Consider the following 57,671-nt stretch of genomic DNA (forward strand, 5'->3'; position numbering starts at 1 on the left):
CCTGCCGGCCCCGGTCCCCGGGGTCGCCCGCCGCTTCCGGGGGTCCACCGCCCCGGTAACCCCCGGGACTACCCCGGAAAGCCATGCCCCGGCCCAGCCCCGGCCCCGGGCCCAGCCGCCCGGCCCGCAGGCGGCCACAGGCGACCACCGGCGACCCCAGGGACCTACAGCGACGGCGGGTCGACCTGGACGCGGACGGGGTCGAGCTTGCGGGCGGAGCGGACGCGCTGCAGCTCGCCCAGCGCGCGGCCGAGGGCGGCTGCGTGCGACCGGGGCACCCGGACGACCGCGCGGACCTCCTGCTCCCCCGTCGGCACCGGTCCGAGCACCTCGCCGGCCTCGGGGAGGTCGAGCAGGGTGAGGGCGTCGTCGACCGCGCCGGGCTCGCCGGTGATCGTGGCCAGCCGGCTGGCGGGGGGCAGGTGCGCCTCCTGCCGCTCGGCGGTCTCGCGGGCGGCGAACCCGCTCGGGTCCCACCTGACCAGCGCCTGCACCGCGGGGTGGGCGGGGTCGCCGACGACGACCGCGCGGCCGCCGGGCCGGACCAGTCCAACCGCGTCGGACCAGCGGCGCAGCGCCTCCTCCTCGGTGCGCAGGTCGGTGCGGCCCAGCAGCAGCCAGGCGTCGAGCAGCACCACCGCGGCGTACCCGCCCTCCGCGACCGGCTCCGCCCCCGGCGTCGCGACCACGACCGCCGGGCGGGCGTCCACCGTGGCGAGGACCCGGTCCCGGGAGCTGGTCAGCACCCGCGTGCTGGGCAGCGCCCGGCCGAGCTCCTCGGCGGTGCGGGCGTCGCCGACGACCGGTGCGCGCAGCCCGCGGTAGCCGCACTCCCCGCAGGCCCACCCGGGGGCCTCGGTGCCGCACCACCGGCACGCCGGCGGCGTCGTCGGCCCGGTGAGCGCGAGCGGGCCCCGGCAGGCGCCGCAGCGCGCGGGGGTGCGGCACCGCTCGCAGGCCAGCGCCGCGACGTACCCGAGCCGCGGGTTCTGCACGAGCACCGGGCCCCGCTCGATCCCCCACCGGATCGCCTCCAGCGCCTGGCGGGGCACCCGGGACGCGCGCGCGAGCGGGTCGCGCTCGAGGTCGAGGTCGCTCGCGCCGGCCACCGCGGTGCGCACCCGCTCGCGCACGACCGCGCGGGGCGCGGCCAGCTCACGGGCCCAGCCGGTGCGCAGGAGGTACTCCGCCTCGACGCTGCGGGCGAAGCCCCCGACCAGCGCCGCGGCGCCCTCGAGCTCTGCACGCAGCAGCAGGGTCTCCCGGGTGTGGGGGTACGGCGCGCGAGGCTCGGCGTAGAGGTCGTCGCCGTCGTCCCAGACGGCCACCAGCCCGAGGTCGTGCACCGGGGCGAACGCCGCCGCGCGGGTGCCCACGACGATCCGGCGGGTGCCCCGGCTGACCGCGAGGAACTCCCGGTACCGACGGGCCGGCCCGGCGTCGGCGGTGAGCGTGACGTGGTGATCGGGACCGAGGACCTCGGTCAGCGCCCGGTCGACGCGGTCCACGTCCTTGCCGTCCGGCACGCAGATCAGCGCCCCCCGGCCGGAGCGCCGGGTGGCGGCCGCCGCCTCGGCCAAGCGACGCGGCCACTCCTCCCCCGGCGCGGCGGACCACACCGCACGCGGCGCGCCGCCCTCGGCGAGGTGCGCGAGGTACGCCGCGGCCGGCTCGTAGACCGACCACGCCGCGGTCTCGGCGGCACCGGCCGGGGGGACGGCCGGCTCCGGCGAGGACGGCTCCTTCTCGGTCGTGGCGTGCCGCGGCGGCACGGCCAGGCGCAGCAGGTCCGAGCGGGTGCCGGCGTACCGCTCGGCGAGCGATCCGCAGAGCTCGGCCACCGCGGGGCTGAGCACCGGCTCCGGGCTGACCACCCGGCGCAGCGGCGCCAGCCGGCCGGTGTGGTCGGAGGAGGCGAAACGCCCGAGGAGGTAGCCGTCCACGTCCTGCCCGGCGAACCGGACCTTGACCCGGACGCCCGGCTGCGCCGCCTCCGCCATCGACGCGGGCACCGCGTAGTCGAAGGTGCGGTCCAGGTGGGCCAGCGCCACGTCGACCAGCACCCGCGCCACCGGGTCGGCCTCGGCGACCTCCGCCTCGGCCGCCTTGCGCGCCCGGGTCGCCCGCGCCTTGGCCTGCGACTCCTGCAGGCTCGCCCGCACCAGGCCGGGGAGCAGCTCGGGCTGCTCCTCCGGTCCGGTCACGAGCGGAAGTCTCCCAGCGAGCGCCGACGGTCCCGTCGGCAGGCGTCGGCAGGACCGTGGCGGAGGCTCAGATGCCGGCGGCGGCCTTGAGGGCGTCGGCGCGGTCGGTGCGCTCCCAGGTGAACTCGGGCAGCTCGCGGCCGAAGTGGCCGTACGCCGAGGTCTTGGCGTAGATCGGGCGCAGCAGGTCGAGGTCACGCAGGATCGCGGCCGGGCGGAGGTCGAAGACCTCGAGGACGGCCTTCTGGATCTCCTCGTCGGAGACCACGCCGGTGCCGAAGGTCTGCACGAAGACGCCGACCGGCTGGGCCTTGCCGATCGCGTAGGCGACCTGGACCTCGCAGCGGCGGGCCAGGCCCGCGGCGACGACGTTCTTGGCCACCCAGCGCATGGCGTACGCCGCGGAGCGGTCCACCTTCGAGGGGTCCTTGCCCGAGAAGGCGCCGCCGCCGTGCCGGGCCATGCCGCCGTAGGTGTCGACGATGATCTTGCGGCCGGTCAGGCCGGCGTCACCCATCGGGCCGCCGACGACGAAGCGGCCGGTCGGGTTGACCAGCAGCCGGTAGTCGTCGGAGGGGATGTCGAACGACGCCAGCACCGGGTCGATGACGTTCTGCTTGATCTCGGCCTCGAGCTTGACCAGGTCGGTCTCCTCGGAGTGCTGCGTGGAGAGGACGACCGTGTCGACGCGGACCGGACGGTCGTCGGCGTCGTACTCGATGGTGACCTGGGTCTTGCCGTCCGGGCGGAGGTTGTCCATCACGCCGTTCTTGCGGACCTCGGTGAGCCGCTCGGAGAGGCGCTGGGCGATGACGATCGGCAGCGGCATCAGCACCGGGGTGTCGTCGCAGGCGTAGCCGAACATCAGGCCCTGGTCGCCGGCCCCGCGGCGGTCCAGCTCGTCCTCGGAGGTGCCGACGCGCGACTCGTGGCCGTGGTCGACGCCCTGGGCGATGTCGGCGGACTGGCCGCCGATGGCCACCTGCACGCCGCAGGTCGTGCCGTCGAAGCCCTTCTCCGAGGAGTCGTACCCGATGTCGAGGATGGCCTCGCGCACGAGCTCGGCGACCGGGGCGTAGGCGTTGGTGCGCACCTCGCCGGCGACGACGACGAGCCCGGTGGTCAGCAGCGTCTCGACCGCGACCCGGAGGTTCTCCTTGTCGCCGTCGTTGGCCATCAGGTAGTCGAGCACCGTGTCGCTGATGCGGTCGGCGATCTTGTCCGGGTGTCCCTCGGTCACGGACTCGGAGGTGAAGAGTCGTCCGGCCACAGCGCAGCTCCTGTCGTTCGGGGTGGTGCTCACGGTAGAGCGCGTCCCACCGCGTGGGACGGGCGTCTCAGCATCGGTTCACCAACATTGGGGGTTCAATCCTGCAGCCTGCGGACGACTTCGTCCCAAATGGCGTGCGCGAGCGTGGTCTTCGACCCCCGCGGCACGTCGGTCGCGGCGCCGTCGGCACCCAGGATGACCGCCTCGTTGTCCGGGCTGCCGAAGACCGCTCCCCCGCTGACGTCGTTGACGACCAGCAGGTCGCAGCCCTTGCGCGCGAGCTTGGCGCGGGCCAGCTCGAGCACCGAGCCGGTGTCGTCGCCGGTCTCGGCGGCGAAGCCGACCACCACGGTGCCCGGTCGCGCTCGCTGGGTGCTGATCTCGTGCAGCACGTCGGGGTTCTGCTGCAGCTCGATCGAGGGGGCCGAGCCGTCGGCCGCCTTCTTGATCTTGGCCTCGCTGACGTCGAGGGGCCGGAAGTCCGCGGGCGCGGCCGCCATGACCACGGCGTCGGCGGACGCGGCGGCGGGGACGACGGCGTCGCGCAGCTGCGCGGTGGTCTCGACGCGCACGACCGTCACTCCGGCGGGCTCGGGGAGGCTGGTGTTGGCGGCGACCAGGGTGACCTGGGCCCCCCGGGCCGCGGCGGCGCGCGCCAGCGCGAACCCCTGCAGGCCCGACGAGCGGTTGCCGAGGAAGCGCACCGGGTCGAGGTACTCCCGCGTGCCCCCGGCGGAGACCACGACGTGCCGTCCGACGAGGTCCAGCGTGGACCCCGCCTCGCCGCGGGCCAGCACCTGCGTGCAGACGTCGAAGATCTCGCCGGGCTCGGGCAGCCGGCCCTTGCCGGTGTCCTTGCCGGTCAGCCGGCCCTCGGCCGGCTCGAGGACGAGCACGCCGCGCTCGCGCAGCGTGGCGACGTTCGCCCGGGTCGCAGGGTGCTCCCACATCTCGGTGTGCATGGCCGGGGCCACCACCACCGGGCAGCGGGCGGTGAGCAAGGTGTTCGTGAGCAGGTCGTCGGCCAGGCCGTGCGCGGCGCGCGCCAGCGTGTCGGCGGTGGCGGGCGCGACGACCACGAGGTCGGCCGACTGGCCCAGCCGCACGTGCGGCACCCGGTGGACGTCGGTCCACACGTCGGTGGCGACCGGCTTGCCCGACAGCGCCGCCCAGGTGGGCGCGCCCACGAACTCCAGCGCCGACTCGGTCGGCACGACCGTCACGTCGTGGCCGGACTCGGTGAGCCGGCGCAACAGCTCACAGGCCTTGTACGCCGCGATCCCGCCGGTGACCCCGAGGACGACAACGGGCCGCGCCCCCGTGGGGGACGCGGCCTCGTGGGCGGAGCTGGTGCTCAGCGGATCACTCGCCGGGGTTGAACGAGGCGTCGATGGCGGCGGCCTTGGCGGCGGCCTCCTCGGCGGCGAGCTCGGCGGGGTCGACGTCCTCGCACGTCAGGAGGTCCTCGTTGATCTCGCGGAGCGCGATCGAGAGGGGCTTCTCCTGCACGTGGGTGTCGACGAGCGGGCCGACGTACTCCAGCAGGCCCTCGCCGAGCTGGGAGTAGTAGGCGTTGATCTGCCGGGCGCGCTTGGCGCTGTAGAGGACCAGCTTGTACTTGCTGTCGGTCTTGGTGAGCAGGTCGTCGATCGAGGGGTTGGTGACACCCTGAGCGTCGATGTTGGGGGCAGACACGCGTGAAGCCTCACTGATCGGTGGATGGACGCCCGACGGGCGGAGCCGGCGCGGAGAGGCAGCGCCTCAGTCGAGCACCATCAAGGCTACCAACTCGTCCGCAGCAGCGTGAACTTCGTGGTTGACGATGGTGACGTCGAACTCCGTCTCGGCCGCGAGCTCGGCCCGCGCGGTGGTGAGCCGGCGCTCCCGCTCCGCCTCGGTCTCGGTGCCGCGACCGACCAGGCGGCGGACCAGCTCCTCCCACGAGGGCGGCTTGAGGAAGACGAAGAGCGCCTCGGGCATGGTCTGCCGGACCTGGCGCGCGCCCTGCAGGTCGATCTCGAGCATCGCGGGGCGGCCGGAGGCCAGCGCGAGGTCGACCGGCTGCCGGGGAGTGCCGTACCGGGCGGCCTTGTGCACGAACGCCCACTCCAGCAGGTCGTCCTCGGCGACCATCCGGTCGAACTCCTCGTCGGAGACGAACCAGTAGTGCACGCCGTTGACCTCGCCCGGACGCGGCGGCCGGGTGGTCGCGGAGACCGAGATCCAGACCTCCGGGTGGTGCTCGCGGATGTGCGCCGCGACCGTGCCCTTGCCGACGGCCGTGGGGCCGGCCAGCACGACCAGTCGCGAGCGGCGCTCAGCGCCCGTCACGCGGAGTCACGCGACGCGAACTCCTTCTCGAGCGCGGCGACCTGCTTGGTGCCGAGCCCGCGGACGCGCCTGCTCTCGGCGATGCCGAGGCGCTCCATGACCTGACGGGCGCGGACCTTGCCGAGCCCGGGCATCGACTGCAGCAGGTCGACGACCCGCATCTTGCCGATGACCTCGTTCTCCTGGCCCTCGTGGAGCACGTCGACGATCGAGGCGCCCGAGTTCTTCAGGCGGTTCTTGACCTCGGCCCGCTCGCGGCGGGAAGCGGCTGCCTTCTCCAGGGCCGCCTGGCGTTGTTCCGGCGTGAGGGGCGGGAGCGCCACGGGCGATGTCCTTTGGGTCGAGCGGCAGGTCGGAGGGCGAGGGCCAATCTAGTCAGAACTCTTCACCACCGGCAACGCAGGTCACCCCCACCGCCGTCCGGCCCTGGCCACCGGCGTCGCCGGTCGTCGCCGGTCGTCCCCGGCCGGCCTCAGAGGGTCAGCGGGGTGCCGCACACGTCGCGCGCCTGCTGCTGGACCCCGGCGAGCGCCTCCACGGTCGGCCGGGCCGCGAGCTCGCGGGCGGCGGCGTCGATCCGAGCCCGCTGCGCCGCGGACACGTCGGTGGAGCGGTCCTCCCGGTCGTACGACGCGGGGTCGACCCCGGCGTCCTCCAGGGCGTCGCGGAGCTCGCCGACGCGGCCGACGACGAGGTCCCACTCGTCGCGGATGTCGCGGGGGGCCTCCTCCTCGAGCGCCTCGAGGTGCGGCAGCGCCGCCACCAGCGCGCCCGGCCCGCCGTCGGCGACCGCCTCGGAGAGGTCCTCGCGCTGGGCGAGCACCTCGTCGCAGTACGCCTCGAACGGGTCCTGCGAGCAGGCCGTCAGCGGCAGCAGCAGCGAGCCCAGCAGCGCTGCGACGAGGGGGACGAGCGAGACGGTCGTGCGGCGCGGGCGGGTCCTCACCGCAGCGCCGCCAGCCGGTCGTTCGTGGCGCGGACGGCGTCGCGCAGGGCGGCCGCGTCCGGGCCCAGGCGGAGGACGTCGCGCGAGGAGCTGGGCAGGACGTTCGCCGCGGTGGCCCCGAAGATCCGCCGCACGTCCTCGACGGTCCCGCCCTGCGCGCCGTACCCCGGTGCCAGCACCGGGCCGTTGAAGGCCAGGTCCTCGGCGGTCTCCCCGATCGTCGCGCCGACAACGGCACCGAAGGACCCGAGCGGGTCCGCGTCGGCGTTCAGCCGGCGCAGGTGGTCGAGGATCCGCCCGGCCACGGTCGAGCCGTCCTCGAGGCGGGCGTGCTGGACCTCCGGCCCCTCCGCGTTCGAGGTCAGCGCCAGCACGAAGAGGCCGGCGCCGTGCCGGCGGGCGCTGTCGACGAACGGGTCGAGCGAGCCGAACCCGAGGAACGGGCTGACGGTGAGGGCGTCGGCGGCCAGCGGCGAGGACGGGTCGAGGTAGGCGTCGGCATAGGCCTGCGACGTCGAGCCGATGTCGCCGCGCTTGGCGTCCATGACGACGAGCGCCCCCGCCGCGCGCGCCGCTGCCACGACCTCCTCGAGGACGGCGACGCCCCGGCTCCCGAACCGCTCGTAGAACGCCGACTGCGGCTTGACCGTCGAGGCGTGCGGGGCGACCGCCTCGACCGCGGTCAGCGCGAAGCGGCGCAGCCCCTCGACGTCGTCGGGGAGTCCCCAGTCGGCGAGCAGGGCGGCGTGGGGGTCGATGCCGACGCAGAGCGGGCCCCGCTCGTCGACGGCGGCGCGCAGGCGGGCGCCGAAGGGGCTGGTCATGGCTGTCTCCTCAGCTGAGGTCGGCCGCGATCCGGGCGGCGGTGGTGGGGTCGCGGAGCAGGGCGGTGCCGACCTGGACGGCCACGGCGCCGGCGTCGAGGAAGCAGCGCGCGTCGGCGGTCGTGGCGATGCCGCCCCCGCCGACGACGGGTACGGCGGGCAGCGCGGCGCGCACCTCGGTCACGCACCGCAGGGAGAGCGGCAGGACCGCGGGGCCGCTGAGCCCGGCCGGCCGGCCGTCGGGGAGCGCCGCGGCCTGCGGGCCGCCGACGACGACGGCGGCCGCGCCGGCGTCGGTCACGACGCGGGCGGACTCCGCCACCCGCAGCACGTCGGCGCGCACCTTGGCCAGGACGGGGAGGTCCTGGGCCTCGCGGACCACCGCGGCGACGACGTTGGCGGCGTGGAACGGCTCGCGCACGTCGAGCAGTCCGTGGGCGCGGGCGTCGGGGACGGCGAGGTCCACCTCGATGGCCCGGACGCCGGGCGCCCGGGCGAGCCGCTTGGCGACCTCGGCGTGCTCGGCGACCGAGGAGCCGGTCACCGACACCACGACCCGGACCCCCTGCTGCACCAGCCACGGCAGCTCGGTGGCCAGGAAGATCTCCAGCCCCGGGCCCGGCAGGCCGGTGCTGTGGACGAGCCCGGCCGGCGTCTCGGCGAAGCGCGGTCCCGGCCCGCCGGTGCGGGCGTTGAGGGTCAGCGACCGGGTGGTGAACGCACCGACGCCCTCGAGGGCGCCCAGCGCGACGAGCTCGCGACCGGTGCCGCCGCACCCGGCGGCCACCACGACGGGGGACGGCAGCTCGATCACGACGGATCCCCCGTCGGCCGGCCCGGGCGGGCGTCCGCGCGTGGGGCCTCGGGGCCGGTCCAGGTCGGTGCCAGCTCGGTCCAGCGAACCCGGTCGCCGCGGACGACGGGGCCCTCGGTGCAGGCGCGGACGACACGACCGACACCGTCCTCGCCGACCACGGGCAGCGGGCAGCCGAGGCACAGCCCGGTGCCGCAGGCGAGCGGCTGCTCGACGGCGGTCTGGCTCCAGGCACCGGCCTGCTCGGCCGCGGACGCGACGGCGTGCAGCGTGCGCACCGGCCCGGCGGCGTACACCACCTCGGCGGCGGACTGCGCGAGCACGCCGGCGACCACGTCGGCGACCGCCCCGCGGCGGCCGACCGAGCCGTCGGCGGTGACGACCGTGACCGCCCGTGCGACGCGGCGTGCCTCCAGCGCCGAGAGCAGGTGGCGCTCGTCGGGGGCGGCGACGAGGAGGTTGACCTGGCAGCCGCGCTCGCGCAGCCGCTCGGCGAGCGGGAACAGCGGGGCCGCGGCGTACCCCTCCCCCACCAGCAGGGTGGCGACGGGCTCCTTGGGCAGCGCGAACGCCCGGCCGAGCGGGCCGGTGAGCTCCAGCCGGGTGCCGACCGGCCGCTCGGCGAGCCAGTGGGTGCCCGGACCGACCGGGTCGACGACCAGCTGCAGCGCGGGCCCGTAGCCGCCGACCGGCTTGACGCCGTGGATCCACAGCGCGCGGGGGGTGAGCCGGGTCCCGTCGACGGCGACCGCGACGAACGTTCCGGGCCGGAACCGCTCGGCCACGCCCGGCGCGACCACGGTCAGGTGCTGGTAGGCGCCGACCCGCTTGCTGGCCAGCACCTCCCCGGTGGTGTGGAGCGGTCCCCTCACCCCGTCGCCGGTCCTGCCGTGGCCGGTCCTGCCGTGGCGGTGGTGCTCGTGCCGGCGAGGATCCGCCGCGGCCACAGCGGGCCCTCGTAGACGAACGCGCTGTAGCCCTGGAGCAGGTCGGCCCCGGCCTCGAGCCGCGCGCGGGCGTCCTCGGGCGTGGTGATCCCGCCGACGCCGATGATCGTCAGCGCGGGGCCCACCCGGTCGCGCAGCAGCCGGGTGACCTCGAGCGCGCGGGCGGTCAGCGGCCGACCGGACAGCCCTCCCGCGCCCACGGCCTCGACGTCGGCGTCCGGGCTGGCGAGCCCGGCACGGGACGTCGTGGTGTTGGTGGCGATGATCCCGTCGAGGCCGATCGCCACCGCCATGTCGGCGACCGCCAGCACGTCCTCGTCGGCGAGGTCCGGCGCGATCTTCACGACCAGCGGGACCCGCGACGAGGTGACGGTGTCGGCGGTGCGGCGCACGTGCTCCAGCAGCGGCTGGAGCTTCTCGACGGCCTGCAGGTTGCGCAGTCCGGGGGTGTTCGGCGAGCTCACGTTGACCACGAGGTAGTCGGCGTGCGGCGCCAGCAGCCGCGTGCTCTTGGCGTAGTCGGCCTCCACCGCGGCCTGGTCGTCGTCGGGCACCACCTTGGTCTTGCCGATGTTGACGCCGAGGACGGGGCGGGGGGCTGCCGGATTCCCCGGCCCCCCGGGGATTCCGGCGCTTCTCGGCCGATGCATCCCCTGAGGAGCGCCGGTTTCCCCTGAGGAGCGGGCGGCGCGCGCGGCCAGCCGGCGGGCGACCACCTCGGCGCCGTCGTTGTTGAACCCCATCCGGTTCACGACGGCCCGGTCGGCGGGCAGCCGGAAGAGGCGCGGCCTCGGGTTGCCCGGCTGCGCCTCGCCGGTGACCGTGCCGACCTCGACGTGGCCGAACCCGAGCGCGGCGAGGGCATCGATGCCGACGGCGTTCTTGTCGAAGCCGGCCGCCATGCCGAGCACGTTGGGGAAGATCAGGCCGAGCGCCCGGACCGGCTGCCCGGGCACCGGGAGCCGACCGGTCACCGGCGCGGCGGCGCGCACCGCCCGGAAGCCCAGGTGGTGGGCCCGCTCGGCGTCGATGCGCGTCGCGACGTGGTCGAAGAGCAGTCCGTACGCCGTCACCGGCTCGCCCACTCCTGCAGGCTGCGCACGCCGATGTCGCCGCGGCGGGCGGCCTCGATGCCCTGGACGGCCGCGCCCAGCCCCTGCACCGTGGTGATGCAGGGGACGTTGGCGCGGACGGCGGCGGTGCGGATCTCGTAGCCGTCGAGGCGGGCGTGGCCCTCCCCCGCGCCGTACGGCGTGTTGACCACCATCTGGATCTCGCCGTCGAGGATCAGCTGGACGGTGGTCCGCTCCCCGTCGGGGCCGGTGCCCTCGAAGTGCTTGCGCACGACCGTCGCCGGCACGCCGTTGCGGCGCAGCACCTCCGCGGTGCCGGCGGTCGCGAGGATCTCGAAGCCGAGGTCGGCCAGCGCCCGGATCGGGAAGACCATCGAGCGCTTGTCGCGGTTGGCCACCGAGACGAACACCTTGCCGCTCGCGGGCAGCGGCCCGAACGCCGCGGCCTGGGACTTGGCGAACGCCGTGCCGAAGTCGCGGTCCAGGCCCATCACCTCGCCGGTCGACTTCATCTCGGGGCCGAGGACGGTGTCGACCTGCGCGCCGTCGGGGGTGCGGAACCGGTTGAACGGCATGACCGCCTCCTTGACCGCGATCGGCTGGTCGGCCGGCAGCGTGCCGCCGTCGCCGGTCGCGGGCAGCAGCCCGCTCGCACGGAGGTCGGCGACCGACTCGCCCAGCATGATCCGGGCGGCGGCCTTCGCCAGCGGCGTCGCGGTCGCCTTGGACACGAAGGGCACCGTCCGCGACGCCCGCGGGTTGGCCTCCAGCACGTAGAGGATGTCCGACCCGAGCGCGAACTGGATGTTCAGCAGCCCGCGCACGCCGACGCCGCGCGCGATCGCCTCGGTCGCCTCCCGGATCCGCGCGATCTCCCGCGCACCCAGGGTGATCGGGGGCAGCGCGCACGAGGAGTCGCCGGAGTGGATGCCGGCCTCCTCGATGTGCTCCATCACGCCGCCGAGGAAGAGGTCCTCGCCGTCGAAGAGCGCGTCGACGTCGATCTCGACCGCGTCGTCGAGGAACCGGTCAACCAGCACGGGCGCCTGCGGCGAGATCAGCCCGGCGGCGACGTACTTCTCCAGGTAGGTCTCGAGCGCCTCGTCGCCGTAGACGATCTCCATGCCCCGGCCGCCGAGCACGTACGACGGCCGCACGAGCACCGGGTAGCCGATCTCGGTGGCGATCCGCTGCGCCTCGGGGTACGACGTCGCCGTGCCGTGCTTGGGAGCGGTCAGCCCCGCCTCGGCGAGCACGCGGCCGAACGCACCGCGCTCCTCGGCCAGGTCGATCGCGTCGGGCGAGGTGCCGACGATCGGCACCCCCGCGCGCGCCAGGCCCTGGGCGAGCCCGAGCGGGGTCTGCCCGCCGAGCTGGCAGATGACGCCGGCGACCGGGCCGGCGACCTGCTCGGCGTGGACGACCTCGAGGACGTCCTCGAGGGTCAGCGGCTCGAAGTAGAGCCGGTTCGAGGTGTCGTAGTCGGTCGAGACGGTCTCGGGGTTGCAGTTGACCATGACGGTCTCGTAGCCGGCACCACCCTCCCCGGTGCCGAGCGCCAGGGAGGCGTGCACGCAGGAGTAGTCGAACTCGATGCCCTGCCCGATCCGGTTCGGCCCGGATCCCAGGATGATCACCGCGGGCCGCTCGCGGGGGGCGACCTCGCTCTCCTCGTCGTAGGAGGAGTAGTGGTACGGCGTCGCGGCCGCGAACTCCGCCGCACAGGTGTCGACGGTCTTGTAGACGGGCCGGATGCCCAGCGCGTGCCGGACGCCGCGGACCACGTCGGCCGACATGCCGCGGATCTTGCCGATCTGGTCGTCGGAGAAGCCGTGCCGCTTCGCGCGGCGCAGCAGGTCCGGCGTGAGCTCGACGGCGGCGGTGACCTCCGCGGCGACCTCGTTGATCAGCGCGAGCTGGTCGAGGAACCACGGGTCGATGCCGGTGGCCTCGAAGATCTCCTCGGGGGTCGCGCCGGCGCGGATCGCGTCCATGACCTCGCGCAGCCGTCCGTCGTGCGGGGTCCGGATGCTCGCCAGGATTGCGTCCTTGTCGAGGTCGACCCACTCCTGGTGCCAGTCGAAGACGGCGTTCGGGCTCTCCAGCGAGCGCAGCGCCTTCTGCAGCGCCTCGGTGAAGCTGCGCCCGATCGCCATCGCCTCGCCCACCGACTTCATGTGGGTGGTCAGCGTCGGGTCGGCGCCGGGGAACTTCTCGAAGGCGAACCGCGGCACCTTGACCACCACGTAGTCCAGCGTCGGCTCGAAGCTCGCCGGCGTGGAGTGACCGTCGGGGCGGGTGGTGATGTCGTTGGGGATCTCGTCGAGGGTGTAGCCGATCGCGACCTTGGCGGCGATCTTGGCGATCGGGAACCCGGTCGCCTTCGAGGCCAGCGCCGAGGAGCGCGAGACCCGCGGGTTCATCTCGATGACGACGAGGCGCCCGTCGGCGGGGTTCACGGCGTACTGGATGTTGCAGCCGCCGGTGTCGACGCCGACCGAGCGGATGATGCCGATCGCGAGGTCGCGCATCTTCTGGTACTCGCGGTCGGTCAGCGTCATGGCCGGCGCGACCGTGATCGAGTCACCGGTGTGGACGCCCATCGGGTCGAGGTTCTCGATCGAGCAGATGATCACCACGTTGTCCGCGGTGTCGCGCATGACCTCGAGCTCGTACTCCTTCCACCCGAGGATCGACTCCTCCAGGAGCACCTCGGTGGTCGGGCTCGCGTCGAGGCCGGCGCCGGCGATGCGGTGCAGGTCGGTCTCGTCGTACGCCATGCCCGAGCCGGTGCCGCCCATGGTGAACGACGGCCGGACCACGACCGGGTAGCCGAGGTCCTCGACGGCGGCCAGGCAGTCCTCCATCGAGTGGCAGATCGCGGACCGCGCGGACTCCCCGCCGAGCTCCTCGACGATCTTCTTGAAGACCTGCCGGTTCTCGCCGCGGTCGATCGCCTCGATGTTGGCGCCGATCAGCTCCACGCCGTACTTCTCGAGCACGCCGTCGCGGTCCAGCGCCATCGCGGCGTTGAGCGCGGTCTGTCCGCCGAGGGTCGCGAGCAGCGCGTCGGGCCGCTCCTTGGCGATGACCTTCTCCACGAACTCCGGGGTGATCGGCTCGACGTACGTCGCGTCGGCGAACTCCGGGTCGGTCATGATCGTCGCCGGGTTGGAGTTGACCAGGACGACCCGCAGGCCCTCCTCGCGCAGCACGCGGCAGGCCTGGGTGCCGGAGTAGTCGAACTCCGCGGCCTGGCCGATGATGATCGGCCCCGAGCCGATGACGAGGACGGACTCGATGTCGGTGCGCTTGGGCATGTCAGGCGCCCTTCTGCTCGGTCGAGCGGTCGGCCATCAGCTGGGTGAAGCGGTCGAAGAGGTACGCCGCGTCGTGCGGGCCCGCGGCGGCCTCGGGGTGGTACTGGACCGAGAAGCTGGTGAGCCGGCCCCGGTCGTCGCGCAGCTCGAGCCCCTCGACGACGTCGTCGTTGAGGCACACGTGGCTCACGCTCGCCTCGCCGTACGGCGTGGAGGTGGTGCCCTCGAGCGGCGCGTCGACGGCGAAGCCGTGGTTGTGCGCGGTCACCTCGACCTTGCCCGTGGTGCGGTCCATGACCGGCTGGTTGATGCCGCGGTGGCCGTACTTCAGCTTGTAGGTGCCGAAGCCGAGCGCGCGGCCGAAGAGCTGGTTGCCGAAGCAGATCCCGAAGTACGGCACGCCCTGGCCCAGCGCGCCCTGGAGCACCTCGACCTGCTGGGTGGTGGCCGCGGGGTCGCCGGGCCCGTTGGAGTAGAACAGCCCGTCCGGCTCGACCGCCAGGACGTCCTCGAGCGTCGAGGTCGCCGGCAGCACGTGCACTTCGATGCCGCGCTCGGCCATGCGGTAAGGCGTCATCGACTTGATGCCCAGGTCGAGGGCGGCCACGGTGAACCGCTTCTGCCCCTGCGCCGGCACCACGTAGGGCTCCGGGGTGGTGACCTCGTCGGCGAGCTCGAGCCCGCTCATCTCCGCCGAGGCGCGGACCCGCTCGAGCAGCGCCGCGGGATCGGTCTCGGTGCTCGAGATGCCGACGCGCATCGCGCCGCGGTCGCGCAGGTGGCGGGTGAGGGCGCGGGTGTCGACGCCGCTGATGCCGACGACGCCCTGCTCGCGCAGCTCCTCGTCGAGGGTGCGGCGGCTGCGCCAGCTCGACGGCACGCGGGCGGGGTCGCGCACGACGTACCCGGCGACCCAGATCCGGCGGGACTCGGGGTCCTCGTCGTTGATGCCGGTGTTGCCGACGTGCGGGGACGTCATCACGACCACCTGCCGGTGGTAGGACGGGTCGGTCAACGTCTCCTGGTAGCCGGTCATGCCGGTGTTGAAGACGGCCTCGCCGAAGGTCTCGCCCGGGGCGCCGAACGCCTTTCCGGTGAAGCTGCGACCGTCCTCGAGGACCAGGATCGCGGGGGCATGCAACGGCACGCCGCACCTCCTTCTCCGCCTCACGGGACGGATCGTTAAAGGATGTTCGAACGGCCCCGACCCTACCAGCGCGCGGACCCGGACCGGGGCCCGGCGCCGCCGGACGGACGGGCCTCCCGGAGCCCGTGCTGGCTCAGGCGGCGACCCGGCTGACCGCCTCCGCGGCGAGCTCGACCGAGCGCAGGCGGGCCTCGGTGGTGGGGGCCTGGTGGGCGGTGATCAGCTCGTCGGCGCCGACCCTCTCGGCGAAGGCGCGCAGGTAGGCGCCGACCTCTGCGGGCGAGCCCAGGGCGGTGTAGGTCAGCATCGAGTCGACGTGGGTGGCGGCGCCGCGGCGCAGGAGCACGTCGGCCTCGGTGGCGGAGAGCTCCTGGCCGTTGCCGAAGAGGCCCACCGCGAGCGTGCGGCGGACCGACGCGTGGTTCTCCCGTGCCTGCTCAGCGGTGTCGGCCGCGACGACGTTCACCCCCGCGATGACGTACGGCGCGTCGAGCTGCTCGGAGGGACGGAACTCCCGGCGGTAGGCCTCGACCGCCGCCTCGAGCGCCTGCGGCGCGAAGTGGCTGGCGAAGGCGTACGGCAGCCCGAGGCGCGCCGCGAGGTGGGCACCGAACATGGAGGACCCGAGGATGTACAGCGGGACGTGCGAGCCGCGGCCGGGCACGGCCTGGACCCCGGGCACCCGGGAGTCGCCGGCCAGGAACGCCTGCAGCTCGAGGACGTCCTCGGGGAAGCGCTCGGAGGAGCGGGGGTCGCGGCGCAGGGCGTACATCGTGTTCTGGTCCGAGCCCGGCGCGCGGCCCAGGCCGAGGTCGATGCGGCCGGGGTACATCGCCTCGAGCGTGCCGAACTGCTCGGCGATCGTCAGCGGGGAGTGGTTGGGCAGCATCACGCCGCCGGCGCCGAGCCGGATCGTGGAGGTGTGCGCGCCCACGTGCGAGATCAGCACGCTGGTCGCCGAGGAGGCGATGCGCGGCATGTTGTGGTGCTCGGCGTACCAGACGCGCTCGTAGCCGTGCTCCTCGGCGCGGCGGGCGAGGGCGACGCTGGCGGCGATGCTGCTGGAGACGCTCTCCCCCTCGGCGATGGGGGCGAGGTCCAGGACGGAGAGCGGGATCGTCATGTGGTGCCGAACGCCTACGAGCCGCGGTTCCTTCCCGTCCCGCGGGTCGGCGGTGCCGTCCACGGGTCCTCGGGCCACGGGTGCTTGGGGTAGCGGCCGCGCAGCTCGGCGCGCACCTGGGGGTAGCCGTTCTCCCAGAACGACGCGAGGTCGGCGGTCACCGCGACCGGGCGGCGGGCCGGGGACAGCAGGTGCAGCAGCACCGGGACCCGGCCGTCGGCCACCCTCGGCGTGGCCGCCCACCCGAACGTCTCCTGCAGCCGCACGGCGAGCACCGGCTGCTCGGCGGAGTAGTCGACCCGGACCGACGAGCCGCTGGGCACGCCGAGCCGCTCGGGGGCCAGCTCGTCGAGCCGCCCGGCGGCGGGCCAGGGCAGCAGCCGCCGCAGGGCCGCCAGCACGTCCACCCGCGCCAGGTCCCGGGTCCCCCGGACGCGGGACAGCTCCGGTCCGAGCCAGGTCTCCGCCTCGGCCACCAGCGTCTCGTCCGACACCGACGGCCACGGCTCGCCGAGCGTGCGGTGGAGGAAGTCCAGCCGCTCGCGCAGCGAGCGTGCCGCGTCGGTCCACGGCAGCACCGCGAGGCCCTCCTGGCGCAGCCCCTCGCGCACCGCGGCGGCGACCCCGGCGACCGGGGGCTCGGCCAGCGGCACCGAGGCGAGCTCGACCGCGCCCAGCCGCGTGACCCGCCGGGCGACCACCCGCCCGTCGGCCCAGCCGACCTCGTCGTCCTCGCTCCAGCGCGCGGCCGCCGCCTCGAGGGCGAGCCCCTCGTCGATGGCGGCGGCCGAGCGGATCGTGGCGTCGCGCTCCCCCGGCCGGCGGTCGACGTCGGCGACGGCCAGCCAGCTGGTCCCGGCGAGCGCCGAGCCGCGCGGCAGCACCGCCCCGGTCCCGCCGACCATCAGGTACGCCGCCGAGCCCGGCCGGCGGCGCGCGACCCGGTCGGGGTGCGCGAGGGCCACCACGGCACCGACGGCGAGGTCGTCGGTCAGCCGTCCCGGGCCGTCCGCGTCGGCCACGTGGGCCCGCAGGTCCTCCACGAGCCTGCGCCGGGCCGCGGGACTCTCGCGGCGGGCCTGGCGCAGCGCCGCGACCAGGTCCCCGCCCGGGGCCCGGACGTCGTCGGCGAGGAGGGCCACCACCTCGGCGGCGCGGCGGGCGCCGACGAGGGGCGCCCCGTCGAGCAGCGCGCGCCCCAGGCGGGGGTCGGCCGGCACCCGGGCGATCGCCCGGCCGCGCTCGGTCACGGCGCCGTCCTCGTCGACGGCGCCGAGGTCGGCCAGGGTGGCCCGGGCGGTCGCCAGCGCCGGCGCCGGAGGCGGGTCGAGCAGCGCCAGGCCGGCGCCGTCGGGGGTCCCCCACACCGCCAGCTCGAGGGCGAAGCCGGTCAGGTCCGCGACCGCGACCTCCGGCTCGGGGTGCGCGGGGAGGTGGGCGTGCTCGGCCTCCGACCAGCAGCGGTACGCCGTGCCCGGGCCCTCGCGGCCGGCGCGTCCGGCCCGCTGGTCGGCCGCGGCCCGGCTCACCCGGACCGTCACCAGCCCGGCCAGGCCGCGGCGGTGGTCGGTCCGCGGCTGGCGCACCAGGCCGGCGTCGACCACGGTGCGCACGCCGGGGACCGTCAGCGACGACTCCGCCACCGACGTCGAGACGACCACCCGCCGCCGCGGACCGGGGCTGAGCGCGGCGTCCTGCTCGGAGGCGGGCAGCCGGCCGTGCAGGGGGCGCAGGTCGGCCTCCACCCCGGCGAGCCTGCGGACCACGCCGTCGACCTCGGCCACGCCGGGCAGGAACACCAGCACGTCGCCCGGCCGCTCGGCCAGCGCGCGGCGGGCGGTCGCGGCGACGTGGTCCAGGAAGGCCGGCGTGACCCCGCGGTCGTCGGTGCGCAGGACGCCCGGCGGCAGCGCGGAGTGCACCATCCCGACCGGGTGCAGGGCGCCGGGGACCTCGACCACCGGCACGGGCGGCCGGCCGAGCAGCGCCGCGGTGCGCTCGGCCTCGACGGTCGCCGACATCGCCACCAGCCGCAGGTCCTCGCGCAGGTGCGCCCGCACGTCGACGAGCAGGGCGAGCAGCAGGTCCGCGTCGAGGGCGCGCTCGTGCACCTCGTCGACCACCACCGCGGCGACGCCCGGGAGGTCGGGGTCGCGCTGCAGCCGCCGCAGCAGCACGCCGGCGGTCACCATCTCGACCCGCGTGCGGGCCGACGAGCGGCGGTCGCCGCGCACGGCGTACCCCACCGTCTGGCCGACGGGCTCGCCCAGGATCCCGGCGAGCCGGCGCGCGGCGGCGCGGGCGGCGATCCGCCGGGGCTGGGTGACGACGACCCGGCCGCCGCCCAGCCCGGAGACCAGCTCGGCGACGGCCGGCGGGACCAGCGTCGTCTTGCCGCTGCCCGGTGGCGCCCAGAGCACGGCCGCCGACCGCTCGCGCAGGGCCTCGATCAGCGCCGGCAGGCCGGCGCGGACGGGGAGGTCGACCTCAGACCAGTGCACCGTCGAGGACCGTCGGCCTCCCGCGCAGGAAGGTGGCGACCACGCGGCCGGGCAGCTCCATCCCGCGGTACGGCGTGTTGCGGCTGAGGCTGGCCGAGCGCGCCGGGTCGACCGTGCGACGCACCGCCGGGTCGTAGAGCACGACGTTCGCCGGCGCACCGACGGCGAGCGGCTGGCCGTGGTCGGCCACGCGGCCGATACGGGCCGGGGCGTGGGACATCCGCTCGGCGACGCCGGCCCAGTCGAGCAGGCCGGGGTCGACCATCGTCTCCTGCACGATCGACAGGGCGGTCTCCAGGCCGAGCATGCCGAAGGCCGCCGCCGCCCACTCGCAGTCCTTGTCCTCGTGGGGGTGCGGCGCGTGGTCGGTGGCGACGATGTCGATGGTGCCGTCGGCCAGGCCCCCGCGCAGCGCCTCGACGTCGGCGCGCGTGCGCAGCGGCGGGTTGACCTTGTAGATCGGGTCGTACGTCGCCGCGAGCTCGTCGGTGAGGATCAGGTGGTGCGGGCAGGCCTCGGCGGTCACGTCGACGCCGCGTGCCTTGGCCTCGCGGACGATCTGCACCGACCCGGCCGTGGACACGTGGCACACGTGCAGCCGCGAGCCGACGTGCTCGGCGAGCAGGCAGTCGCGGGCGATGACGGCCTCCTCGGCGACCGCGGGCCAGCCGGTGAGCCCGAGCCTGCCCGACAGCTCGCCCTCGTTCATCTGGGCGCCCTCGGTGAGCCGCGGCTCCTGGGCGTGCTGGGCCACCACGCCGTCGAAGGCCTTGACGTACTCCAGCGCCCGGCGCATCAGCACCGCGTCGGAGACGCACTTGCCGTCGTCGGAGAAGACCCGCACGCGGGCGGCGGAGTCGGCCATCGCACCGAGCTCGGCGAGCCGCTCGCCCTGGAGGCCCACGGTGACCGCACCCACCGGGTAGACGTCGCAGAAGCCCGCCTCGCGGCCCAGCCGCCAGACCTGCTCGACCACGCCGGCGGTGTCGGCGACCGGCTCGGTGTTGGCCATGGCGTGCACCGCGGTGAAGCCGCCCAGGGCCGCGGCACGCGTGCCGGACTCGACCGTCTCGGCGTCCTCGCGGCCCGGCTCGCGCAGGTGGGTGTGCAGGTCGACGAGGCCGGGCAGCGCGACGAGCCCGGTGGCGTCCAGGACCTCGGCGCCGTCGGCCTGGAGGCCGGTCCCGACCTCCGCGACGACACCGTCGCGCAGCACCAGGTCGGTCGGGTCGCCGCCGAGGAGGGAGGCGTTCTGGATCAGGTAGGTGGTGCTCACTCGTCTCCTCCGACGGGCTGGGCTCCCCCGAGGAGGAGGTACAGGACGGCCATCCGCACGGCGACGCCGTTGGTGACCTGCTCGACGATGACCGAGCGGTCGGAGTCCGCGACGTCGGCGCTGATCTCCATGCCCCGGACCATCGGGCCGGGGTGCATCACGATCGTGTGGTCCTGGAGGGTGGCCATCCGGCGGCCGTCGAGGCCGTAGCGGCGGGAGTACTCCCGCGGCGTGGGGAAGAACCCGCCGTTCATCCGCTCCCGCTGGACGCGCAGCATCATGACCACGTCCGCCTTCGGCAGGACCGCGTCGAGGTCGTACGACGTCTCGACCGGCCAGGTGTCGACGCCCACCGGCAGCAGCGTCGGCGGCGCGACGAGCGTGACCTCGGCGCCGAGCGTCGCGAGCAGCAGCGCGTTGGACCGGGCGACCCGGCTGTGCAGGACGTCGCCGACGATCGCGACCCGGCGCCCGTCGAGGCTGCCGCGCTCGCCCCGGCCGAGGTGGCGGCTCATGGTGAAGGCGTCGAGCAGCGCCTGCGTGGGGTGCTCGTGGGTGCCGTCGCCGGCGTTGACGACGCTGGAGCGGACCCAGCCCGAGTGCGCGAGCCGGTGCGGGGCGCCGCTGGCGCCGTGGCGGACCACGACGGCGTCGGCGCCCATCGCCTCGAGGGTCAGCGCGGTGTCCTTGAGGCTCTCGCCCTTGGACAGGCTCGAGCCCTTGGCGGAGAAGTTGATGACGTCCGCGCTGAGCCGCTTGGCCGCGGCCTCGAAGGAGATCCGGGTGCGGGTGGAGTCCTCGAAGAAGAGGTTGACCACCGTGCGACCGCGCAGCGCGGGGAGCTTCTTGATCGGCCGGTCGGCCAGCGACCGCAGCTCCGCGGCGGTGCTCAGCACCAGCTCCGCGTCGTCACGGCTGAGGTCGGCGGCGCTGAGCAGGTGGCGCTTCACTCCGCACCCACCTCGCCGTGGATGGTGACCGCGTCGACGTCGTCGATCCCGGCGAGGGTGACCTTGACCCGCTCGACCAGCGAGGTGGGGAGGTTCTTGCCGACGAAGTCGGCGCGGATCGGCAGCTCGCGGTGGCCGCGGTCGACGAGCACCGCGAGGCGCACGGCGCGCGGGCGGCCGAGGTCGTTGAGGGCGTCGAGCGCGGCGCGGATGGTGCGGCCGGAGAAGAGCACGTCGTCGACCAGGACGACGGTCCTCCCGTCGATGCCGGTCTCGGGGATCTCGGTGTGCAGCAGCGCACGGGCCGGCTTGAGGCGCAGGTCGTCGCGGTACATCGTGACGTCGAGCGAGCCGGTCGGCACGTCGTACCCCTCGACCGACGCGATGCGCTCGGCGATCCGCTCGGCAAGCGGCACGCCGCGGCTGGGGATGCCGAGCAGGACGAGGTCGCCGGCGCCCTTGTTGCGCTCGAGGATCTCGTGGGAGATGCGGGTCAGCGCCCGGGCGATGTCGCGGGCGTCGAGGACGACGCGGCCGGGGCCGGGGGGTGCTGCAGGCTGGACGGGCACGGGTGCCGTGACCTCCTTCTCCGCCTCACGGGACGGCTCGTTAAAGGATGTCGAACGGCGCCGACCCTACCAGCGCCGGTCCCGGGCTCGTCCCTGCCGCACGAATCGTTCAATTGCTGGGTTGCGACACGGTGGGAGCGCTTCCATCCGTTGCAACCCGCGCAATTGAACGATTGCGGCGGGCGGGAGCGCCGGTCCCGGGGACCGCGGGTCACTCCTCCGAGATCGCGAGCAGCACCTTGCCGACGGCGCCCTGCTCGACGGCGTCGTGGGCGGCGGCGGTCTCCTCGAGGCCGAAGTGGTGCAGCGGCACGCCGGCGTCCTCGCCGACCGCGAACGCGCCGTCCTCCAGCGCGGCGGTGATGTCCTCCGCGGCGGCGCGCAGCAGGTCCTCGCCGAGGGTGTAGAGCAGCACGAACTGGTAGCGCAGGTTCTTGGAGAACGTCTCGCGCACCGGCAGCACGACCTCGTCGCCGCCGTTGTTGGCGTAGATCGCGATCGTGCCGCGGACCCGGGTGACCTCGCGGTCCAGGTCGTTGTTCTGCGCCGGGGCCACCTCGACGACCAGGTCGACGCCGTCGGGTGCGATCTCCCGGACGGCCGCGGCGGTGTCGCCGACCGTGTAGTTGACGGTGTGGTCGGCCCCGGCGGCGACCGCCAGCGCACCCTTCTCGTCGCTGCTGACCGTCGCGACCACGGTCGCGCCGGCCCACCGCGCGAGCTGGATCGCGGCGTTGCCGACCGCACCGGCCCCGCCGGCCACGAGCACCGTGCGCCCCTCGAGCGCCCCGGGCGCCAGCCGGTCGACGTCCTCGCCGCTGGTCAGCGCGCGGTGCGCGGTGATGGCGGGCACGCCGAGCGCGGCGCCCGCGTCGTAGGACACCCCGACCGGCAGGTGCACCACCTGCGTCGCCGGCAGCACGACGTGCTCGGCCGCCGTGCCGTGGGCCTGGCCGTGCTGGGCGAGGAACACCCAGACCCGGTCCTCGACGGCGAACCCGAGGACGTCCGGGCCGACCGCGTCGACGACGCCCGCGCCGTCCTGCCCGGGCGTCACCTCGTCGTACCCGCTCATCATCCCGGCGCGGAACTTCCAGTCCGTCGGATTCACCCCGGCGCGGACCAGCCGGACGCGCACCTCGCCGATGCCCGGTTCCGGCACGTCGCGCTCGACCACCTCCAGCACGCTGGACGGACCGGTCTCGCGGTAGACGACTGCACGCATGCGTTGCCCCTTCCGGGCTGGGTATCGGGAACTCCTCACCGGTAACCCGCCACCAGGAGGATCAATGCCCGAGCTGCCCTTCCCCGACGACGTCCGCGAGCTGCTGCGCAAGCCGAACCCGGCCGTCGTCACCACGCTGCGCTCCGACGGCACCCCGGTGTCGGTCGCCACCTGGTACCTGCTCGAGGACGACGACCGCGTCCTGCTGAACATGGACGCCACCCGGGTCCGGCTCAAGCACCTGCGCAACGACCCGCGCGTCTCGCTGACCGTGCTCGACGAGGGCAGCTGGTACACCCACGTCTCGCTGATCGGCCGGGTCACCGAGATGCGCGACGACGAGGGACTGGTCGACATCGACCGGTGCAGCACCCACTACGGCGGCGAGCCCTACCCCGACCGCGAGTCCCCCCGCGTCAGCGCCTGGATGACCGTCGACCGCTGGCACGGCTGGGGCGCGGCGAAGGACTGACCCCGGCGGCCGGGTCCGGCCCGTGGCCGGGCCCGGCCGTGGCCGGCTCCGCTCAGAGCGCAGCGGCCATCCCCGCACAGGCCTTGAGCCACTGCATCCGGGTGGCGTGGGACAGCGAGGCGTACGGCACGACCGAGCCGGACACGAGCGCGGGGTCGTACGGCACCCGGTAGACCGCGCGCGTCCGCTGCTCGTAGACCTGGACCAGGTCGTGGGCCAGCTTGCTGTCGACCTGGGCCGAGGGGTCGGAGAGCACCGTGACCGTCTTGTGCTTGAGGTTCTGGTAGCCGGCGTCCTGCAGCGCGTCGAGCATCCAGAGGCCGGAGTAGCCGGTGTCCTCGCGGACCGTGCTGGTCACGACGAGCAGGTCCGCGGCGTCGGCGGCGGCCAGCCAGTTCTCGGCGCGCATGTTGTTGCCGGTGTCGACGAGGATCACCCGGTAGAACCGCTCGAGCAGCTGGTGGACGGCCTGGAAGTCCTGCGCGCGGATCATGCCGGTCACGTCGGGGCGCTCGTCGGAGGCGAGCACGTCGAAGTGCGCGTCGCCCTGGGACCGGACGAAGGCCCCGAGGTCGCCGATCCGCGACTGGTAGACGTCGCTGAACCGGTTGAGGTCCTCCAGCAGCTCCCGGGTGGTGTTGCGGTGCGTGCTGCGCGTGCCCCGGATGCCGAGCGTGCCCCGCGTCTCGTTGTTGTCCCAGGCCACGACCCCGCCGCCGCGGACCGTGCCGAAGGTGTAGCCGGCGGCCAGCACGCCGGTCGTCTTGGCCGCACCGCCCTTGGGGTTGATGAAGGCGATCGTGCGAGGACCGTCGAAGTCGCGCTGGATCGTGCGGCGGTCGTTCTCGTAGGAGGTCTCCGCCGCACCCATCCGCGGGGAGACGAGCCCGCCGCTCCACCGCCGGACCTTGCCGCGCCAGCCCCAGCTGGCGGGCCCGTGGTCGACCTCGTCGGCGCGCCGGTCGAGGAAGTCGGTGGCCGTCATGAACCGGCGCGGCTCACCCGGCTCCCCCGACGGCGGCACGGCGTTGGTGCCGGCGGTCGAGGTGACCGGCGGCGTCGACGGGGCAGCCGGCGGTACGGCCGGCGGCGGCACCGGAGGTGCGGCCTGGGGCGGAGCAGCCGGAGGTGCGGCCGGCGGCGGCGTGGTGGGCCACGGGTTGGACTGCGGCGGCGCGCTCGGCGGCGGGCTGCTCGGCGGGGCCGACGTCGGGGCCTGCGGATGCACCTGCGGCACCTCGCGCGTGTGGTGCCGCTCGTCGGCGAGCGGGTCGGCCAGCGGATCGGCCAGGGGGTCGCCGAGCGGGTCGCTCAGCGGGTCCGCGCCGGCGCGCTGCCCGGCGGCGTACGCCCCGAGCTCCTCGGGGGTGTAGAGCCGGTCGCTGGTGTCGGAGAGGTCGTGCGCATCGGCCCGCTCGTGGGGGTCCTGCGGCTGGGTCATCCGGGAAGTCCTCCGTCGTCGCGATCAGCGGTGCTCGTTCGTGCCGGGACCGGTGTGCCGGTCGCGGCTGCGGGGTTCCTTCCCCCGATCCCCGCAGGTCACACGTGCGCGGCAGGTCCGATCCACGGGCAGGGCGGGGTCAGAGGTCGAGGTCGCGCAGCGCGGTCTCGACGGCCCGCTGGAAGGTCGGGAAGGGGAAGTGCATGCCGCGCAGGACGTCGACCGGCACCTCGGCGTGGACTGCGGTGGACAGCAGTCCCATCACCTCCCCGCCGTACGGCGACACGACCGTGCCGCCGACCAGCACCCCGCGGGCGGCGTCGGCCACGACCTTGACGACGCCCTCGTTGCCGGGCCCGTGCATCCAGCCCCGGCTGGAGCGCGGGACGTCGGCGAGCCCGACGCGCACGTCGACGCCGGCCGCGCGCGCCTGCTCCTCCGTCATCCCCACCGCGCCGACCTCGGGGTCGGTGAACGTCACGCGGGTCAGCCCGCGGTAGTCCGCGGGGCGCGCGGGGTGGCCGAGGACGTCGCCGACGGCGCCGACGGCCTGGTACTTCGCGACGTGGGTGTAGGGGCCCTCCCCCGTGATGTCGCCGACGGCCCAGAGCCGCTCGCCGGCCCGCAGCCGGTCGTCGACCGCGACCGCGTCGGCCTCGGGGTCGAGGCCGACCGTCTCCAGGCCGGTGCCGCGCAGGTTGGCCCGGCGGCCGGTGGCGACCAGCAGCTGGTCGACGACGACCTCCTCCTCGCCCACCCGCAGCCGGAACACCCCGTCGACGTGCGAGACGGCCCGCACCTCCGCGCCGGTGCGCACGTCGAGACCCTCGCGGACGAAGGCCGCGGTCACCGCCGCGCTCGCCTCCGGCTCCTCCGGCCCGAGCAGCCGGGGGCCGGCCTCGAGCAGGGTGACCGCCGAGCCGAACCGGGCGAAGGCCTGCGCCAGCTCGGCGCCGATCGGGCCGCCGCCCAGCACCCCGAGCCGGGCGGGCGCCGTGGTGGCGTGGACGACCTCCTTGTTGGTCCAGTACGGCGTACCGGCCAGGCCGTCGATCGGCGGCACGGCCGCCTCGGTGCCGGTCGCGAGCACGACGCCGCGGGTGGCGACGTACGTCTCGGTGCCGCTGGACGTCTCGACGACGACGCGGCCGGGACCGTCGAGCCGGCCGCGGCCGCGGACCAGGCGGACGCCGGCCTCGCGCAGCGGTGCGCTGTGCCCGTCGTCGGTCCAGTCGTGGTTGGCCTCGCGGACCCGTCGCGCGGTCGGCCCGAGGTCCGGCTCGAGCGTCACCCTGCCGGCCAGCTCGTCGACGTGCCGGGCCTCGGCCAGCACGTGCGCGCCACGGATGATGAGCTTCGAGGGGGTGCAGCCCCAGAACGGGCACTCCCCGCCGACGAGGTCGCGCTCGACGCCGACGACGTCGAGGCCGGCGCGGGCCAGCTTGATCGCGGCGTGCTCGCCGCCGGCGCCGAGGCCCAGGACCACGACGTCGACCGCCTGCTCCGCGGCGCTCATCGCGACAGGTGCCGGGCCCGGGCGAAGGTGAACAGGCCGTAGCAGCCGATCCCCAGGCCGACGACGGTCAGCAGCACCGGCCCGAAGGGCTGGTCGAGGACCTCCTTCAGCGCCTGGTCGAGGCCGCCGGACTTCTTCGCGTCGTGGGTGACCGCGGCGTAGCAGAACAGCGCGCCGACGATCACGAGCGCGACCCCCTTGGCGGCGTGGCCGATCTTGCCGAGCCAGAGGTACGCCGTACCGGTGTCGCCGCTGCGGCCCTCGGCGCTGAGCTGCTCACGGAACTTCTCGGTCCAGGCGCGGACGCCCAGCCCGACGCCGTACCCGATGATCGCGAGGCCGACGAGGAAGACGAGCACCTGCCCGAACGGCAGGTCCAGCAGCTTCGCGGTGAGCGTGTCCTCGGAGGACCGCTTCCCGCCGCCCCCGCCGGAGCCGGTCGCCACGCGCAGCGCGCTGATGCCGATGGCGGCGTACAGCACGCCCTTGCCCGCCGAGGTGAGCCGCTTGCGGAGCCGGGTGGCGCCCTCCTCGTCGCGGTGGCCGGCCGCCGCCTCGAGCGCCCGCCACAGCACGAGCACGAACATCCCGATGGCGACCAGCCAGACGAGCACCTTGCCGAAGGGCTGCTGCGCCAGCTCGCGCACCGCACCGCTCGTCGACGCCTCACCCTCGCGGTCCCCGAGGGCGAGCTGCACGGCGAGCCAGGCGATGACGACGTAGACCAGCCCGTAGGCGACCAGCCCCGCCCGCACCGCGCCGTCGAACCAGGTGCTGTCGTCGGCGCGACGCGCCGTCTGCTTGGCGTTCTGCTGGAGGTCGTTCACGCAGGTCAGATACCCAGGTCGGCCAGCGCGGACTCGATCGCGCGGTGGAACGTCGGGTAGGCGTAGACCATCGAGCGCAGGACGTCCACGGGCACGGCCGCGTGGACCGCCACGGCGAGCGCGCCGAGCACCTCTCCCCCGGCCGGCCCGACCACGGTCGCGCCCACCAGCACGCCCCGGTCGGCGTCGGCGACCACCTTGACCAGCCCGGTGGCGCCGGGGCCGTGGACGAACCCGCGGGAGGACTGCTCCATCGGCGTCGAGCCGGTGGCGACCCGCAGCCCGGCGTCCCGCGCCTGCTGCTCGGTCAGCCCGACCCCGGCGACCTCGGGATCGGTGAACGTCACGTGCGGCACCGCGTGGTACGACGCCGGCGGGCCGTCCTGCTCGAGCAGGTCGCGCAGCGCGATCGCCGACTGGTACATCGACACGTGGGTGTAGGCGCCCTTGCCGGTGACGTCGCCGAGCACCCACAGGCCGTCGGCGGCGCGCAGCCGCTCGTCGACCTCCACGGTGCGGACACCAGGGTCCAGCCCGACCGTCTCGAGGCCGAGCCCGTCGAGGTTCGGGGTGCGGCCGGCGGCCACCAGCAGCCGGTCGCCGGTCACCCGGTCCTCGCCCACGGTCACGGTGAAGCCGCCGTCGGCGTACGCCACCTCGCGCACGTCGGCGCCGGTCACGACCCGGACGCCCTCGTCGAGGAGCACGCGCTCCAGGGCGGCGGAGGCCTCCGGCTCGTCGTGGGGCAGCAGGTGCTCGTTGTGCTGCAGCAGGGTGACGCGCGTGCCGAACCGGGCGAAGACCTGCGCCAGCTCGCAGCCGATCGGCCCGCCGCCGACGACCACCAGCGAGGCCGGGGCCTCGGTGGCACGGACGGCGTCGCGGTTGGACCACCACGGGGTGCCCTCGAGGCCCGGGACGGGGACCTGCGCCGGCCGGGTGCCGGGGTTGAGGACCACACCACGCCTGGCGGTGTAGACCCGGGTGGAGCCGTCCCGCAGCTCGACCACCACGCGACGTGCGCCGTCGAGCCGGCCGATGCCGTGGTGGACGGTGGCACCCGCGTCCTCGAGGCGCCGCACGGCGACTTTGTCGTCCCAGTCGTCGGTGGCCTCCTCGCGGATGCGGCGGGCCACCGGCGCCCAGGAGGCGGTCACCTCCACGTCGCCCGCCAGCGTGCCGGCCCGCCGGGCCTCGGCGAGGCTGTCGGCGGCGCGCAGCATCATCTTGGACGGGATGCACCCGTAGTAGGGGCACTCACCCCCGACGAGGTGCTTGTCGACCGCCACGACCTCGAGGCCGGCCTTCGCCGCGCCCGTCGCCAGGGCCTCGCCGCCCGGCCCCAGGCCGATGACGACGAGGTCCACCTCGTGCTCCTGCTGCTCTCCGGTGCTCACCGCGCCAGCATGGCGCGTCGCGCAAGGAGCCGCGCACGGGGCCGTGCAGGAGGCCGCCCGGCGCTGCTCGCGCCGGACGGCCCCGGAGGGCCGTGGAGGGGCCTCAGCCCAGGATCGCCCGGTCGCGCGACAGCGCGCCGAGGATGCCGTTCACGAACTGCGGGGAGTCGTCGGTCGACAGGTCGCGCACCAGGGCCATGGCCTCGCTGATCGCCACGGTGTCGGGGACGTCCTCGGCGTAGAGCAGCTCCCACAGCCCCAGGCGCAGCACGTTGCGGTCGACCGCCGGCATCCGCTCGAGGGTCCAGCCCTCGGAGTACTGCCGCAGCAGCCCGTCGATGCGTCCCTGGTGCTCGACCACGCCGCGCACCAGCGTCTCGGTGTAGGCGTTGGTCGGGCCCTCGCCCTCGGCGATCGCCCGCTCCAGCGCCTCGACCGGCGACTCCGCGCGCATGTCGGAGGCGTAGAGGACGTCGAGCGCGCGCTTGCGGGCCTTGGACCGGGCCGTCGAACGAGCCACCATCAGGACTTGACGCGTCCCAGGTAGGAGGAGTCGCGGGTGTCGACCTTGACCTTCTCGCCCTGGTTGATGAAGAGCGGGACCTGGATCTCGTGACCGGTCTCCAGCGTCGCCGGCTTCGTGCGACCGGTCGCGGAGTCGCCGGCGAGGCCGGGCTCGGTGAAGGTGATCAGCAGCTCGACCGAGGCGGGCATCTCGATGAAGAGGACGCGGCCCTCGTTGGTGGCCACGATGACCTCCTGGTTCTCCAGGAGGAAGTTCTGGGCGTCGCCGACGATCTCCGGCGCGACCTCGAGCTGGTCGTAGCTCTGGACGTCCATGAACACGAACGACGTGCCGTCGTTGTAGAGGTACTGCATCGTGCGGCGGTCGACCGTGGCGGTCTCGACCTTGGTGCCGGCGTTGAAGGTCTTGTCGACGTTCTTGCCCGACTCGACGTTGCGGAGCTTGGTGCGCACGAAGGCGGGGCCCTTGCCCGGCTTGACGTGCTGGAACTCCACCACGGACCAGAGCTGCCCGTCGATGTTGAGGACCATGCCGTTCTTGAGGTCGTTCGTCGTTGCCATGCGCGCGTGTCAGCCTTCGTCGTCCGGTGGGCAGGAGGTGCTCGCGGCCGCCCTCACGGGCGCCTCCGGGCACGGCGCACGAGTCTACCGGCGCCGCGGGGCTCTCCCCGAATGCGCAGGCGGAGTCAGGCGCGGGCGAGGACCCCGAGGGCGGTGCGGTACCCCTCGACGCCCTGGCCCGCGACGACCTCGACGGCGTACGGCGTGACCACCGAGTGGTGGCGGAACTCCTCCGGCCGCGACCGCGGGTCGGAGATGTGCACCTCGACCAGCGGCGCCTCGAGCTGCGCGCAGGCGTCGAGGACGGCGTAGGAGTAGTGCGTCCACGCGGCCGCGTTGAGCACGACCGGTGTGCGCTCGTCGGCCGCCTCGTTGAGCCAGTCGACCATCACGCCCTCGTGGTTGGTCTGCCGCACCTCGACCTCGAGGCCGAGGTCGCCGCCCCACGACACGCACAGCGCCGCGAGCTCCTCGTGGGTGGTGGTGCCGTAGATCTCCGGCTGCCGCCGCCCGAGCCGGCCCAGGTTGGGGCCGTTGAGGACGAGGACCCTCACTCCTCCTCCGCCTCGTCGGGGTCGATCTGGAGGAGCTCGTACGCCGCGCGCAGGTTCTCCTCGGACGGCCCGGCGAGCACCGCGGGGCGGGCGACGTCGTCGAGCACGACGAACCGCAGCTGCGAGCCGCGCGCCTTCTTGTCGACCTTCATCAGCTCGTGCACGTCCTCGAACGTCGGGCCGGACATGCCGGTGGGCAGGCCGAACCGGCCGAACGCCTCGCGGTGGCGCTGCACCAGGTCCTCGGAGATCCGCCCCTCGAGGCGCGCCAGCTCGGCGACGTACACCGCGCCCAGGGCGACCGCCTCGCCGTGGCGGATGCTGTAGCCGCTGAGCTGCTCGATCGCGTGGCCCAGCGTGTGGCCGTAGTTGAGCACCTCGCGGCCGGGGTGGCCGTCGCGGCCGCCGGTCTCGCGCAGGTCCTCGACGACGACGTCGATCTTCACCCGGATCGCCCGCTCGACCAGCTCGCGCAGCACGGGGTCGCCGACCGACAGCGCGCCGGGGTCGATGGACTCCACCAGGCGCAGGATCTCGGGGTCGGCGATGAAGCCGCACTTGACGACCTCGGCCAGGCCCGAGGCCAGCTCCTCCCCGGCGAGGGTGTGCAGGTAGGAGAGGTCGCAGAGCACGCCGGCGGGCTCGTGGAAGGCGCCGACCAGGTTCTTGCCGGTGGCGGTGTTGACGGCGGTCTTGCCGCCGACCGCCGCGTCGACCATCGCCAGCAGCGTGGTCGGCACGTGCACGACCCGCACGCCGCGCAGCCAGGTGGCGGCCACGAAGCCGCCCAGGTCGGTGGTCGCGCCGCCGCCGAGGGTGACGACCACGTCGGAGCGGGTGAAGCCCTCGTCGCCGAGCGCGTCCCAGATCTCCGAGGCGACCTCGGCGGTCTTGCACTCCTCGCCCTCGGGCACGGCGAAGACCAGCACCTCGCGGTCCTGGAGCTGGTCGGTGAGCGCCTCGGCGAACGGCTCGAGCCGGGTGTCGACCACGACGGCGATCCGTTCCGCGGCGTCGCCGACCATCGCCGGCAGGCGGCCGGCCAGGCCGGTGCCGACGACGACGTCGTACGGCGAGGCGCCGCCCACGTGCAGCGTGGTCTCGGTCGCGGCGGTCGCGTCAGCGGCGTGGTCAGTCACGGTGGAGGGCCTCCAGGATCTCGTCGGCGACCTCGGCAGGGGTGCGCCCGTCGGTGTCGACGACCAGGGTGGCCACCGACTCGTACACCGGCGTCCGCTCGTCGAGCAGCGCCTTGACCCGGGACCGTACGCCACCGACCAGCAGCGGCCGCGAGGTGCCGAGGCCGACCCGCTTGACGGCGTCGGCGAGACCGACCCGGAGGAACACCACCGGGTGGCCGGCGAGCAGCTCGCGGGTCGCCGGGTCGAGCACCGCTCCCCCGCCGAGGGCGAGCACGCCGTCGTGCCCGGCGAGGGCCGTCGCCACGGCGGCCGCCTCGAGGCGGCGGAAGTGCGCCTCGCCGGAGTCCACGAAGATGTCGGAGACCGAGCGGCCCTCGACCGCCTCGACGTCCTGGTCGGTGTCGCGAGCGGCGACGCCCCACGCCTCGGCCAGCACCGCGGCCACGGTGGTCTTGCCGGAGCCCATCGGGCCGACCAGCACCGCGCGGGGTCCGGTCATCGGTAGCGCAGCGAGGAGAGGTAGGACTCGGCGTTGCGCCGGGTCTCCCCCACCGAGTCGCCGCCGAACTTCTCGGTGACCGCGTCCGCGAGCACGAGCGCGACCATCGCCTCGGCGACGATGCCGGCCGCGGGCACGGCGCAGACGTCCGAGCGCTGGTGGTGGGCGACGGCCTCCTCGCCGGTGGCGACGTCGACGGTGCGCAGGGCGCGGGGCACCGTGGCGATCGGCTTCATCGCGGCCCGCACACGCAGCACCTCGCCGGTGGTCATGCCGCCCTCGGTGCCACCGGAGCGCCCGGAGACGCGACGGATGCCCTCGTCGGTGGGGACGATCTCGTCGTGCGCGAGCGAGCCGGGCGTCGCCGCCAGCGCGAAGCCGTCGCCGACCTCGACGCCCTTGATCGCCTGGATCCCCATCAGCGCGCCGGCCAGGCGCGAGTCGAGGCGGCGGTCCCAGTGCACGTGCGAGCCCAGGCCCGGCGGCAGGCCGTGCACGACCACCTCGACGACGCCGCCGAGGGTGTCGCCGTCCTTGTGGGCGGCGTCGATGCGCTCGACCATCAGCCCCGAGGTGTCGGCGTCGAGGCAGCGGACGGGGTCCTCGTCGAGACGCGCCACGTCGTCGGCCGCCGGCCACAGGCCGTCGGGGGCGCGGACGCCGCCGAGCTCGATCACGTGGGAGACGATCCGGGCTCCCACCGCCTGCTCGAGGAAGTTGCTGGCCACCCGGCCGAGCGCGACCCGGGCGGCCGTCTCGCGGGCGGAGGCGCGCTCGAGGATCGGCCGGGCGTCCTCGAAGTCGTACTTCTGCATGCCTGCCAGGTCGGCGTGCCCGGGGCGGGGCCGGGTCAGCGGCGCGTTGCGGGCCATCGAGGCCAGCTCGTCGGGGTCGACCGGGTCGGCGGACATCACCTTGTCCCACTTGGGCCACTCGGTGTTGCCGACCTCGATCGCGACCGGGCCGCCCTGCGTGGCGCCGTGCCGCACGCCGCCGACCAGCGTCACCTGGTCCTGCTCGAACTTCATCCGGGCGCCGCGGCCGTAGCCGAGCCGGCGGCGCGCCAGGGAGTCCTGGATGTCGGAGGAGGTGACCTGCACGTGTGCGGGCAGGCCCTCGAGGATCGCGACCAGGGAGGGGCCGTGGGACTCGCCCGCGGTGAGCCAACGAAGCATGGGCGTCAGTCTCCCACGGCGGCTCCGGCCGCCCGGACGCTCACCCGGTGACGAGACCGTCGAGCACCACGTCGCCGACGCAGACCCCCACCAGGGCCGCGACCAGCATGAACGGCCCGAAGGGGAACGCCCGGCGCTCGACGACCCGCAGCAGCGCCAGCAGCCCGCCGCCGACCCCGCCCAGCAGGAACCCGCCGTACACCCCGACGAGCAGGGCGCCCCAGCCGAGGTGGCCCAGCGCGATGCCGAGCAGGCCGGCCAGCCGTACGTCGCCGTACCCCAGGCCGCGGGGGTGGACGAACCACAGCACGAAGAAGATGCCGCCCGCGACCAGCCACCCCCAGAACGCCCGGACCAGGTCGTCGGTGTCGCCGGTGAGCAGCCAGGTGACCAGGGTCAGCGCGATGGTCAGGGCGTACGTCGGGGCGATGACCTTGGTCGGCAGCAGCCGGGTCCGCCAGTCCACGACCGCGAGCGCCACCGAGACCGGGACGAGCGGCACGAGCGGCAGCAGGTCCCAGTCGGCGCCGACCGACCAGCCGACGAGCGCGCCCGCGACCGCGCACACCGCGGCCGAGCCGACGGCGAGGCCGGGCAGGCGGGCGATGTGGGCGTAGGGCTCCTTGGGCTCCTCCTCGGCCGGGACGCCGACGACGCTGGCCAGCGCGGTGTCGCGCTCGGCAACCGGCTCGTCCACGGCGGCCGGCTCCGGCTCGGGGATGCGCGCCACCAGCGCGGGGACCAGCAGCCCGAGAGCCCCGCAGACGAGGGCGAGGGCCACCGCGGCCACCGCCGCGTCGCTCACCGGCGCGCCGCTCGCCGCAGGGCCGCCTCGCCCGCGGCCCGCATCCCGGCGACCGACGCCCGGGCGCCGGCGAACAGCTCGACCTGCAGCGCCGCCTGGTGCACGAGCAGGTCCAGGCCGCTCACCAGCACGCGGTCCGCGCTCCCGGCCGTCGTCACGGAGGCCGCGAGCGGGGTGGGCCAGGGGTCGTAGACGACCTCGAAGACGACGGGCACGCCCGCGCAGCCGGCCACCAGCGCCGGGGTCTGCGCGTCGGCCGGCACCGTGGACACGACCACGTCGGCCGTGGGCGGCTCGTCGAGCGGGGCCAGCACCACCTCGGGCGCCGACGGGTGGCGGCGCACCGCAGCGGCGGCGTCCTCCCCGCGCTCGGCCGAGCGGACGTGCAGCGTGACCCGGGACGCGCCGAGGTCGCACAGGGCCAGGCCGGTCGACGCGGCGGTCGCGCCGCCGCCCAGCACCGCGCCGGCCCGCACCGGTCCGTCGTACCGCTCCCGGACGGCGGCGACCGCACCGGGCAGGTCGGTGTTGTCGGCGTGCCGACCGTCCGGCCCCAGCACGAGGGTGTTCGCCGCGCCCACCAGCGCGACCCGCGCCGAGACGTCGTCGGCGAGCGCCACCACCTCCCGCTTGAGCGGCATGGTCAGTGACAGCCCGCGCCAGGTGTCGTCGAGCCCGCCCAGGAAGTCCGCGAGCCCGCCGGCGGGCACGCGGACCGCCTCGTAGGACCAGTCCAGCCCCAGCTCGGCGTACGCCGCCCGGTGCAGGGTCGGCGACAACGAGTGGGCGACGGGGTCGCCCAGGACGGCACAGCGCATCGCGGTCGCCCGCTCAGCAGCGGTCGGACTGCGTCGCGCAGTACTCGTCCAGCTCGTCCCGGAAGGAGAGGAACTCGTCGTAGGAGTCGGTGAACTTGGTCTCGCCGGTGCCGAGGTCGACCGTCACGTAGAACAGCCACGGCCCGTCCGCGGGTGTCGTCGCGGCCTCGATCGCCGCGTCGCCGGGAGCCTCGATCGGGCCCGGCGGGAGGCCCGGCTGCTTGTAGGTGTTGTACGGCGAGTCCGCGACCGAGTCGATCTCGTCGGTCGTCAGCCGCGCGATCGGCTCCTTGCCGAGCGCGTAGTTGACCGCCGCGTCGACCTGCAGCAGGCCGTTGGTGATCCCGTTGTCGGGGTTCTCGACCCGGTTGTAGATCACCCGCGCGACCTTGGGCATGTCCTCGCCGCGGCCCTCGGCCTCGACCAGGCTGGCGACGGTCATCAGCTCGTGGGGGGTGTACCCCAGCCGCTCCGCCGCCTCCTCGAGGCCGGCGTCGTCCGCGGCCTGGCGCCACCGGTCGACCATCGCGGTGATCATGTCGAGCGGCTTGGCGTTCGGCCCGAAGGAGTAGGTGGAGGGGAACAGGTAGCCCTCGGGGTTGCCGTCGGCGTAGTCGGGCAGCCCGATCCGGTCCGGCTGGTCGAGGACCCGCTCGAAGTCCGAGGCGTTGAAGTCGGTCCGATCGGCGAGGACCTCGACGACCTGGTCGACGTTGTAGCCCTCGGGGATGGTGACGGCGTTGGTGATGATGTTGGCGGGGTCGACGAGGACGTCGATCGCCTCCTCGGAGGCCATCTCCTTCTTCAGCGGGTAGAAGCCGACCTGGATCCCCGGGGAGTCCGGGTCCGCGGCGGCCGCGTCGATGCAGGCCTGCACGGAGGCGACGACCCCGGACGCCTTCAGGTTGCGGCAGATCTGCGCGCTCGAGTCGCCGTCGCTGACCTCGAAGGAGACCTTGCCGCGGCCGGGGCCGGCGAAGTCCTCGGGGTCGGCGAACTGGTCCTCGATCCAGCTGACCCCGCGGGTCACGCCGAACCACAGGCCGCCGGCGACGATGGCCAGCGCGACGAGCACGGCCAGGCAGCCGGGCAGGCTGCGGCGCTTGCGGCGCCGCCGACCGGGCTCGTACGCCGGGCTGCCGCCGTCGACGGGAAGGAGCGGGTCGCTCGGGTGGCTCGGGTCGCTCACTGGGTCTCCTCGGGCTCCTCGGGCGCTGCCCGGACGATCTCGCCGGGGGCGTTCCCCGTCGTGCGCTCGGTGTCGAGCGCGTGCTGGAGGATCAGGACCGCCGCGGCCTGGTCGACCACCGCTCGCCGCTTGCTGCCGGACCTGCCTCGGTCGCGGAGCATAGCCTCCGCCGACACGGTGGTCAGCCGCTCGTCGACCAGGCGCACCGGCGTGGGCGCGACGCGGCGGGCCAGCCGGCCCGCGAACTCGCGCGTCTTGACCGCCGCCGGCCCCTCGCCGCCCGAGAGGCTGCGGGGCAGGCCGACGACCACCTCGGCGACCTCGGACTCCTCGGCGACCTCCCGGAGGATCCGCGCGATCCGGGCGAGGTCACCCTTCCCACGCCGGACCGTCTCGACCGGGGTCGCGAGGAACCCGGTCGGGTCGCTGCGGGCGACGCCGATCCGGGCGTCCCCCGGGTCGATGCCGAGCCGTACGCCGTGCCTCAAGCGCCGACCGTCCGCGCGACCTCCGCGGTCACCAGGGCGATCGCCTCGTCGATCCGCGAGGCGTCGGTGCCGCCGCCCTGCGCGACGTCGTCCTTGCCGCCGCCCTTGCCGCCGACCAGCGGTCCGACCGCACGGACCAGGGCGTTGGCCGACAGCCCGCGCTCACGACCCGCGTCGGTGACGGCCGCGACGACCGAGACCTTGCCGTCCGCGGCGCCGATCACGACCACGACGCCGGGCTCGCCCTGCGGCAGCCGGCCGCGGACGTCCATCGCCAGCGTGCGCACGTCGCCGCCGGACGCGCCGTCGGCGCGGTGCGCGACGACGTGCACGCCGCCGACGACCTGGGCCCCCGCGGCGAGCTGGCCGCCGGCCGCCAGGAGCTGGGCGACGCGTGCCTTCTCGGCCTCCTTCTCGACCGCCCGGAGGCGCTCGATGAGCTCGGAGACGCGGCCGACGAGGTCGTCGGGCTGGGTCTTGAGCAGGCCGGTGAGCTGGTGTACGACGTCACGCTCCCGGGCGAGGTAGGCGAAGCCCTCGACGCCGGTGAGGGCCTCGATGCGGCGGTTGCCGGAGCCGACCGACGACTCGCCGGTGACGACGAGGGTGCCGATCTGCGAGGAGTGGTCCACGTGCGTGCCGCCGCAGAGCTCGCGCGACCACGGGCCGCCGATCTCGACCACGCGCACCTTGGTGTCGTCGTACGTCTCGCCGAACAGCGCGATCGCGCCCCAGTCCTTGGCCTCGGGCAGGGTCATGTACTGCCAGGAGACGGGCAGGTCGGCGCGCAGGGCGTGGTTGGACACCTGCTCGATGTCGTGGACCTGGCCCGGGGTGAGACCGGTGGTCCACCCGAAGTCCAGGCGCAGGTAGCCGGGCCGGTTGTAGGAGCCGGACTGCAGCGCCGTGGGGCCGAGGACCTCCCGCAGCGCCGCGTGCACGACGTGGGTGCCGGAGTGGGCCTGGCGGGCGCCGAGGCGCCACTCGGGGTCGACCCGGGCGTGCAGGGCCGCGGAGCCGGAGGCGTCCAGCTCACCGTCGACGACCCGGACCTGGTGCACGACGAGGCCGCGGACCGGCCGCTGCACGTCGAGCACCTCCAGCCGGCCGCCGTCGAACTCGATGGTGCCCGCGTCGGCGGCCTGGCCGCCGGACTCGGCGTAGAAGGGGGTGCGGTCGAGCACGAGCTCGCCGACCTCGCCCGCGGCCAGGGAACGCGCCGGGGCGCCGCCGGAGAGCAGCGCCAGCGGCCGCGACTCGGTCTCGAGGGTCTCGTAGGCCAGCCACTCGGTGGGACCGTGCGCGTCGAGGATCCCGCGGTAGACGCCGGTGTCGGCGTGCTGGCCCTTCTTCGCGCGGGCGTCGGCCTTGGCCCGCTCGCGCTGCTCGGTCATCAGCGACCGGAAGCCCTCCTCGTCCACGCTGAGACCGGCCTCGGAGGCCATCTCCAGGGTCAGGTCGATCGGGAAGCCGTAGGTGTCGTGCAGGGCGAAGGCCTTGTCGCCGGTGAGCCGCGACTCCCCCGACGCCTTCACCTGCTGGGCGGCCTGGTCGAAGATCTGGGTGCCGGCCTGGAGCGTCTTGCGGAACGCGTCCTCCTCGGCGTACGCCACCCGGCTGATCCGCTCGAAGTCCGACTCGAGCTCGGGGTAGGACGCCTTCATCCGGCTCATGCTGACCGGGAGCAGCTCGGGCAGCGACCGGTCCTCGTAGCCGAGCAGCCGCATCGAGCGCACGGCGCGGCGCAGGAGCCGGCGCAGCACGTAGCCGCGGGCCTCGTTGCCGGGGGTGACGCCGTCGCCGATGAGCATCAGCGCGCTGCGCACGTGGTCGGCGACGACGCGGAACCGGACGTCGTCCTCGGCGTTCGCGCCGTACGCCTTGCCGGTGAGCTCGCTGGCGCGCTCGATGACGGGGAAGACCTCGTCGATCTCGTACATGTTCTGCTTGCCCTGGAGCAGGTAGGCGACCCGCTCGAGACCCATGCCGGTGTCGATGTTCTTCGCCGGCAGGGGGCCCTCGACGTCGAAGTCGTCCTTGGCGCGCACGGCGCTGAGCGACTCCTGCATGAAGACCAGGTTCCAGATCTCCAGGAACCGGTCCTCGTCGGCGTTCGGGCCGCCGTCGGGGCCGTGCTCGGGGCCGCGGTCGACGTAGATCTCCGAGCACGGGCCACCCGGGCCGGGCACGCCCATGCTCCAGTAGTTGTCCTTGAGCCCGCGCTCCTGGATCCGCTCGTCGGGCAGGCCGGCGATGCTCTTCCACAGCCCACGGGCCTCGTCGTCGGAGGGCAGCACGGTCACCCAGATCAGCTCGGGGTCGAAGCCCAGGCCGCCCTCCTCGACCGAGCCGGTGATGAGGCTCCAGGCGAAGCGGATCGCCCCCTCCTTGAAGTAGTCGCCGAAGGAGAAGTTGCCGCACATCTGGAAGAACGTGCCGTGCCGGGTGGTCTTGCCGACCTCCTCGATGTCGAGGGTGCGCACGCACTTCTGGACGCTGACCGCGCGGTCGTACGGCGCGGTCTCCTGGCCGAGGAAGTAGGGCTTGAACGGCACCATGCCCGCGTTGACGAAGAGCAGGTTGGGGTCGTCGAGCAGCAGCGAGGCGGACGGCACGACCGTGTGCGCGTTGGCCTCGAAGTGGGCCACGAACCGTCGGCGGATCTCCGCGGTGTCCATCAGGTGGTGCCTTCCTCGTGCTGTGCGGTGTCGGGGGTGGTGCTGGATCGCTGGTGGTGGTCGGTGGGCGCCGGTGCGGCCAGCTCGGGCGTGCCGGCCGGGGTGAGCCCCAGCCGGGCGCGGAGGTCGACCTCCGCCTCGGCCTTGCCCTGGGCGACCTCCTCGCGGAGCAGCCGGGCGCCCAGCGCCAGGCCGTTCCACCGGTCGCGGAGCCCGTCGGCGGTCAGCGCCTCGGCCGCGCGGCGGCCACGCACCATGGCGTAGACCCCCGCTCCGGCCCCGGCGACGAACCAGAGGCCGCGGCTCATGCCGCGCTGCCCTCGGCGGCCTCGTCGAGCCCGCCGCGCTGGCGGGCCTCCCAGTCCCGGCGCGCTGCCCGCAGGTCGGCCCGGCGCTGCTTGCGCGAGCGGCGTACCTCCTGCTTGACCTCGAACCGGATCCGGTTGCGCGTCGCGGGCGACAGCGCGCGCCGCAGCCCGGCGGTGAGCGACGCGGCCTGGACGACGGACTCGCGCAGGACCAGGTCGGCGAAGAGCGGGGCCCGCACGGCGGGCGCCCGCCCGTCGTCGGCGGGCTCGGGCTCGCCGGCACGGGTGATGACGAACTCCTCGACGGGTCGCGCCGAGGACGTCGGGACCGCACCGGGCTCGGGCAACCGGCGCTCGAGCGCCGTGAGACGGTCCTGCAGCGCGCTGGTCTCCCCCTGCGCCCGCTCGAGCTCGCGCCGGTGGCGGGCCCGGCCGCGGACCGCGAGGACGAGTCCGAGCAGCACGACCAGCAGTGCCGCGGTGGCCACCGCCAGCACGGCCCACGCGGGCACGCTCCACTCCTCGACCATGGTGCCCGACCCTACCGTCCGGATCGCGCGGACCGACCGGCGCCGCGGATCAGGCGGCGCACCCGCTCCCAGCGCTCCTTGACCGCCGCCTCGGCGCCCAGCGCCGTCGGTCGGTAGTACTCCGCGTCCAGCACGACGTCGGGGGCGTACTGCTGCTCGGCGATGCCGTAGGGCTCGTCGTGGCTGTACTTGTACGTCGCGCCGTGGCCCAGCTTCTTGGCCCCCGAGTAGTGGGCGTCGCGCAGGTGCGCGGGGACCGGCCCGATCTTGCCGGCGCGGACGTCGGCGACCGCGGCGCCGATCGCCGTCGTGACGGCGTTCGACTTCGGGGCGACGGCGAGGGCGATGGTCGCGTGGGCCAGGGTCAGCTGCGCCTCGGGCATGCCGATCAGCTGCACGGTCTGCGCGGCGGCGACCGCGGTCGGCAGCGCCGTCGGGTCCGCGAGGCCGATGTCCTCGCTGGCGAGGATCATCAGCCGCCGGGCGATGAAGCGGGGGTCCTCCCCCGCCTCCATCATCCGGGCCAGGTAGTGCAGCGCGGCATCGGCGTCCGACCCGCGCACCGACTTGATGAAGGCGCTCGTGACGTCGTAGTGCTGGTCGCCCTGCCGGTCGTAGCGCACCGCCGCCTGGTCGACGGCGGTCTCGGCCATCTCGAGAGTCACCACCTCCGAGCCGCGGGCCGCCGCCGCGCCGGTCGCCGCCTCCAGGTAGGTCAGCGAGCGCCGCGCGTCACCGCCGGCGAGACGGACCAGGTGGTCGAGCGCCTCCTCCTCGACGCCGAACCGGCCGGCCAGCCCGCGCTCGTCGACCAGCGCCTGGTCCAGGACGCCGCGGACGTGCTCGTCGGTCAGTGACTCCAGCCGGAGCAGCAAGCTGCGCGAGAGCAGCGGGGAGATCACGCTGAAGAACGGGTTCTCCGTCGTGGCCGCGACCAGGGTGACCCAGCGGTTCTCGACGCCGGGCAGCAGCGCGTCCTGCTGGGCCTTGCTGAACCGGTGCACCTCGTCGACGAACAGCACCGTCTCCCGGCCGGTCGCCACCAGCTCGGCGCGGGCGGTGTCGATCGCCGCGCGCACCTCCTTGACGCCGGCGGAGACCGCGGAGACCTCCACGAAGCGCCGGTCGGTCTGCTGGCTGACGATCGAGGCGATCGTCGTCTTGCCGGTGCCCGGAGGTCCCCACAGCAGCAGCGACATCGACTGGTCGTTCTCGATCAGCTGCCGCAGGGGTGCACCGGGCGCCCGCAGCTGCTCCTGGCCGACCAGCTCGTCGAGGGTGCGCGGGCGCATCCGCACGGCGAGGGGCGCCGAGGCGTGCGTGTTCGCCGCCAGGGACCCCCCGCCGCCGCTCCGGCCACCCGGCACCTCGAAGAGTCCGTCCACGTCAGGAGCCTAGGGGCGTGGCCGGTCGGGTCCGGGCGCCGGTCACGACGCGGAGCGGGCGTCCTGGAAGGTGCGCGAGTGGACGTCGAACCAGCGGTCGCCGTACCCCGGGCCGGTGTTCAGCCCGTCGACCGGGCTCGCGCCCGGGTCGGAGTCGCCGTACTTGTCCACGCCCAGCAGGCGCGGGGTCAGCGGCTCGGCGGGGTGCTTGCCGAGCTCGCCGGCGAAGTGGCAGGCCACCTTGTGCCGCGGGCCGACCTGCATGAGCGGCGGCTCGACCTTGGCGCAGATGTCCTGGGCCAGCGGGCACCGCGTGCGGAACCGGCAGCCGGACGGCGGGTTGATCGGGCTGGGGACGTCGCCGGTGAGCTGGATGCGCTCGCGCCGCCCGCCGATCGCTGCCTGCTTGATGTCCGGCACGGCCGAGAGCAGCGCCTGGCTGTAGGGGTGCAGCGGACGCTCGTAGAGCGACGTGCGGTCGCCGATCTCGACGATCTTGCCGAGGTACATCACCGCGATTTCGGGGCAGAAGTGCCGGACGATCGCGAGGTCGTGGGCGATGAAGAGGAAGGCGATGTCGAACTCGCGCTGCAGGTCCTGCAGCAGGTTCACCACCTGGGCCTGGATCGACACGTCGAGCGCGGAGACCGGCTCGTCGGCCACGAGCAGCTTGGGCTGCAGCGTGAGCGCGCGGGCGATGCCGATGCGCTGGCGCTGGCCACCCGAGAACTCGTGCGGGTAGCGGTTGTAGTGCTCGGGGTTCAGGCCGACGATCTCGAGCAGCTCCTGCACGCGCGGCAGGACCTTGTCCTTCGGGACGACCTTGTGGATCTCCAGCGGCGCGCCGATGATCGAGCCCACCGTGTGGCGGGGGTTCAGCGACGTGTACGGGTCCTGGAAGATCATCTGGATCTCGCGGCGCAGCGGCTTCAGCCCGCGCGCCGAGGTCTTGGCGATGTCCTCGCCCTCGAACCGGATCGCGCCGTCGGTCGGCTCGTAGAGCCGGGTGACCAGGCGGCCGGTCGTGGACTTGCCGCAGCCGGACTCGCCGACCAGGCCGAGCGAGCCGCCCTTGGGGACCTGGAAGGAGACGCCGTCGACCGCCTGGACCTGGCCGATGGTCCGGCGGACCAGGCCGCGGGACTTCACCGGGAAGTACATCCGCAGGTCCTCGACCTCGAGGATCGGCTCCGCGGTCGCCGGCGGCAGCGTGGCGGTGTGCCCGCTCGCCGAGCGCGGCTCGAGCTCGTGGGACGACGGCAGGTCGTCGCCACCGGTGTGGGTCGACATCAGATCTCCTCTACGAGGTCGGGCGCGGTCCGCGGCCGGATCTCGGCCTGGTAGACGGCGTCGGGGTCAGCCAGGTGGCAGCGCTTGACGTGCCCGCCGCCGCGGGTGCCCGGCACCAGGTCGGGCGCGACCGTGCGGCACAGGTCGCCCGGGACCTTCTCGCGGTGCGGGCAGCGGGGGTGGAACGCGCAGCCCGGAGGCGGGCTGAGCAGGCTGGGCGGGCTGCCCGGGATCGGGACCAGCTGCGCGGAGAGGTCGCCATGGACGTCCGGCACGCTGGAGAGCAGGCCCCAGGTGTAGGGCATCTCGGGGTGCAGGAGGATCTCGCGGGCCTCGCCGTGCTCGACCGCCTTGCCGGCGTACATCACGAGCACGTCGTCGGCCATCTCGGCGACGACACCCAGGTCGTGGGTGATCAGGATGATCGCCGAGTCGAACTCGCGCTGCAGGTCCTGCAGCAGGTCGAGGATCTGGGCCTGCACCGTGACGTCGAGCGCCGTCGTGGGCTCGTCGGCGATCAGCAGGCCGGGGTTGTTGATCAGTCCCATCGCGATCATGGCGCGCTGGCGCATGCCGCCGGAGAACTGGTGCGGGTAGTCGTCGACGCGTCGGTCCGGCTGCGGGATGCCGACCCGGCCGAGCATGTCGATCGCGCGGGCCCGGGCCTGCTTCTTGTTCATGTCCGAGTGGACCCGGACGGCCTCCATGATCTGGTTGCCGACCGTGTAGTACGGGTGCATCGCGCTCAGGGGGTCCTGGAAGATCATCGCGACGTCCTTGCCGCGGCGCTTGCGCATGTCCTCGTCGGACAGCGTCAGCAGGTCCACCCCGTCCAGCATGATCCGGCCGCTCACCTGGGCCCGGCTGCCCCGGTGCAGCCCGAGGATCGCCGAGCTCGACACCGACTTGCCCGAGCCGGACTCCCCGACGATGCCGAGGGTCCGGCCGCGGCCGAGGGTGAAGGAGAGCCCGTCGGTCGCCTTGACGAGACCGTCGGGGGTCGGGAAGTGCACCTTCAGGTCCTCGACGGACAGGAAGGCGTCCCCTGCGCTGTGAACGTCAGCCACGATTGTCCTTACTCAGCTCAGCCGCACGCGCGGGTCGATCACCGCGTAGAGCAGGTCGACGATGATGTTGGCCAGGATGACGAAGGCCGCCAGCAGGATGACCAGGCCGACGAGGGTCGGGAGGTCGAAGTCGCTGTTCGCCTGGACGGCGAGCTTGCCGAGGCCCGGGTAGTTGAACACCGACTCGGTAATGATGGCACCGCCCAGCAAGCCGGCGAAGTCGAGCCCCGCCATCGTGACGATCGGCGTCAGCGCCGCCCGCAGGGCGTGCTTGAACGTCACCTTGCGTCCGGGCAGGCCCTTGGCCTTGGCGGTACGCACGTAGTCCTCGGTCAGTGCCTCGAGCACGAACGCCCGCGTCATCCGGACGTAGGCGGCCATGAAGAAGAGCGCCAGCGTGATGGCGGGCAGCATCAGGCCGGAGAGCCACCCGCCGATGCCGCCGTCCTCGATGGTCTGGTAGCGCGGGATGTCGACCCAGCCCCACTGGATGGCCACGAACTTGTAGAGCAGCAGGCCGACGAAGAAGGTCGGGAAGGCGTAGAAGATGAGGGACAGGCCGACGACACCGCGGTCGATGAACGTGCCCTTGCGCAGGGCGGCGATGACGCCGAAGAGCACCCCGCCGATCATCCAGAGCACGAAGGCACCGATCGCGAGGGACACCGAGACCGGCATCGTGTCCTTGATCAGGTCAGTCACCGTCGCGCTGCGCTCCCGCGAGTAGCCCAGGCAGGGCGCGTCGCAGTGCACGATCGTCTCGGGCGCGGTCTCGCGGAGCTTCGGGTCGTCGGGGAAGTCACGGCCGGCGACGACGCCCTTGGCGAAGTCGGCCCACTGGTTGACGAAGTTGTCGTCGTAGCCGAGGGCTGCGGCGGTCTCCGCCTTCTGCGCCGCGGAGCAGTTCTTTCCGCAGGCGAAGTCAGCCGGGTTGATCGGCGAGGCGAAGAAGAGCCCGAAGGTCACGAAGCTCATCACGATCAGGAGGATGCCGCCGATGAGCAGGCGGCGCACCACGTAGGCGATCAAGGGAAACCCCTGGGAGGCGTAGGAAGACGGGTACCGCGCGTGCCACCGGCGGCCGGTGTCGCTGAGGAGACAGCGACTCCGACCGCCGGCTGGCTAGTGACGCGGGTGTTACTGCTCGACGCCGATGAGGGCGAGGTCGGCGTAACCGTTCACGGACACGTTGTTGGCGTACCCGGTGACCTTCGATCCGTGGAGGAAGTTGAAGATCGTGATCTCGAGCGGGATGTAGGCGACGTCCTCACCGAGCTTGGCGTCGACCTCCGCCCACTTCTCGGCAGCGGCGTCCAGGTCGGTCTCGGCGTAGGCCGCGTCGATCATCTTGTCGACCTCCGGACCACCCTTGTAGTTGCCGTAGTCGTTGCCGTTGGACGAGCCGGTCAGGTTGATCCGGCTGTCGAACAGCGGCGGGATGACCGTGCCGATGGACGGCCAGTCAGCGCCCCAACCACCCCAGGTGACGTCGAAGTCGGCGTCCGGCTTCTGGATCACGGAGTAGTAGGTGTCCTGCAGCGGGTCGAGCTGCGTCTCGAAGCCAGCGGCGTCCCAGGCCTCCTTGAGGGCCCGAGCCTGCTTGTCCGAGGTCGGCGTGCCACCGGAGTAGGTGAACTTGATCTCGACCGGCTTCGGAGCGGAGCACTCCTCGAGCTTGGCCTTGGCGGCCTCGGCGTCACCCTCGTCCGGGATGTTCTCGAACGCCGGGTTCGGCTGGTAGCCGGGCAGCGTCGGGTTGATCACGGAGTACGCGGGGGTGAAGGCCTTCTCGCCACCACCGGCCTGGATCCAGCCGGCCTTGTCGGTGGCCAGCGCCAGCGCCTCGCGGCAGGCGAGGTCCTTGAAGACCGGGGAGTTGAAGTTCGGCACGACGTAGTCGACGTAGGGCGACTCGACGGTGGTGTAGCGGTCGCCGGCCTCCTCGAGACGGCCGAAGAACGTCGGGGGAACGCGGCGCTCGGTCACGGCGTACTGCGCGTCACCGGAGTCGGCGAAGAGCTGCTCGTAGATCGCCTCGTCCTCGTCGCCCTCGCGGAACTCCCACTCGTCGGGGAGCGCCTTGCGGATGGTGTCGGTGGACTCGTCCCAGTTCTCGTTGCGGACGAAGGTCGCGCCGGTGCCCTCCTTCCAGGTGCTCTCGAGCTTGTAGGGACCGTTGGAGATGATGGCGAAGTTGTTCGCGTCGCCCTTGTCGAGGTCCTCGCGGTACGGGTCGAGGTAGCGCAGCGACGCGGCCGAGAGCGGGAAGTCCGGCCAGGCCTTCTTCATCTTGTAGGTGATCGTCTGGCCGTCGCAGGAGACGGCCTTGTCGAACAGCTCCTGGCCCTCGCCGGTGTACGGGCCCTTGTAGGCCGGGAGGCCGTCCTTGCCCGTGGGGATGTCGAGGTAGGTGAACAGGTAGTTCGCCGGACCACCGATGATGACGTCGGTGGCGAAGTTCCGCGAGGCGCCGTAGGCGAAGTCCTCGCAGGTGATCGGCTCGCCGTCCTCCCACTTGACGTCGTCGCGGATCGTGAACTGCCAGGTCTTGCCGCCGTCCTCGGTGGTGCCGGTGTCGGTGGCGAGGTCCGGGACGGGCGTGGTGCCCTCCTCCGGGTCGTTCGACGCCGGGAACGCGACGAGGCTGCGGTAGAACAGGCGGCCCGCGTTGTTCAGGTCGCGGCCGATGTACATCCGCTGCGGGTCCCAGTGCTCGGTGTTCCGGGCACCGTTGAAGAAGATCGCGGTACCGCCAGCGGTGCCCTCTTCGTTGCTGCTGCCACCGGCGCCGCCGCCGTCGCCGTCGTCGCCGCCGCACGCGGCGAGCGAGACGGCAAGCGCCGCAGCCGCGAGGACTGCGAACGGCTTCTTCGTGATCGCCATCCAATGTCTCCTATCTGGGTGATCGCGCCGGTGATCCGGCGTCAACAGCCTCCTGCGCGGACTGAGCGCGGGAGCTGAGTCCTATCGGTTGGCCTTGGGGTCCAAGGCGTCCCGTGCTCCGTCGCCGACGAGGTTGAACACCACGACCGTCAGGGCGAGCAGGAAGCCGGGGAGGAAGAAGAACATCGGGTCCGCGCTCGTGTAGTTCACCGAGTCGGCCAGGATGTTGCCCAGCGTCGGCGTCGGCGGCTTGATGCCGACACCGAGGAAGTTGAACGCCGCCTCGGCCGAGATGTAGGCCGGCACGAGCAGCGTGAAGTAGACCAGGACCGGCGCCCACACGTTCGGGAGCACCTCCTTGAAGTACAGCCGGCGGCGCGACGCACCCAGCAACCGGGCGGCCTCGACGTACTCGCGCTCGCGCAGGGAGAGCACCTGGCCGCGGACCACGCGGGCGACCGGCGGCCAGCCGAAGACCGCCAGGATCAGCACGACGTAGAAGCCGTTGGCCAGGTCGCGGTCCTTGAACAGGCCGAAGCCCGGGATCCCAGCGACGTCGGTCTGGATCAGCAGCACCACGGGGCTGGAGAGCGCCAGCAGCATCATCGTCTGCGGGAAGGACAGCGTCAGGTCGATGAACCGCCCCACGGTGGCGTCGATGAAGCCGCCGGAGAAGCCCGAGATGATGCCGAGGACCACGCCGATGAGCACGGTCAGCAGGGTGCCGGTCAGCGCGATGCCGAGGGACCAGGTCATCGCGAGCATCAGACGTGAGAGCAGGTCGCTGCCGGTGCCCGGCTCGAGACCGAGCGGGTGGTCCCAGCTGATCCCGCCGAAGCGGCCCTGGGGCGTCACGCCGTCCGAGGCGAGCAGGTCCTGGTTGAACTTGTTCGGGCTCAGGACGTCGAGGCCGACCAGGATCGGCGCCGCGATGGCGCAGAGGACGATCAGGATCGAGATGACGGCCGAGACCATCGACAGCTTGTCGCGACGGAACCGGGCCATCGCCAGCTGCATGGGCGACCGGCCGACGACCTTCTCCTCGGCCGCCGACTCCTCGGCCGGCGGCTCGGGCGCAGAGCCCGGGTTGGCCAGATCTGCCGTCAGTGTCATGGCACCTCGATGGTCGAGGGGCGCGGCGCGCCCCTGGAGGGGATCGTGAGTGTGGGGCGCGGAGGACCGGCGCCTCAGGGAGACTACGTCAGCATCCGGCCCCGGACGTTCACCGACGAGTAACGATCTGGTCTCGACCCGTGGACAGGGCCGTTCGGCCGATCAGGCCGGGGAACCGGTTTCCTCCGCCGGAGCGGCGTCGACACCGGCTTCCTTGCGCTGGGCAGGCGTGATCGGCGCAGGGGCGGCCGTCAGCGGGTCGAACCCGCCACCCGACTTCGGGAAGGCGATGACGTCGCGGATGGAGTCCGCACCGGCGAGGATCGCGCAGATGCGGTCCATGCCGACGGCGATGCCGCCGTGCGGGGGCGCGCCGTACTTGAAGGCGTCGAGCAGGAACCCGAACTTCTCCTGCGCCTCCTCCTCGCCGATGCCCATGACGGAGAAGACGCGCTTCTGGACGTCCTCGCGGTGGATCCGGATGGACCCGCCGCCGAGCTCGCTGCCGTTGCAGACGATGTCGTAGGCGTAGGCGAGCGCCTCGCCGGGGTTGTCCTCGAGGGTGTCGAGGAACTCTGGCTTAGGACTGGTGAAGGCGTGGTGGACCGCGGTCCACGCTCCCCCGCCGACCGCGACGTCGCCGCTGGCGACCGCTTCGCTGGCCGGCTCGAAGAGAGGTGCGTCGACGACCCAGGTGAAGGCGAACGCCGACTCGTCGATCAGCCCGCAGCGCCGGCCGATCTCGAGGCGCGCGGCACCCAGCAGGGCGCGGCTGGACTTGGTGGCGCCGGCGGCGAAGAAGATGCAGTCGCCCGGCTGGGCGCCCACGTGCGCGGCCAGGCCGGCCTTCTCCTCCTCGGTGATGTTCTTGGCGACCGGGCCGCCGAGGGTGCCGTCCTCCTGGACGAGCACGTAGGCCAGCCCGCGGGCGCCGCGCTGCTTGGCCCACTCCTGCCACGCGTCGAGCTGCTTGCGGGGCTGGCTCGCGCCGCCCGGCATGACGACTGCGCCGACGTACTCCGCCTGGAAGACGCGGAACGGGGTGTCCTTGAAGTAGTCGGTGCACTCGACGAGCTCGTTGCCCATCCGCAGGTCCGGCTTGTCCGAGCCGTACTTCGCCATCGCCTCGGCGTAGGTCATCCGCGGGATCGGGCGCGGGATCTCGACGTCGATGAGCGCCCACATCGCGGCGAGGACGTCCTCCATCAGCGCGATGACGTCCTCCTGCTCGACGAAGGACATCTCGATGTCGAGCTGGGTGAACTCCGGCTGGCGGTCGGCGCGGAAGTCCTCGTCGCGGTAGCAGCGCGCGATCTGGTAGTAGCGCTCCATGCCGCCGACCATGAGCAGCTGCTTGAACAGCTGCGGGCTCTGCGGCAGGGCGTACCAGCTGCCCGGGTGCAGGCGGGCAGGCACGAGGAAGTCGCGGGCGCCCTCGGGGGTGCTCCGGGTGAGCGTCGGGGTCTCGATCTCGACGAAGTCGTGGCGGTCCAGCACGTCGCGCGCGGCCTTGTTGACCTTGCTGCGCAGGCGGATCGCGGCGGCCGGGCCGGAGCGGCGCAGGTCGAGGTAGCGGTGCTTGAGCCGGACCTCCTCGCCCACCTCGACGTGGTCGCTGATCGGGAACGGCAGCGGCGCGGCGGCGCTGAGCACCTCGACGGTGGTCGCGACGACCTCGACGGCACCGGTGGCCAGGTTCGGGTTCTCGTTGCCCTCCTTGCGCGCGGTCACCTCGCCGGTCACCTTGAGGCAGTACTCGGCGCGCAGCTGGTGGGCCACCTCCTCGTCGCGGATGACCACCTGGACGACACCACTGGCCTCGCGGAGGTCGATGAAGGCGACGCCCCCGTGATCGCGTCGGTTGGCCACCCACCCGGCGAGGGTGACGGTCTGGCCGACGTGCTCGGCGCGGAGGGCGCCGGCGTCATGGGTGCGGATCACTGCTTCTGCTCCTTGGCTGGTGGGGTGGTCGAGCCGGTCGCGACCACGACCTTGGGTCGGTGGTCGGAGGTGGGAGGGGTCCAGGTGGCCGGGTCCGCGGCGACCTGCTCCCCCGTGCGGATGTCCTTGACCTGGTGGCCGTCGTCGCCGGTGAACCAGACGTACGGGATGCCTCGGCGCTCGGCGTACCGGATCTGCTTGCCGAACTTCTGCGCGGTCGCGGCGACCTCGCAGGGCACGCCGTTCGCGCGCAGCGCCGTCGCGATGGCGTCGGACTCCTCGCGGGTGTCCTCGCCGGTCAGCGCGACGAGCACGACCGAGGGCACCTTGCGGTCCGCGACGAGGGCGCCGCGGTTCAGCAGCGGCACCAGCACCCGGCTCACGCCGAGGGAGATCCCGACGCCGGGGTACGTCGTGCGGCCGTCGCTCGCGAGCGCGTCGTAGCGACCGCCCGAGCAGATCGAGCCGAGGGACTCGCTGCCCTCGAGGCGGGTCTCGAAGACGGTGCCGGTGTAGTAGTCGAGCCCGCGCGCGATGGAGAGGTCGGCCTCGATGGTGACCTTGTCGCTCGTGAGCGACGCGCAGCCGCGGAGCAGGGCGGCGAGCTCGCCGAGGCCCTCCTCCAGCAGCGGGTCCTCCACGCCGAGCGCCCGGACCCGCTCGACGAACGAGTCGTCGGCGCTGCGGATCGTCGCCAGCTCCAGGCAGCGGTCCGCCTGCTCCGGCGACAGCCCGGCCTCCTCGACGAGCATCCCCCGCACGGTCTCGGCCGGCAGCTTGTCGAGCTTGTCGACCAGCCGCATGACCTCGGAGGGGTCCGGCGCGCCGATGCCGGCGTAGAAACCCTGGATCAGCTTGCGGTTGTTGACCTGCAGGCGGAACGGGGGCAGGCCGAGCACCTCGGGGTCGGCGAGGCGCGAGAGCGCGTCGACCATGACGCGCGTGACCTCGATGTCGTGGTGGAACGGGAGCTCGTCCTTGCCGACGATGTCGATGTCGGCCTGAGTGAACTCGCGGTAGCGCCCGTCCTGGGGCCGCTCGCCGCGCCAGGCCTTCTGCACCTGGTAGCGACGGAAGGGAAACTCCAGCTTGCCGGCGTTCTCCAGCACGAACCGCGCGAACGGCACGGTGAGGTCGAAGTGCAGGCCCAGGCCGGAGTCGGTGGCGCTGTCGGCCTCCTGCAGCCGGCGCAGGACGTAGACCTCCTTGGAGGTGTCGCCCTTGCGCAGCAGCTGGTCCATCGGTTCCACCGCGCGGGTCTCGATGCCGGCGAAGCCGTGGAGCTCGAAGACCGAGCGCAGGGTGTCGATCACCTGCTGCTCGACGAAGCGCTGCTCCGGGAGCAGCTCGGGGAACCCGCTGAGCGGGGTCGGCTTGGCCATGTCAGAGACCTCGCGTCACAGGGCTGGTGGGGTCCGCCGCACCGTCGGGGTCGGTGTCCTGGAGGTCCAGCAGGTAGGGGTTGGTCGCACGCTCGCGGCCGATCGAGGTCTGCTCGCCGTGGCCGGGGAGGACGACGACGTCGTCGCGCAGGGTGAGCACCTTGTCCCGCAGGCTGCGCAGGATGGTGGGGTGGTCACCGCCCGGGAGGTCGGTGCGCCCGATCGAGCCCGCGAAGAGCAGGTCACCGGAGAACATGACCTCGCTGACGTCCTGCTGCGCATACGGCGTGCGGAAGGTGACCGAGCCCTGGGTGTGCCCCGGGGTGTGGTCGACGAGGAACCGCAGCCCGGCGAGCTCGAGCTCCTGGTCGTCGGCCAGCTCGCGCACGTCGTCCGGCTCGGCCCACTCGTAGCTGCCGCCCAGCATCATCCTGGTCGTCTCGCGCGACATGCCGGCCATCGGGTCGGTGAGCAGGTGCCGGTCCTCGGGGTGGATCCAGGCGGTGGCGTCGTAGGTGCCGGCGACGGGCGCGACGCACCACATGTGGTCGACGTGGCCATGGGTCACCAGCACCGCGACGGGCTTGAGCCGGTGCTCGCGGACGACCTCGGCGACACCGTCCGCGGAGTCCTTCCCGGGGTCGATGACGACGCACTCGGCGCCCGGCCCGGTGGCGGCGACGTAGCAGTTCGTCCCCCACGGGCCGGCGGGGAATCCGGCGATCAGCACCGGGTCAGGCTACCGGTGGGACACCGGTCCGGCTCCACCGGGATTCGACCGGCTGCCGCGCGACGCGCGCGGCCGGCGGCGTACCCCACTAGCATGTGGGCCTGCGTGAGCGAGCCGCCCGCGACCACCGATGCGAGGGACCAGCAGTGACGAGCCATGAGTGGGGCCGAGTCGACGACGACGGCACCGTCTACGTCCGGACCGCTGACGGGGAGCGCCCCGTCGGTCAGTATCCCGAGGGGACGCCGGAGGAGGCGCTGACCTTCTTCACCGAGCGGTACGCCGCCCTCTCCTTCGAGGTCGAGCTGCTGGAGCAGCGGGTGCGCTCCGGCGTGCTCTCCCCCGAGGAGGCGGCCGAGTCGGTGAAGACCGTCCGCGCCCAGGTGACCGACGCGAACGCCGTCGGCGACCTCGCCGCGCTGGGCGCCCGCCTGGACGCCCTGGGTCCCGTGATCGCCACCCAGCGCGAGGCACGCAAGGCCGAGAAGGCGGCCAAGTCCGCGGAGGCCAAGGCCGCCAAGGAGAAGCTGGTCGGCGAGGCCGAGAAGCTGGCGCAGGGCTCGGACTGGCGTCACGGCGCCAACCGGCTCCGCGAGCTGCTCGACGAGTGGAAGGCACTCCCCCGGATCGACCGCGCGTCCGACGACGCGCTGTGGCGTCGCTTCTCCTCCGCCCGCACCGCCTACACGCGCCGCCGCAAGTCGCACTTCGCGGAGCAGAACGAGAAGCGCGACGCGGCGCGCGGCATCAAGGAGCGCCTGGTCGTCGAGGCCGAGAAGATCGCCGACTCCACCGAGTGGGGTCCGACCGCCGGCCGCTACCGCGACCTGATGCGCGAGTGGAAGGCCGCCGGCCCGGCTCCCAAGGAGGTCGACGACGCCCTCTGGAAGCGGTTCCGGTCCGCCCAGGACACCTTCTTCGGCGCCCGTGACGCCGCGGCCGCCGAGCAGGACCAGGAGTTCGCCGCCAACGCCGAGGTCAAGGAGCAGCTGCTCGTCGAGGCCGAGGCGCTGGTCCCCGTCACCGACGTCGAGGCCGCCAAGCGCGCCTTCCGCGACATCGCCGACCGCTGGGACGCCGCCGGCAAGGTCCCCCGCGACCGGATGAAGGAGCTCGAGGGCCGCATCCGCAAGGTCGAGCAGGCCATCCGCGCCGTCGAGGACGAGCAGTGGAAGCGCTCGGACCCCGAGAAGTCCGCGCGCGCCGGCGACATGGTGCTCAAGCTCGAGGTGGCGATCGCGAAGGTCCAGGCCGACCTCGACCAGGCCCGCTCCACCGGCAACGAGAAGAAGGTGCGCGAGCTCGAGGAGAACCTCGCCTCGCGCCAGCAGTTCCTCGACATGGCCCGGAAGGCGTCCGCGGACTTCTCCGGTTGAGGTCGAGCGAGCCCCGTGACCGAGCCTGCGAGGTCGCGACGGGCGTGTCGAGACCCCGCGCGACTCACGGGGTCTCGACGACGCTCCCTCGCGGCGTGCCGCTGGTCGAGCAGGGAGGGCCGCCAGGCCCGAGCGTCGTCGAGACCCGGCGACGTGCCCACGGCAGTAACCCCAGTGGTCGACGCCCTGCGCGGCTCACCGGGTCTCGATGACGCTCGCTCGCGCTCGCTGCTCGACCAGCGGCGTACCGCAGGTCGAGCAGGGAGGGCCGCCAGGCCCGAGCGTCGTCGAGACCCGGTGACGTGCTCACGGCGGCTACCTCAGTGGTTGAGGCCCTGCGCGACTCACGGGGTCTCGACGACGCTCGCTCACGCTCCCTGCTCGACCAGCGGGTGGCTCGCTCGCGCTCGCTGCTCGCTCGCGGTGTGCCGCTGGTCGAGCAGGGAGGGCCGCCAGGCCCGAGCGTCGTCGAGACCCGGTGACGTGAGCACTGCGGTGACCCCATTGGTCGCTGCCCGGCGCGGCTCACGGGGTCTCGACGACGCTCGCTCGCGCTCGCTGCTCGACCAGCGGTGGCTCGCTCGCGCTCGCTGCTCGACCAGCGGGTGGCTCGCTGCTCGACCGGCGGGTCAGGCCGTGACGCGGTAGGCGTCGAAGACGCCGGGGACGCCGCGGACGGCCTTGAGCACCTGGTCGAGGTGCTTGGCCTCGGCCATCTCGAAGCTGAAGCGGCTCTTCGCGACCCGGTCGCGGGTGGTGGAGAGGTTCGCGCTGAGGATGTTCACGTGGGCGTCGGAGAGCGCCATGGTGATGTCGGAGAGCAGCCGGGCCCGGTCGAGCGCCTCGACCTGGATGTTGACCAGGAACGTCGAGGAGCCGGTGGGGGCCCACTCGACGTCGAGCAGCTTCTCGGGCTGGGACTTCAGCGACGCGGCGTTCGTGCAGTCGTGGCGGTGCACCGACACGCCGCCGCCCTTGGTGACGAAGCCGAGGATGTCGTCGGGCGGCACCGGGGTGCAGCACTTGGCGAGCTTGACCCACACGTCGGGCGCGCCCTTGACGATGACGCCGGCGTCGCCGCCGCTCGGGGCCACCTTCGAGCGGCCTCGGCGCCCGGTGATGGTGACGGCCTCGGCCAGGTCCTCCTGGGCCGCCTCGCTGCCGCCGTGCTCCTCGATGACCCGCTTGACGACCGCCTGCGCGGACAGGTTCCCCTCGCCGACCGCGGCGTAGAGCGCGGAGACGTCGGCGATGTTGAAGTGCCGCGCCGCGAGGGTCAGCGACTCGTGCGACATCAGCCGCTTGAGGGGCAGGCCCTCCTTGCGCATCAGCTTGGCGATCTGCTCCTTGCCCTGCTCGATCGCCTCCTCGCGCCGCTCCTTGGAGAACCAGTGCCGGATCTTGGAGCGGGCGCGCGGCGACCGCACGAACGTCAGCCAGTCGCGCGACGGCCCGGCGTTCTCGGACTTGGAGGTGAACACCTCGACGACGTCGCCGTTCTCCAGCGTCGATTCCAGGGGCACGAGCCGCCCGTTGACGCGGGCGCCGATCGTGTGGTGCCCGACCTCGGTGTGCACGGCGTAGGCGAAGTCCACCGGGGTGGACCCCGCCGGCAGCGCGATGACGTCGCCGCGCGGGGTGAAGACGTAGGTCTCCGCGCGGTTGATCTCGAAGCGGAGCGACTCCAGGAACTCCCCCGGGTCCTCGACCTCGCTCTGCCAGTCCAGCAGCTGCCGGACCCAGGTCATGTCGTCGTGGTCGGCTCGGCGCTCGGTGTCGAGGCCGGCGCGGCCGTCCTCCTTGTACTTCCAGTGCGCCGCGACGCCGTACTCCGCGCGGCGGTGCATCGCGAAGGTCCGGATCTGCACCTCGACCGGCTTGCCCGCCGGGCCGATGACCGTCGTGTGCAGCGACTGGTACATGTTGAACTTCGGCATCGCGACGTAGTCCTTGAACCGGCCCAGGACCGGGTTCCAGCGCGAGTGCAGCACGCCGAGGACCGAGTAGCATTCGCGGTCCTCCTCGACGAGGATGCGGATGCCGACCAGGTCGTAGATGTCGGAGAACTCCCGGCCACCCACGATCATCTTCTGGTAGATCGAGTAGTAGTGCTTCGGCCGGCCGGTGACGGTCGCCTTGACCTTCGCCTCGCGCAGGTCGTTCTCGACCTGGCTGATCACCTCGGCGAGGAACTGGTCGCGCGAGGGCGCCCGCTCGGCGACCATCCGCACGATCTCGTCGTAGATCTTGGGGTGGAGGGTCGCGAAGGCGAGGTCCTCCAGCTCCCACTTGAGGGTGTTCATGCCCAGCCGGTGGGCCAGCGGGGCGTAGATGTCGAGGGTCTCGCGGGCCTTGCGCTCCTGGGTCTCCTGCTTGACGTAGCGCAGGGTCCGCATGTTGTGCAGGCGGTCGGCGAGCTTGATGACCAGCACCCGGATGTCGCGCGACATCGCGACGATCATCTTGCGGATGGTCTCGGCCTCGGCGGTGTCGCCGTAGACGACCTTGTCGAGCTTGGTCACCCCGTCGACGAGCTGGGCGACCTCGTCGCCGAAGTCCTTGCGCAGCTGGTCGAGCGTGTACGGCGTGTCCTCGACCGTGTCGTGGAGCAGCGAGGCGACCAGGGTCGGCTCGGTCATGCCGATGCCTGCGAGGATGGTGGTGACCGCGAGCGGGTGGGTGATGTAGGGGTCGCCGCTCTTGCGCATCTGCGTGCCGTGCATCTTCTCGGCGACGTCGTAGGCGCGCTCGAGCAGCGCGAGGTCGGCCTTCGGGTGGTTGGCCCGGACGGCGCGGAAGAGCGGCTCGAGGACCGGGTTGGTCGGCTGGCTGCGCGTGCCCATCCGGGCCAGGCGGGCCCGCATGCCGCGGGTGTTGGACGGCGAGGAGCCGCTCGAGTCGGCGGAGGCCGGCCGCGGGGTGCGCGGCTTGGCAGGCGCACGCGCGCCGGTCGTCGCCGGCGCGGGGGTGCGGTCCTCGGTCACCCCTGAAGTGTAGGCCGTCGGCGCGGGGTCAGATGACCGCGATGCTGTGCACCGGCAGCTCGCCGACCAGGTCCCGGCCGGCGAGGAACCCCAGCTCCATCAGCACGGTGACGGCGACCGGCGTCGCGCCGCAGGCCTCCACCAGCTCACGGGTGGCCCGGACGGTGCCGCCGGTGGCGAGCACGTCGTCGACCAGCAGCACCCGGTCCCCCGGTGCGACGGCGTCGCGGTGCAGCTCGAGCGTCGCCTCGCCGTACTCCAGCGCGTAGGACACCGCGTGGGTGTCGCGCGGGAGCTTGCCCACCTTGCGCACCGGGACGAAGCCCGCGCCGAGGGCCAGCGCGACCGGGGCGCCGAGGATGAACCCGCGCGCCTCCATCCCGACGACCTTGTCGACGACCGGGCGCCCCTCGGCGTCGCGGCCGGCGTCGGCCAGCGCCTCCACGACGGCCCGGAGGCCGTCGTGGTCGGCCAGCAGCGGGGTGATGTCCTTGAAGACCACCCCCGGCTCGGGGAAGTCGGGGACGTCGACGACCAGCCGCTCGAGCGCGGCGCGGCCGGCCTCGACGTGCGACCGGCTGCCCAGGGTGCTCACCGGCCGGCTACTTCTTGCCGCGCTTGGAGCGGGTGACGCGGGAGGGCTGCTGGCGTCCGGCGGCCCCGCTGCTGCGGACCTCGCCCTTCGCCTGGGGTACGACGCGACCCCGCCCGCTCGCCTCGGGACGCCGCGGGGGCGCGCTGGCCGGCCGCTCGCCCACCGGCTCGTCGTCGACGAGGTCGGGGTCGACCAGCTCGGGGTCGGCCTCGGGGTCCCAGGCCGTGGCGCCGGTGGAGGCGGCGCCCTCGTCCGCGAACGACGGGACGGAGGCGTACCGGTCGGCCTGCGCCCGGGCCCGCGCCTTGGCGCGCCGCTCCTGCTCCTTGACCGACGACTCGTTCGACTTCAGGTGCACCAGCACGCGCGGCGCCAGGCAGACCGAGGAGTAGACGCCGACGGCCATGCCGACGAACTGCGAGAGCGCCAGGTCCTGCAGCGAGCTCGCGCCCAGCTGCACCGCGCTGACCCAGAGGATCGCGCCGATCGGGATCAGCGCGACGATGCCGGTGTTGATCGAGCGGACCAGGGTCTGGTTGACCGCGAGGTTGGCCGCGTCGGCGTAGGACTGGCCGGGCCGGCGGTACTCGTGGGTGTTCTCGCGGACCTTGTCGAAGACCACGACCGTGTCGTAGAGCGAGAAGCCGAGGATCGCCAGCAGGCCGGTGACCGCCGACGGCGTCACCGAGAAGCCCGACAGAGCGTAGATGCCGATCGTGATCGCGATGTCGTGGACCAGGGCCACCATCGCCGCGATCGACATCTTCCACTCGCGGAAGTAGATCCAGATGAAGACCATGACCAGCGCGAGGAAGACCGCGACGCCGATCGCGGCGCGCTCGGCCACCTGCTGGCCCCAGCTCGCGCCGATCTCGTCCTGGGAGATGTCCTTGGCCGGGTCGTCGACCGAGAGCGTGTCGGTGATGACGGAGACGACCTGGTCGTTCTCCTCCGGGCCGAGGTCCTCGACCTGGACGAGCAGCGACTCGCCCGCGGTCGTGACCACCGGGGAGTCCGCGCCCTCGACGCCAGCGTCGGCGACCGCCTCGCGCAGGGCGTCGGCGTTCTCCTGCGTCGCCTCGGAGGCGCCGACCGCGACGCGGTACTGGGTGCCGCCGGTGAACTCGATGCCGAAGTTGAGGCCCTTGACGAGCACGACGGCGATCGCGAGGCCGACGAGCAGCAGCGAGACGGCGTACCAGAGCGGCTTGCGACCGACGAAGTCGATCGACTTCCGACCGGTGTAGAGCTCGTTGCCGAGCCGCGAGAACTTGCCCATCAGGCCTTACCTCCAGCGGGGACCCGGTCGATGCCGAGCGTCTCGGGGCTGAGGCCGGAGAGCTGGCCGCCGCCGTTGAAGAACTTGTACCGCGCGAGGTAGGACACCGCGGGCTTGGTGAACCAGAACAGCACCGCGAGGTCGATCAGCGTCGACAGGCCCAGCGCAAAGCCGAAGCCCTTCACGGCGCCGGTCGCGAAG

At 73.5% G+C, this 57,671-nt stretch carries 51 protein-coding genes (1 of these 51 running past the window's edge); 2 read left to right on the forward strand and 49 right to left on the reverse strand.

From position 1 onward, the window contains the following. Positions 1 to 164: 164 nt before the first annotated feature. The 19 genes from AB0N29_RS16725 to AB0N29_RS16815 form a co-directional block, all read right to left on the reverse strand. The gene (locus AB0N29_RS16725) at positions 165 to 2,204 is read right to left on the reverse strand and encodes a primosomal protein N' (RefSeq protein ID WP_364868441.1); all 2,040 of its coding nucleotides are present in this window, start codon (positions 2,202 to 2,204) and stop codon (positions 165 to 167) included. A 67-nt stretch (positions 2,205 to 2,271) separates the two neighbouring features. Continuing rightward, positions 2,272 to 3,474, reverse strand: coding sequence for a methionine adenosyltransferase (metK, locus tag AB0N29_RS16730; RefSeq protein ID WP_302266814.1), 1,203 nt, complete (start codon positions 3,472 to 3,474; stop codon positions 2,272 to 2,274). Between the two features lie 95 nt (positions 3,475 to 3,569). Continuing rightward, positions 3,570 to 4,832: a bifunctional phosphopantothenoylcysteine decarboxylase/phosphopantothenate--cysteine ligase CoaBC gene (gene coaBC / locus AB0N29_RS16735; protein ID WP_364868712.1), complete on the reverse strand. Its 1,263-nt coding sequence runs from the start codon at positions 4,830 to 4,832 to the stop codon at positions 3,570 to 3,572. Positions 4,833 to 4,836: 4 nt separating this feature from the next. Beyond that, complete coding sequence (gene rpoZ, locus AB0N29_RS16740; RefSeq protein ID WP_300960461.1) at positions 4,837 to 5,169, reverse strand: DNA-directed RNA polymerase subunit omega; 333 nt, start codon at positions 5,167 to 5,169, stop codon at positions 4,837 to 4,839. Between the two features lie 66 nt (positions 5,170 to 5,235). Beyond that, positions 5,236 to 5,805 carry a guanylate kinase gene (gmk, locus tag AB0N29_RS16745; protein WP_364868445.1) on the reverse strand — a complete coding sequence of 190 codons (570 nt, stop codon included), beginning with the start codon at positions 5,803 to 5,805 and terminating at the stop codon, positions 5,236 to 5,238. After that, on the reverse strand, positions 5,802 to 6,128 hold the full coding sequence (mihF, locus tag AB0N29_RS16750) for an integration host factor, actinobacterial type (RefSeq protein WP_302266816.1): 327 nt from the start codon (positions 6,126 to 6,128) through the stop codon (positions 5,802 to 5,804). Before mihF ends, gmk begins: the two co-directional genes overlap by 4 nt. Positions 6,129 to 6,277: 149 nt before the next feature. Further along, a complete protein-coding gene (locus AB0N29_RS16755; protein ID WP_302266817.1) occupies positions 6,278 to 6,751 on the reverse strand; it encodes a hypothetical protein in 474 nt (157 codons plus the stop codon). Continuing rightward, a complete protein-coding gene (gene pyrF, locus AB0N29_RS16760) occupies positions 6,748 to 7,575 on the reverse strand; it encodes an orotidine-5'-phosphate decarboxylase (protein WP_302266818.1) in 828 nt (275 codons plus the stop codon). Before pyrF ends, AB0N29_RS16755 begins: the two co-directional genes overlap by 4 nt. A gap of 10 nt (positions 7,576 to 7,585) precedes the next feature. Further along, positions 7,586 to 8,389, reverse strand: coding sequence for a tRNA-dihydrouridine synthase (locus tag AB0N29_RS16765; protein WP_302266819.1), 804 nt, complete (start codon positions 8,387 to 8,389; stop codon positions 7,586 to 7,588). Further along, entirely contained in the window at positions 8,386 to 9,261 is an 876-nt protein-coding gene (locus AB0N29_RS16770; protein ID WP_302266820.1) for a hypothetical protein, read from the reverse strand. The genes AB0N29_RS16765 and AB0N29_RS16770 overlap by 4 nt, the downstream gene beginning before the upstream one ends. Further along, positions 9,258 to 10,421: a quinone-dependent dihydroorotate dehydrogenase gene (locus tag AB0N29_RS16775; protein ID WP_364868450.1), complete on the reverse strand. Its 1,164-nt coding sequence runs from the start codon at positions 10,419 to 10,421 to the stop codon at positions 9,258 to 9,260. The genes AB0N29_RS16770 and AB0N29_RS16775 overlap by 4 nt, the downstream gene beginning before the upstream one ends. After that, a complete protein-coding gene (carB, locus tag AB0N29_RS16780; RefSeq protein WP_364868452.1) occupies positions 10,406 to 13,729 on the reverse strand; it encodes a carbamoyl-phosphate synthase large subunit in 3,324 nt (1,107 codons plus the stop codon). Before carB ends, AB0N29_RS16775 begins: the two co-directional genes overlap by 16 nt. A gap of 1 nt (position 13,730) precedes the next feature. Then, complete coding sequence (carA, locus tag AB0N29_RS16785; protein ID WP_364868455.1) at positions 13,731 to 14,876, reverse strand: glutamine-hydrolyzing carbamoyl-phosphate synthase small subunit; 1,146 nt, start codon at positions 14,874 to 14,876, stop codon at positions 13,731 to 13,733. A gap of 133 nt (positions 14,877 to 15,009) precedes the next feature. Beyond that, positions 15,010 to 15,999 (reverse strand): LLM class flavin-dependent oxidoreductase, encoded by a 990-nt coding sequence (locus tag AB0N29_RS16790; protein WP_302266824.1) that lies wholly within the window; start codon positions 15,997 to 15,999, stop codon positions 15,010 to 15,012. A gap of 14 nt (positions 16,000 to 16,013) precedes the next feature. Beyond that, positions 16,014 to 18,500: an ATP-dependent helicase HrpB gene (gene hrpB / locus AB0N29_RS16795; protein ID WP_364868457.1), complete on the reverse strand. Its 2,487-nt coding sequence runs from the start codon at positions 18,498 to 18,500 to the stop codon at positions 16,014 to 16,016. Next, a complete protein-coding gene (locus AB0N29_RS16800) occupies positions 18,487 to 19,776 on the reverse strand; it encodes a dihydroorotase (protein WP_364868460.1) in 1,290 nt (429 codons plus the stop codon). Before AB0N29_RS16800 ends, hrpB begins: the two co-directional genes overlap by 14 nt. Next, positions 19,773 to 20,726, reverse strand: a complete 954-nt coding sequence (locus AB0N29_RS16805; RefSeq protein ID WP_302266827.1) for an aspartate carbamoyltransferase catalytic subunit — start codon at positions 20,724 to 20,726, stop codon at positions 19,773 to 19,775. The genes AB0N29_RS16800 and AB0N29_RS16805 overlap by 4 nt, the downstream gene beginning before the upstream one ends. Further along, positions 20,723 to 21,295, reverse strand: a complete 573-nt coding sequence (gene pyrR / locus AB0N29_RS16810) for a bifunctional pyr operon transcriptional regulator/uracil phosphoribosyltransferase PyrR (RefSeq protein WP_364868463.1) — start codon at positions 21,293 to 21,295, stop codon at positions 20,723 to 20,725. The genes AB0N29_RS16805 and pyrR overlap by 4 nt, the downstream gene beginning before the upstream one ends. 211 nt (positions 21,296 to 21,506) lie before the next feature. Continuing rightward, positions 21,507 to 22,520 (reverse strand): NADPH:quinone reductase, encoded by a 1,014-nt coding sequence (locus tag AB0N29_RS16815; RefSeq protein WP_302266829.1) that lies wholly within the window; start codon positions 22,518 to 22,520, stop codon positions 21,507 to 21,509. 64 nt (positions 22,521 to 22,584) lie between these two features. Between AB0N29_RS16815 and AB0N29_RS16820 the strand changes: the two genes are divergently transcribed. Beyond that, on the forward strand, positions 22,585 to 22,992 hold the full coding sequence (locus tag AB0N29_RS16820) for a PPOX class F420-dependent oxidoreductase (protein ID WP_302266830.1): 408 nt from the start codon (positions 22,585 to 22,587) through the stop codon (positions 22,990 to 22,992). Between the two features lie 52 nt (positions 22,993 to 23,044). Here the strand turns inward: AB0N29_RS16820 and AB0N29_RS16825 are convergent, their stop codons facing one another. The 26 genes from AB0N29_RS16825 to AB0N29_RS16950 all read right to left on the reverse strand — a co-directional run bounded on the left by AB0N29_RS16825 (position 23,045) and on the right by AB0N29_RS16950 (position 51,236). Next, positions 23,045 to 24,433 (reverse strand): hypothetical protein, encoded by a 1,389-nt coding sequence (locus AB0N29_RS16825; protein WP_364868466.1) that lies wholly within the window; start codon positions 24,431 to 24,433, stop codon positions 23,045 to 23,047. 139 nt (positions 24,434 to 24,572) lie between these two features. Next, positions 24,573 to 25,949 carry an NAD(P)/FAD-dependent oxidoreductase gene (locus AB0N29_RS16830; RefSeq protein ID WP_364868468.1) on the reverse strand — a complete coding sequence of 459 codons (1,377 nt, stop codon included), beginning with the start codon at positions 25,947 to 25,949 and terminating at the stop codon, positions 24,573 to 24,575. Continuing rightward, positions 25,946 to 26,776, reverse strand: a complete 831-nt coding sequence (locus AB0N29_RS16835; protein ID WP_302266833.1) for a DUF1206 domain-containing protein — start codon at positions 26,774 to 26,776, stop codon at positions 25,946 to 25,948. The genes AB0N29_RS16830 and AB0N29_RS16835 overlap by 4 nt, the downstream gene beginning before the upstream one ends. A 5-nt stretch (positions 26,777 to 26,781) precedes the next feature. After that, the gene (locus tag AB0N29_RS16840; RefSeq protein WP_364868471.1) at positions 26,782 to 28,173 is read right to left on the reverse strand and encodes an NAD(P)/FAD-dependent oxidoreductase; all 1,392 of its coding nucleotides are present in this window, start codon (positions 28,171 to 28,173) and stop codon (positions 26,782 to 26,784) included. Positions 28,174 to 28,276: 103 nt separating this feature from the next. Continuing rightward, a complete protein-coding gene (gene nusB, locus AB0N29_RS16845) occupies positions 28,277 to 28,696 on the reverse strand; it encodes a transcription antitermination factor NusB (RefSeq protein WP_364868473.1) in 420 nt (139 codons plus the stop codon). Then, complete coding sequence (gene efp / locus AB0N29_RS16850) at positions 28,696 to 29,259, reverse strand: elongation factor P (RefSeq protein ID WP_302266836.1); 564 nt, start codon at positions 29,257 to 29,259, stop codon at positions 28,696 to 28,698. The genes nusB and efp overlap by 1 nt, the downstream gene beginning before the upstream one ends. A gap of 125 nt (positions 29,260 to 29,384) precedes the next feature. After that, positions 29,385 to 29,813 (reverse strand): type II 3-dehydroquinate dehydratase, encoded by a 429-nt coding sequence (locus AB0N29_RS16855; protein ID WP_302266837.1) that lies wholly within the window; start codon positions 29,811 to 29,813, stop codon positions 29,385 to 29,387. Next, positions 29,810 to 30,952, reverse strand: coding sequence for a 3-dehydroquinate synthase (gene aroB / locus AB0N29_RS16860; protein WP_302266838.1), 1,143 nt, complete (start codon positions 30,950 to 30,952; stop codon positions 29,810 to 29,812). Before aroB ends, AB0N29_RS16855 begins: the two co-directional genes overlap by 4 nt. Further along, entirely contained in the window at positions 30,945 to 31,454 is a 510-nt protein-coding gene (locus tag AB0N29_RS16865) for a shikimate kinase (RefSeq protein WP_364868477.1), read from the reverse strand. Before AB0N29_RS16865 ends, aroB begins: the two co-directional genes overlap by 8 nt. Then, on the reverse strand, positions 31,451 to 32,629 hold the full coding sequence (gene aroC / locus AB0N29_RS16870) for a chorismate synthase (protein WP_302266840.1): 1,179 nt from the start codon (positions 32,627 to 32,629) through the stop codon (positions 31,451 to 31,453). The genes AB0N29_RS16865 and aroC overlap by 4 nt, the downstream gene beginning before the upstream one ends. A 40-nt stretch (positions 32,630 to 32,669) precedes the next feature. Beyond that, positions 32,670 to 33,434: an A24 family peptidase gene (locus AB0N29_RS16875; protein ID WP_364868479.1), complete on the reverse strand. Its 765-nt coding sequence runs from the start codon at positions 33,432 to 33,434 to the stop codon at positions 32,670 to 32,672. Continuing rightward, positions 33,431 to 34,252 carry a shikimate dehydrogenase gene (locus AB0N29_RS16880; protein ID WP_364868481.1) on the reverse strand — a complete coding sequence of 274 codons (822 nt, stop codon included), beginning with the start codon at positions 34,250 to 34,252 and terminating at the stop codon, positions 33,431 to 33,433. Before AB0N29_RS16880 ends, AB0N29_RS16875 begins: the two co-directional genes overlap by 4 nt. 13 nt (positions 34,253 to 34,265) lie before the next feature. Beyond that, positions 34,266 to 35,441: an endolytic transglycosylase MltG gene (gene mltG / locus AB0N29_RS16885; RefSeq protein WP_364868483.1), complete on the reverse strand. Its 1,176-nt coding sequence runs from the start codon at positions 35,439 to 35,441 to the stop codon at positions 34,266 to 34,268. Then, the gene (gene ruvX, locus AB0N29_RS16890) at positions 35,438 to 35,929 is read right to left on the reverse strand and encodes a Holliday junction resolvase RuvX (RefSeq protein WP_302266844.1); all 492 of its coding nucleotides are present in this window, start codon (positions 35,927 to 35,929) and stop codon (positions 35,438 to 35,440) included. Before ruvX ends, mltG begins: the two co-directional genes overlap by 4 nt. Further along, a complete protein-coding gene (gene alaS / locus AB0N29_RS16895; RefSeq protein WP_364868486.1) occupies positions 35,926 to 38,607 on the reverse strand; it encodes an alanine--tRNA ligase in 2,682 nt (893 codons plus the stop codon). The genes ruvX and alaS overlap by 4 nt, the downstream gene beginning before the upstream one ends. Next, positions 38,607 to 38,915 carry a DUF6167 family protein gene (locus AB0N29_RS16900; RefSeq protein ID WP_302266846.1) on the reverse strand — a complete coding sequence of 103 codons (309 nt, stop codon included), beginning with the start codon at positions 38,913 to 38,915 and terminating at the stop codon, positions 38,607 to 38,609. Before AB0N29_RS16900 ends, alaS begins: the two co-directional genes overlap by 1 nt. Continuing rightward, positions 38,912 to 39,445 (reverse strand): hypothetical protein, encoded by a 534-nt coding sequence (locus AB0N29_RS16905; RefSeq protein ID WP_364868489.1) that lies wholly within the window; start codon positions 39,443 to 39,445, stop codon positions 38,912 to 38,914. The genes AB0N29_RS16900 and AB0N29_RS16905 overlap by 4 nt, the downstream gene beginning before the upstream one ends. Positions 39,446 to 39,456: 11 nt before the next feature. Further along, entirely contained in the window at positions 39,457 to 40,830 is a 1,374-nt protein-coding gene (locus AB0N29_RS16910; RefSeq protein ID WP_302266848.1) for a replication-associated recombination protein A, read from the reverse strand. 42 nt (positions 40,831 to 40,872) lie between these two features. Then, on the reverse strand, positions 40,873 to 42,120 hold the full coding sequence (locus AB0N29_RS16915) for a dipeptide ABC transporter ATP-binding protein (RefSeq protein WP_302266849.1): 1,248 nt from the start codon (positions 42,118 to 42,120) through the stop codon (positions 40,873 to 40,875). Continuing rightward, entirely contained in the window at positions 42,120 to 43,187 is a 1,068-nt protein-coding gene (locus AB0N29_RS16920; protein WP_302266850.1) for an ABC transporter ATP-binding protein, read from the reverse strand. The genes AB0N29_RS16915 and AB0N29_RS16920 overlap by 1 nt, the downstream gene beginning before the upstream one ends. A gap of 12 nt (positions 43,188 to 43,199) precedes the next feature. Then, the gene (locus AB0N29_RS16925) at positions 43,200 to 44,216 is read right to left on the reverse strand and encodes an ABC transporter permease (protein ID WP_302266851.1); all 1,017 of its coding nucleotides are present in this window, start codon (positions 44,214 to 44,216) and stop codon (positions 43,200 to 43,202) included. A gap of 108 nt (positions 44,217 to 44,324) precedes the next feature. Next, positions 44,325 to 46,070 (reverse strand): ABC transporter substrate-binding protein, encoded by a 1,746-nt coding sequence (locus AB0N29_RS16930; protein WP_302266852.1) that lies wholly within the window; start codon positions 46,068 to 46,070, stop codon positions 44,325 to 44,327. Positions 46,071 to 46,151: 81 nt separating this feature from the next. Continuing rightward, positions 46,152 to 47,183 (reverse strand): ABC transporter permease, encoded by a 1,032-nt coding sequence (locus tag AB0N29_RS16935; RefSeq protein ID WP_302266853.1) that lies wholly within the window; start codon positions 47,181 to 47,183, stop codon positions 46,152 to 46,154. A 162-nt stretch (positions 47,184 to 47,345) separates the two neighbouring features. After that, the gene (gene aspS / locus AB0N29_RS16940; protein WP_364868494.1) at positions 47,346 to 49,124 is read right to left on the reverse strand and encodes an aspartate--tRNA ligase; all 1,779 of its coding nucleotides are present in this window, start codon (positions 49,122 to 49,124) and stop codon (positions 47,346 to 47,348) included. Further along, a complete protein-coding gene (gene hisS / locus AB0N29_RS16945; protein WP_364868496.1) occupies positions 49,121 to 50,506 on the reverse strand; it encodes a histidine--tRNA ligase in 1,386 nt (461 codons plus the stop codon). The genes aspS and hisS overlap by 4 nt, the downstream gene beginning before the upstream one ends. A gap of 1 nt (position 50,507) precedes the next feature. Next, entirely contained in the window at positions 50,508 to 51,236 is a 729-nt protein-coding gene (locus AB0N29_RS16950; protein ID WP_364868498.1) for an MBL fold metallo-hydrolase, read from the reverse strand. Between the two features lie 146 nt (positions 51,237 to 51,382). Between AB0N29_RS16950 and AB0N29_RS16955 the strand changes: the two genes are divergently transcribed. Then, positions 51,383 to 52,612: a DUF349 domain-containing protein gene (locus AB0N29_RS16955; protein ID WP_364868501.1), complete on the forward strand. Its 1,230-nt coding sequence runs from the start codon at positions 51,383 to 51,385 to the stop codon at positions 52,610 to 52,612. A gap of 629 nt (positions 52,613 to 53,241) precedes the next feature. On the opposite strand, the gene AB0N29_RS16960 is transcribed toward AB0N29_RS16955, so the two are convergent. The 4 genes from AB0N29_RS16960 to secD form a co-directional block, all read right to left on the reverse strand. Continuing rightward, entirely contained in the window at positions 53,242 to 55,476 is a 2,235-nt protein-coding gene (locus AB0N29_RS16960) for a bifunctional (p)ppGpp synthetase/guanosine-3',5'-bis(diphosphate) 3'-pyrophosphohydrolase (protein ID WP_364868714.1), read from the reverse strand. Positions 55,477 to 55,624: 148 nt separating this feature from the next. Continuing rightward, entirely contained in the window at positions 55,625 to 56,182 is a 558-nt protein-coding gene (locus AB0N29_RS16965) for an adenine phosphoribosyltransferase (RefSeq protein WP_302271678.1), read from the reverse strand. Between the two features lie 16 nt (positions 56,183 to 56,198). Continuing rightward, entirely contained in the window at positions 56,199 to 57,470 is a 1,272-nt protein-coding gene (secF, locus tag AB0N29_RS16970; protein ID WP_364868503.1) for a protein translocase subunit SecF, read from the reverse strand. After that, positions 57,470 to 57,671 carry the final stretch of a protein translocase subunit SecD gene (gene secD, locus AB0N29_RS16975; RefSeq protein WP_364868505.1) on the reverse strand. 1,535 nt of this gene lie beyond the right edge of the window, so 202 of the gene's 1,737 nt are visible here — the last part of the coding sequence; its start codon lies off the right edge, out of view — the gene reads right to left on this strand; it ends in the stop codon at positions 57,470 to 57,472. The genes secF and secD overlap by 1 nt, the downstream gene beginning before the upstream one ends.

The sequence above is a fragment of the Nocardioides sp. NPDC092400 genome (assembly GCF_040684155.1).
Taxonomy (GTDB): domain Bacteria; phylum Actinomycetota; class Actinomycetes; order Propionibacteriales; family Nocardioidaceae; genus Nocardioides.

Excerpts from the sequence above, each read along its gene's own strand:
- AB0N29_RS16825 (WP_364868466.1), bottom strand. The coding sequence starts at position 24,433 with ATGACCCAGCCGCAGGACCCCCACGAGCGGGCCGATGCGCACGACCTC.
- AB0N29_RS16900 (WP_302266846.1), bottom strand. The coding sequence starts at position 38,915 with ATGAGCCGCGGCCTCTGGTTCGTCGCCGGGGCCGGAGCGGGGGTCTAC.
- AB0N29_RS16905 (WP_364868489.1), bottom strand. The coding sequence starts at position 39,445 with ATGGTCGAGGAGTGGAGCGTGCCCGCGTGGGCCGTGCTGGCGGTGGCC.
- nusB (WP_364868473.1), bottom strand. The coding sequence starts at position 28,696 with ATGGTGGCTCGTTCGACGGCCCGGTCCAAGGCCCGCAAGCGCGCGCTC.
- AB0N29_RS16915 (WP_302266849.1), bottom strand. The coding sequence starts at position 42,120 with ATGTCGACCCACACCGGTGGCGACGACCTGCCGTCGTCCCACGAGCTC.
- alaS (WP_364868486.1), bottom strand. The coding sequence starts at position 38,607 with ATGGACACCGCGGAGATCCGCCGACGGTTCGTGGCCCACTTCGAGGCC.
- AB0N29_RS16880 (WP_364868481.1), bottom strand. The coding sequence starts at position 34,252 with ATGCGCTGTGCCGTCCTGGGCGACCCCGTCGCCCACTCGTTGTCGCCG.
- AB0N29_RS16935 (WP_302266853.1), bottom strand. The coding sequence starts at position 47,183 with ATGACACTGACGGCAGATCTGGCCAACCCGGGCTCTGCGCCCGAGCCG.
- AB0N29_RS16830 (WP_364868468.1), bottom strand. The coding sequence starts at position 25,949 with ATGAGCGCCGCGGAGCAGGCGGTCGACGTCGTGGTCCTGGGCCTCGGC.
- AB0N29_RS16960 (WP_364868714.1), bottom strand. The coding sequence starts at position 55,476 with ATGCGGGCCCGCCTGGCCCGGATGGGCACGCGCAGCCAGCCGACCAAC.
- AB0N29_RS16790 (WP_302266824.1), bottom strand. The coding sequence starts at position 15,999 with ATGACGATCCCGCTCTCCGTCCTGGACCTCGCCCCCATCGCCGAGGGG.
- aroC (WP_302266840.1), bottom strand. The coding sequence starts at position 32,629 with ATGCTTCGTTGGCTCACCGCGGGCGAGTCCCACGGCCCCTCCCTGGTC.
- carB (WP_364868452.1), bottom strand. The coding sequence starts at position 13,729 with ATGCCCAAGCGCACCGACATCGAGTCCGTCCTCGTCATCGGCTCGGGG.
- AB0N29_RS16865 (WP_364868477.1), bottom strand. The coding sequence starts at position 31,454 with ATGACCGGACCCCGCGCGGTGCTGGTCGGCCCGATGGGCTCCGGCAAG.
- pyrF (WP_302266818.1), bottom strand. The coding sequence starts at position 7,575 with ATGACCAGCCCCTTCGGCGCCCGCCTGCGCGCCGCCGTCGACGAGCGG.
- efp (WP_302266836.1), bottom strand. The coding sequence starts at position 29,259 with ATGGCAACGACGAACGACCTCAAGAACGGCATGGTCCTCAACATCGAC.
- AB0N29_RS16815 (WP_302266829.1), bottom strand. The coding sequence starts at position 22,520 with ATGCGTGCAGTCGTCTACCGCGAGACCGGTCCGTCCAGCGTGCTGGAG.
- secF (WP_364868503.1), bottom strand. The coding sequence starts at position 57,470 with ATGGGCAAGTTCTCGCGGCTCGGCAACGAGCTCTACACCGGTCGGAAG.
- hisS (WP_364868496.1), bottom strand. The coding sequence starts at position 50,506 with ATGGCCAAGCCGACCCCGCTCAGCGGGTTCCCCGAGCTGCTCCCGGAG.
- AB0N29_RS16820 (WP_302266830.1), top strand. The coding sequence starts at position 22,585 with ATGCCCGAGCTGCCCTTCCCCGACGACGTCCGCGAGCTGCTGCGCAAG.
- AB0N29_RS16930 (WP_302266852.1), bottom strand. The coding sequence starts at position 46,070 with ATGGCGATCACGAAGAAGCCGTTCGCAGTCCTCGCGGCTGCGGCGCTT.